At 73.9% G+C, this 54,795-nt stretch carries 56 protein-coding genes and 1 pseudogene (1 of these 57 only partly in view); 27 read left to right on the top strand and 30 right to left on the bottom strand.

The annotated features are described in order from the left end of the window. The 3 genes in view from MTP10_RS15255 to MTP10_RS15245 are tightly spaced (at most 19 nt apart) and all read left to right on the top strand, a layout consistent with a single transcriptional unit that may run on beyond the window. Positions 1–687, top strand: the 3' portion of a protein-coding gene (locus tag MTP10_RS15255) for a sugar ABC transporter substrate-binding protein (protein ID WP_310709827.1). It extends 294 nt beyond the left edge of the window; the window shows 687 of its 981 coding nt (coding positions 295–981); its start codon lies beyond the left edge, outside the window; the stop codon is at positions 685–687. Positions 688–706: 19 nt separating this feature from the next. Further along, positions 707–1,747: an ABC transporter permease gene (locus MTP10_RS15250; protein ID WP_310709826.1), complete on the top strand. Its 1,041-nt coding sequence runs from the start codon at positions 707–709 to the stop codon at positions 1,745–1,747. After that, positions 1,744–2,499, top strand: coding sequence for an ATP-binding cassette domain-containing protein (locus MTP10_RS15245; protein WP_310709824.1), 756 nt, complete (start codon positions 1,744–1,746; stop codon positions 2,497–2,499). The genes MTP10_RS15250 and MTP10_RS15245 overlap by 4 nt, the downstream gene beginning before the upstream one ends. 12 nt (positions 2,500–2,511) lie before the next feature. On the opposite strand, the gene MTP10_RS15240 is transcribed toward MTP10_RS15245, so the two are convergent. From MTP10_RS15240 to MTP10_RS15230, 3 genes are all read right to left on the bottom strand, one after another. After that, positions 2,512–3,090, bottom strand: coding sequence for a TetR/AcrR family transcriptional regulator (locus MTP10_RS15240; protein WP_310709823.1), 579 nt, complete (start codon positions 3,088–3,090; stop codon positions 2,512–2,514). A 102-nt stretch (positions 3,091–3,192) separates the two neighbouring features. After that, positions 3,193–4,311 (bottom strand): epoxide hydrolase, encoded by a 1,119-nt coding sequence (locus MTP10_RS15235; RefSeq protein ID WP_310709822.1) that lies wholly within the window; start codon positions 4,309–4,311, stop codon positions 3,193–3,195. Positions 4,312–4,400: 89 nt separating this feature from the next. Next, positions 4,401–4,766, bottom strand: a complete 366-nt coding sequence (locus tag MTP10_RS15230) for a VOC family protein (protein WP_310709821.1) — start codon at positions 4,764–4,766, stop codon at positions 4,401–4,403. A gap of 56 nt (positions 4,767–4,822) precedes the next feature. Between MTP10_RS15230 and MTP10_RS15225 the strand changes: the two genes are divergently transcribed. Together MTP10_RS15225 and MTP10_RS15220 are read left to right on the top strand one after the other, a co-directional pair. After that, positions 4,823–5,278, top strand: a complete 456-nt coding sequence (locus MTP10_RS15225; protein WP_310709820.1) for a MarR family transcriptional regulator — start codon at positions 4,823–4,825, stop codon at positions 5,276–5,278. 37 nt (positions 5,279–5,315) lie between these two features. After that, positions 5,316–5,936, top strand: a complete 621-nt coding sequence (locus MTP10_RS15220) for a YigZ family protein (RefSeq protein ID WP_310709819.1) — start codon at positions 5,316–5,318, stop codon at positions 5,934–5,936. 16 nt (positions 5,937–5,952) lie between these two features. Here MTP10_RS15220 and MTP10_RS15215 read toward each other — a convergent pair whose 3' ends face one another. Then, positions 5,953–7,182 carry an isochorismate synthase gene (locus tag MTP10_RS15215; RefSeq protein ID WP_310709818.1) on the bottom strand — a complete coding sequence of 410 codons (1,230 nt, stop codon included), beginning with the start codon at positions 7,180–7,182 and terminating at the stop codon, positions 5,953–5,955. A gap of 239 nt (positions 7,183–7,421) precedes the next feature. Between MTP10_RS15215 and MTP10_RS15210 the strand changes: the two genes are divergently transcribed. Then, on the top strand, positions 7,422–8,282 hold the full coding sequence (locus MTP10_RS15210) for an SGNH/GDSL hydrolase family protein (protein ID WP_310709817.1): 861 nt from the start codon (positions 7,422–7,424) through the stop codon (positions 8,280–8,282). A 33-nt stretch (positions 8,283–8,315) separates the two neighbouring features. Here the strand turns inward: MTP10_RS15210 and MTP10_RS15205 are convergent, their stop codons facing one another. After that, a complete protein-coding gene (locus MTP10_RS15205) occupies positions 8,316–9,059 on the bottom strand; it encodes an HNH endonuclease family protein (RefSeq protein WP_310709816.1) in 744 nt (247 codons plus the stop codon). A 147-nt stretch (positions 9,060–9,206) separates the two neighbouring features. Continuing rightward, positions 9,207–9,710 carry a MarR family winged helix-turn-helix transcriptional regulator gene (locus tag MTP10_RS15200; RefSeq protein WP_310709815.1) on the bottom strand — a complete coding sequence of 168 codons (504 nt, stop codon included), beginning with the start codon at positions 9,708–9,710 and terminating at the stop codon, positions 9,207–9,209. A 67-nt stretch (positions 9,711–9,777) separates the two neighbouring features. Between MTP10_RS15200 and MTP10_RS15195 the strand changes: the two genes are divergently transcribed. Continuing rightward, positions 9,778–10,212, top strand: coding sequence for a MarR family transcriptional regulator (locus tag MTP10_RS15195; RefSeq protein ID WP_310709814.1), 435 nt, complete (start codon positions 9,778–9,780; stop codon positions 10,210–10,212). Beyond that, entirely contained in the window at positions 10,209–10,595 is a 387-nt protein-coding gene (locus MTP10_RS15190; protein ID WP_310709813.1) for a DoxX family protein, read from the top strand. Before MTP10_RS15195 ends, MTP10_RS15190 begins: the two co-directional genes overlap by 4 nt. A 145-nt stretch (positions 10,596–10,740) precedes the next feature. On the opposite strand, the gene MTP10_RS15185 is transcribed toward MTP10_RS15190, so the two are convergent. After that, positions 10,741–12,240, bottom strand: coding sequence for a glycosyltransferase family 4 protein (locus MTP10_RS15185; protein ID WP_310709812.1), 1,500 nt, complete (start codon positions 12,238–12,240; stop codon positions 10,741–10,743). Positions 12,241–12,760: 520 nt separating this feature from the next. Beyond that, positions 12,761–13,807, bottom strand: coding sequence for an Rv2578c family radical SAM protein (locus MTP10_RS15180; protein WP_310709811.1), 1,047 nt, complete (start codon positions 13,805–13,807; stop codon positions 12,761–12,763). Positions 13,808–13,941: 134 nt separating this feature from the next. Between MTP10_RS15180 and MTP10_RS15175 the strand changes: the two genes are divergently transcribed. From MTP10_RS15175 to MTP10_RS15165, 3 genes are all read left to right on the top strand, one after another. After that, positions 13,942–14,205, top strand: coding sequence for a DUF3040 domain-containing protein (locus MTP10_RS15175; RefSeq protein ID WP_310709810.1), 264 nt, complete (start codon positions 13,942–13,944; stop codon positions 14,203–14,205). A 228-nt stretch (positions 14,206–14,433) separates the two neighbouring features. Continuing rightward, positions 14,434–15,081 carry a PadR family transcriptional regulator gene (locus tag MTP10_RS15170; RefSeq protein ID WP_310709809.1) on the top strand — a complete coding sequence of 216 codons (648 nt, stop codon included), beginning with the start codon at positions 14,434–14,436 and terminating at the stop codon, positions 15,079–15,081. A 172-nt stretch (positions 15,082–15,253) separates the two neighbouring features. Further along, positions 15,254–16,117, top strand: a complete 864-nt coding sequence (locus tag MTP10_RS15165) for an alpha/beta hydrolase (RefSeq protein WP_310709808.1) — start codon at positions 15,254–15,256, stop codon at positions 16,115–16,117. Between the two features lie 28 nt (positions 16,118–16,145). Here the strand turns inward: MTP10_RS15165 and MTP10_RS15160 are convergent, their stop codons facing one another. The 5 genes from MTP10_RS15160 to MTP10_RS15140 all read right to left on the bottom strand — a co-directional run bounded on the left by MTP10_RS15160 (position 16,146) and on the right by MTP10_RS15140 (position 21,250). Then, positions 16,146–17,747 (bottom strand): penicillin-binding transpeptidase domain-containing protein, encoded by a 1,602-nt coding sequence (locus MTP10_RS15160; RefSeq protein WP_310709807.1) that lies wholly within the window; start codon positions 17,745–17,747, stop codon positions 16,146–16,148. Positions 17,748–17,792: 45 nt separating this feature from the next. After that, the gene (locus MTP10_RS15155) at positions 17,793–18,512 is read right to left on the bottom strand and encodes a lysophospholipid acyltransferase family protein (protein WP_310709806.1); all 720 of its coding nucleotides are present in this window, start codon (positions 18,510–18,512) and stop codon (positions 17,793–17,795) included. A 251-nt stretch (positions 18,513–18,763) separates the two neighbouring features. Further along, positions 18,764–19,360, bottom strand: a complete 597-nt coding sequence (locus tag MTP10_RS15150) for a CoA pyrophosphatase (protein WP_310709805.1) — start codon at positions 19,358–19,360, stop codon at positions 18,764–18,766. A 22-nt stretch (positions 19,361–19,382) separates the two neighbouring features. Beyond that, entirely contained in the window at positions 19,383–20,600 is a 1,218-nt protein-coding gene (locus MTP10_RS15145; RefSeq protein ID WP_310709804.1) for a HAMP domain-containing sensor histidine kinase, read from the bottom strand. Further along, positions 20,597–21,250: a response regulator transcription factor gene (locus tag MTP10_RS15140; protein ID WP_310709803.1), complete on the bottom strand. Its 654-nt coding sequence runs from the start codon at positions 21,248–21,250 to the stop codon at positions 20,597–20,599. Before MTP10_RS15140 ends, MTP10_RS15145 begins: the two co-directional genes overlap by 4 nt. A 159-nt stretch (positions 21,251–21,409) precedes the next feature. Between MTP10_RS15140 and MTP10_RS15135 the strand changes: the two genes are divergently transcribed. Genes MTP10_RS15135 through MTP10_RS15120 form a run of 4 tightly spaced genes read left to right on the top strand, consistent with a single transcriptional unit; the run spans position 21,410 to position 25,027 of the window. After that, positions 21,410–21,952, top strand: a complete 543-nt coding sequence (locus MTP10_RS15135) for a hypothetical protein (protein WP_310709802.1) — start codon at positions 21,410–21,412, stop codon at positions 21,950–21,952. Then, on the top strand, positions 21,949–23,007 hold the full coding sequence (locus MTP10_RS15130; protein ID WP_310709801.1) for a peptidoglycan-binding protein: 1,059 nt from the start codon (positions 21,949–21,951) through the stop codon (positions 23,005–23,007). The genes MTP10_RS15135 and MTP10_RS15130 overlap by 4 nt, the downstream gene beginning before the upstream one ends. After that, complete coding sequence (locus tag MTP10_RS15125; RefSeq protein ID WP_310709800.1) at positions 23,004–23,807, top strand: ABC transporter ATP-binding protein; 804 nt, start codon at positions 23,004–23,006, stop codon at positions 23,805–23,807. Before MTP10_RS15130 ends, MTP10_RS15125 begins: the two co-directional genes overlap by 4 nt. Then, positions 23,804–25,027, top strand: a complete 1,224-nt coding sequence (locus MTP10_RS15120) for an ABC transporter permease (RefSeq protein ID WP_310709799.1) — start codon at positions 23,804–23,806, stop codon at positions 25,025–25,027. The genes MTP10_RS15125 and MTP10_RS15120 overlap by 4 nt, the downstream gene beginning before the upstream one ends. Positions 25,028–25,136: 109 nt before the next feature. Here the strand turns inward: MTP10_RS15120 and MTP10_RS15115 are convergent, their stop codons facing one another. Together MTP10_RS15115 and MTP10_RS15110 are read right to left on the bottom strand one after the other, a co-directional pair. Continuing rightward, positions 25,137–26,120, bottom strand: a complete 984-nt coding sequence (locus tag MTP10_RS15115) for a right-handed parallel beta-helix repeat-containing protein (protein ID WP_310709798.1) — start codon at positions 26,118–26,120, stop codon at positions 25,137–25,139. Between the two features lie 138 nt (positions 26,121–26,258). Beyond that, positions 26,259–28,397 (bottom strand): ATP-binding domain-containing protein, encoded by a 2,139-nt coding sequence (locus MTP10_RS15110; RefSeq protein WP_310709797.1) that lies wholly within the window; start codon positions 28,395–28,397, stop codon positions 26,259–26,261. Between the two features lie 69 nt (positions 28,398–28,466). Between MTP10_RS15110 and MTP10_RS15105 the strand changes: the two genes are divergently transcribed. Continuing rightward, positions 28,467–29,081 (top strand): TetR family transcriptional regulator, encoded by a 615-nt coding sequence (locus MTP10_RS15105; protein WP_310709796.1) that lies wholly within the window; start codon positions 28,467–28,469, stop codon positions 29,079–29,081. A 445-nt stretch (positions 29,082–29,526) separates the two neighbouring features. Here the strand turns inward: MTP10_RS15105 and MTP10_RS15095 are convergent, their stop codons facing one another. Then, entirely contained in the window at positions 29,527–30,369 is an 843-nt protein-coding gene (locus MTP10_RS15095) for an NmrA family NAD(P)-binding protein (protein ID WP_310709795.1), read from the bottom strand. A gap of 71 nt (positions 30,370–30,440) precedes the next feature. On the opposite strand from MTP10_RS15095, the gene MTP10_RS15090 reads away from it, so the two are divergent. Next, complete coding sequence (locus tag MTP10_RS15090; RefSeq protein WP_310709794.1) at positions 30,441–31,388, top strand: AraC family transcriptional regulator; 948 nt, start codon at positions 30,441–30,443, stop codon at positions 31,386–31,388. Between the two features lie 81 nt (positions 31,389–31,469). Here the strand turns inward: MTP10_RS15090 and MTP10_RS15085 are convergent, their stop codons facing one another. Both MTP10_RS15085 and MTP10_RS15080 read right to left on the bottom strand, forming a co-directional pair. After that, the gene (locus tag MTP10_RS15085) at positions 31,470–32,456 is read right to left on the bottom strand and encodes a tyrosine-type recombinase/integrase (RefSeq protein WP_310709793.1); all 987 of its coding nucleotides are present in this window, start codon (positions 32,454–32,456) and stop codon (positions 31,470–31,472) included. 21 nt (positions 32,457–32,477) lie between these two features. Beyond that, on the bottom strand, positions 32,478–32,966 hold the full coding sequence (locus MTP10_RS15080) for a MarR family transcriptional regulator (RefSeq protein ID WP_310709792.1): 489 nt from the start codon (positions 32,964–32,966) through the stop codon (positions 32,478–32,480). A gap of 68 nt (positions 32,967–33,034) precedes the next feature. Here MTP10_RS15080 and MTP10_RS15075 point away from each other — a divergent pair, with 68 nt between their 5' ends. Next, complete coding sequence (locus MTP10_RS15075) at positions 33,035–33,868, top strand: NAD(P)H-binding protein (protein ID WP_310709791.1); 834 nt, start codon at positions 33,035–33,037, stop codon at positions 33,866–33,868. Positions 33,869–33,884: 16 nt separating this feature from the next. On the opposite strand, the gene MTP10_RS15070 is transcribed toward MTP10_RS15075, so the two are convergent. Continuing rightward, positions 33,885–35,081 (bottom strand): cysteine desulfurase-like protein, encoded by a 1,197-nt coding sequence (locus MTP10_RS15070; protein WP_310709790.1) that lies wholly within the window; start codon positions 35,079–35,081, stop codon positions 33,885–33,887. 203 nt (positions 35,082–35,284) lie between these two features. On the opposite strand from MTP10_RS15070, the pseudogene MTP10_RS15065 reads away from it, so the two are divergent. After that, positions 35,285–36,235: pseudogene (locus MTP10_RS15065) on the top strand (RNA polymerase sigma factor); the annotation flags it as partial. A gap of 133 nt (positions 36,236–36,368) precedes the next feature. Next, positions 36,369–37,529 (top strand): winged helix DNA-binding domain-containing protein, encoded by a 1,161-nt coding sequence (locus MTP10_RS15060; RefSeq protein ID WP_310709789.1) that lies wholly within the window; start codon positions 36,369–36,371, stop codon positions 37,527–37,529. 14 nt (positions 37,530–37,543) lie between these two features. Here MTP10_RS15060 and MTP10_RS15055 read toward each other — a convergent pair whose 3' ends face one another. Continuing rightward, positions 37,544–37,753 carry a hypothetical protein gene (locus tag MTP10_RS15055; protein ID WP_310709788.1) on the bottom strand — a complete coding sequence of 70 codons (210 nt, stop codon included), beginning with the start codon at positions 37,751–37,753 and terminating at the stop codon, positions 37,544–37,546. A 202-nt stretch (positions 37,754–37,955) separates the two neighbouring features. Next, a complete protein-coding gene (add, locus tag MTP10_RS15050; protein WP_310709787.1) occupies positions 37,956–38,951 on the bottom strand; it encodes an adenosine deaminase in 996 nt (331 codons plus the stop codon). 126 nt (positions 38,952–39,077) lie between these two features. On the opposite strand from add, the gene MTP10_RS15045 reads away from it, so the two are divergent. Genes MTP10_RS15045 through MTP10_RS15035 form a run of 3 tightly spaced genes read left to right on the top strand, consistent with a single transcriptional unit; the run spans position 39,078 to position 41,267 of the window. After that, complete coding sequence (locus MTP10_RS15045) at positions 39,078–39,710, top strand: helix-turn-helix domain-containing protein (RefSeq protein WP_310709786.1); 633 nt, start codon at positions 39,078–39,080, stop codon at positions 39,708–39,710. Between the two features lies 1 nt (position 39,711). After that, entirely contained in the window at positions 39,712–40,458 is a 747-nt protein-coding gene (locus tag MTP10_RS15040) for an SRPBCC domain-containing protein (protein ID WP_310709785.1), read from the top strand. Continuing rightward, positions 40,455–41,267, top strand: coding sequence for an alpha/beta hydrolase (locus MTP10_RS15035; protein WP_310709784.1), 813 nt, complete (start codon positions 40,455–40,457; stop codon positions 41,265–41,267). Before MTP10_RS15040 ends, MTP10_RS15035 begins: the two co-directional genes overlap by 4 nt. Positions 41,268–41,297: 30 nt before the next feature. On the opposite strand, the gene MTP10_RS15030 is transcribed toward MTP10_RS15035, so the two are convergent. Then, positions 41,298–41,954, bottom strand: a complete 657-nt coding sequence (locus MTP10_RS15030; RefSeq protein WP_310709783.1) for a methyltransferase domain-containing protein — start codon at positions 41,952–41,954, stop codon at positions 41,298–41,300. Positions 41,955–42,036: 82 nt separating this feature from the next. Beyond that, entirely contained in the window at positions 42,037–42,984 is a 948-nt protein-coding gene (gene pip / locus MTP10_RS15025; RefSeq protein ID WP_310709782.1) for a prolyl aminopeptidase, read from the bottom strand. 140 nt (positions 42,985–43,124) lie between these two features. Here pip and sigJ point away from each other — a divergent pair, with 140 nt between their 5' ends. Beyond that, complete coding sequence (gene sigJ / locus MTP10_RS15020; RefSeq protein ID WP_310709781.1) at positions 43,125–44,099, top strand: RNA polymerase sigma factor SigJ; 975 nt, start codon at positions 43,125–43,127, stop codon at positions 44,097–44,099. Positions 44,100–44,179: 80 nt separating this feature from the next. Here the strand turns inward: sigJ and MTP10_RS15015 are convergent, their stop codons facing one another. The 5 genes from MTP10_RS15015 to MTP10_RS14995 all read right to left on the bottom strand — a co-directional run bounded on the left by MTP10_RS15015 (position 44,180) and on the right by MTP10_RS14995 (position 49,209). Further along, positions 44,180–44,722, bottom strand: a complete 543-nt coding sequence (locus MTP10_RS15015) for a TetR/AcrR family transcriptional regulator (RefSeq protein ID WP_310709780.1) — start codon at positions 44,720–44,722, stop codon at positions 44,180–44,182. 290 nt (positions 44,723–45,012) lie between these two features. Beyond that, on the bottom strand, positions 45,013–46,251 hold the full coding sequence (locus MTP10_RS15010; protein ID WP_310709779.1) for an MFS transporter: 1,239 nt from the start codon (positions 46,249–46,251) through the stop codon (positions 45,013–45,015). Between the two features lie 67 nt (positions 46,252–46,318). After that, the gene (locus MTP10_RS15005; RefSeq protein WP_310709778.1) at positions 46,319–47,428 is read right to left on the bottom strand and encodes a class I SAM-dependent methyltransferase; all 1,110 of its coding nucleotides are present in this window, start codon (positions 47,426–47,428) and stop codon (positions 46,319–46,321) included. 248 nt (positions 47,429–47,676) lie between these two features. After that, positions 47,677–48,513 (bottom strand): TetR/AcrR family transcriptional regulator C-terminal domain-containing protein, encoded by an 837-nt coding sequence (locus MTP10_RS15000; protein WP_310709777.1) that lies wholly within the window; start codon positions 48,511–48,513, stop codon positions 47,677–47,679. A 99-nt stretch (positions 48,514–48,612) separates the two neighbouring features. Beyond that, on the bottom strand, positions 48,613–49,209 hold the full coding sequence (locus MTP10_RS14995; protein ID WP_310709776.1) for a TetR/AcrR family transcriptional regulator: 597 nt from the start codon (positions 49,207–49,209) through the stop codon (positions 48,613–48,615). 84 nt (positions 49,210–49,293) lie between these two features. Here MTP10_RS14995 and MTP10_RS14990 point away from each other — a divergent pair, with 84 nt between their 5' ends. Further along, the gene (locus MTP10_RS14990; protein WP_310709775.1) at positions 49,294–50,139 is read left to right on the top strand and encodes an alpha/beta fold hydrolase; all 846 of its coding nucleotides are present in this window, start codon (positions 49,294–49,296) and stop codon (positions 50,137–50,139) included. 193 nt (positions 50,140–50,332) lie between these two features. On the opposite strand, the gene MTP10_RS14985 is transcribed toward MTP10_RS14990, so the two are convergent. Continuing rightward, positions 50,333–50,992 (bottom strand): response regulator transcription factor, encoded by a 660-nt coding sequence (locus MTP10_RS14985; RefSeq protein ID WP_310709774.1) that lies wholly within the window; start codon positions 50,990–50,992, stop codon positions 50,333–50,335. Then, positions 50,989–52,254 carry a sensor histidine kinase gene (locus MTP10_RS14980; RefSeq protein WP_310709773.1) on the bottom strand — a complete coding sequence of 422 codons (1,266 nt, stop codon included), beginning with the start codon at positions 52,252–52,254 and terminating at the stop codon, positions 50,989–50,991. The genes MTP10_RS14985 and MTP10_RS14980 overlap by 4 nt, the downstream gene beginning before the upstream one ends. Before the next feature lie 331 nt (positions 52,255–52,585). Between MTP10_RS14980 and MTP10_RS14975 the strand changes: the two genes are divergently transcribed. Beyond that, the gene (locus tag MTP10_RS14975; RefSeq protein WP_310709772.1) at positions 52,586–54,046 is read left to right on the top strand and encodes an FAD-binding protein; all 1,461 of its coding nucleotides are present in this window, start codon (positions 52,586–52,588) and stop codon (positions 54,044–54,046) included. 24 nt (positions 54,047–54,070) lie between these two features. Continuing rightward, positions 54,071–54,795, top strand: a 725-nt coding sequence (locus MTP10_RS14970) for a carboxymuconolactone decarboxylase family protein (protein ID WP_310709771.1), incomplete at its 3' end; no start/stop codon positions are given.

The raw sequence follows: 54,795 nt of genomic DNA, 5'->3' as shown, positions 1-54,795 counted from the left end.
GTCAACGGCCTGGTGGTCTCCATGGCCAATCCCGACGCGCTGAAGGAGGCCGTCGGCCGCGCCGTCGCCGCCGGGATCCCCGTCGTGACGATCAACTCGGGGGCCGACTCCTCCAAGGCGTTCGGCGCGATCACCCACGTCGGCCAGTCCGAGGACGTGGCGGGGCGCGGCGCCGGCGAGCAGCTCAAGGCCGCGGGCGTCACCAAGCTGCTGTGCGTCGTCCACGAGGCCGGCAACGTCGGGCTCGACCAGCGGTGCAAGGGCGCCGAGCAGGGACTCGGCGGCACGGTGGAGCGGCTGCAGGTGGACGTGGGCAACCTCGCCGACGTCACCTCCAAGGTCACCGCCAAGCTCCAGTCCGACAAGCAGGTGAACGGCGTTCTCGCGCTCAACCCGGCCGTCGCGGTCGCCGCGCGCGACGCCGTGAAGGACTCCGGCTCGACGGCCAAGCTCGCCACGTTCGACCTGTCGGGCGACGTGGTGACGGCCATCAAGGACGGCGAGATCCTGTTCGCGGTGGACCAGCAGCAGTACCTCCAGGGCTGGCTGCCCATCACCTTCCTCACCCTGTACGACCGGAACCTCAACACCGTCGGCGGCGGCCTGCCGGTCAACACCGGCCCCGGCTTCGTCACCAAGGACAACGCCGAGCGGGTGGCCAAGCTCGCCGAGGCGGGCACCCGATGACCCGTGCCGGGGAGCGGTCATGACCGCGGTGGCCGGCGGCGCCGACGAACGGGTCGCCGGCGCCGGCCTGCTGCGGCGGCTGCTCATCCGCCCCGAGCTCGGCGCGGTCGTCGGGATGGTCGTGGTGTTCGCGTTCTTCGCCGCGCAGTCGGCGGTGTTCCGCTCGCCCGAGGGCGTCGCCAACTGGCTCGACCCGGCCGCCACGCTCGGCATCATGGCCGTGGCCATCGCGCTGCTGATGATCGGCGGCGAGTTCGACCTGTCGGCCGGCGTCCTCACCGGCACGACCGGCCTGATCCTCGTCACGCTCGCCACCCGCTACGGCCTGGACGTGTGGACGGCGATGCTCGTGAGCCTCGTCGTGGCGCTGGCCGTCGGGTTCGCCAACGGGATGATCGTCACCAGGACCCGGCTGCCCAGCTTCATCGTCACCCTCGGCACGTTCCTCATGCTCCAGGGCGTCAACCTCGGCGTCACCAAGGCGCTCACCGGCACCGTGCAGGTCAGCGGGCTGCGCCGGGCGGCCGGCTACGAAGGGGCGCGCACGGTCCTGGCGGGCACCGTCCAGATCGGCGGCACCCCGTTCCGCGTGGCGATCCTGTGGTGGCTGCTGGTCACCGCCCTCGCGACCTGGGTGCTCATGCGCTCCCGGGCGGGCAACTGGATCTTCGCGGTCGGCGGCGACGAGCAGGCGGCGCGGGCCGTGGGCGTGCCGGCCGCGCGCACGAAGATCGCGCTGTTCATGACGACCGCGTTCGCCGCCTGGCTGGTCGGCTCGATCCTCGCGCTGCGCTACACGTCCGTGCAGGCCAACATCGGCATCGGGCAGGAGTTCATCTACATCATCGCCGCGGTGATCGGCGGCTGCCTGCTCACGGGCGGGTACGGCTCCGCGATCGGCGCCTCCATCGGCGCGGTGATCTTCGGGATGGCCGACAAGGGCATCGTGTTCCTGGGCTGGGACGCCGACTGGTTCAAGTTCTTCCTGGGCGCCATGCTGCTGCTGGCCACGCTCGCCAACCGCCTGGTCAGGCGGTACGCCGAGGAGGTGAAGCATTGATCATCGAGACGCGCGGCATCGGCAAGACGTTCGGCTCGGTGCTCGCCCTGCGCGACGTGTCGATGGGGGTGGCGGCGGGCGAGGTCACCTGCGTGCTGGGCGACAACGGCGCCGGCAAGTCCACCCTCATCAAGATCCTGTCGGGGGTGCACCAGCACGACGCCGGGACGTACCTCGTGGACGGCGCGGAGGTGCGGCTGGGCAGCCCGCGCGAGGCGCTCGACCGCGGCATCGCCACCGTCTACCAGGACCTCGCCATGATCCCGCTGATGTCGGTGTGGCGGAACTTCTTCCTCGGCTCCGAGCCGCGCAAGGGCCTCGCCTTCGACGTGGCGAAGGCCCGCAGGGTCGCCCGGGAGGAGCTGCGGGCCATGGGCATCGACATCCGGGACGTGGACCAGCCGGTCGGCACGCTGTCGGGCGGCGAGCGGCAGTCGGTGGCGATCGCCCGGGCCGTCCACTTCGGCGCCCGGGTCCTCATCCTCGACGAGCCGACCTCCGCGCTGGGCGTCAAACAGGCGGGCGTCGTGCTCCGGTACGTCGCCCGGGCCCGCGACCGGGGGCTCGGGGTGGTGTTCATCACCCACAACCCGCACCACGCCTACCCCGTCGGCGACCGGTTCCTGCTGCTCAACCGCGGGACGAGCCTCGGCGAGTACGGCAAGGCCGACATCACCCGGGAGGAGCTGACGGCGTTGATGGCCGGGGGAGCGGAGCTGGAGGAGCTGGCGCACGAGCTGCGGCGGGAGTGAACCGCGCGAGCCTCACCCGCGGGAGCGGGCCAGCGGCAGGATGACGTGGTCGACAAGGCGGCGGGCCAGGTCGCCGTCCACCGGCTCGCCGGTGATCAGGCCGCGGAAGAACAGGGTCGCCGGCCCGAGCTGCCACAGCAGCTCGGTGTCGGCGGCGGCCGCCAGCTCCCCTCTCTCCCACGCCCGCTCGAACACCCGCATCGCCAGCCGCCTGCGGCCCGCCACGTAGTGCCGGTCCACCGCGGCCGCCAGCTCGGTGTTGTGCCGGATCTCGCCCACCAGGCCCGCGACGACGTCGCCGAGCGGCTCCAGCTCGGCGACGAGGAACTCCATCAGCGCCAGCAGGTCCCCCCGCAGGCTCCCCGTGTCGGGCGCCTCGGGCAGGGGAGAGGCGGCGTTGACGAACGCCGCCACCACGAGCTCCGCCTTCGACGGCCACCGCCGGTAGACGGTCTGCCTGCTCGCCCGGGCCCTGGCCGCGACCACGTCGACGCTCAGCCGGTCGTAGCCCGTCTCGCGTAACACATCGAGGGCGGCGCCGAGCAGCTCGGCCTCACGTGCGGGACCTCCCCGCAGAGGGGTCACGGACATGACCACCAGAGTAAGCGCGATGCCGCCCCGACTGTAAGGGCTGTCAAGGCGCGGACCGTGTCCCGATGCCTTCCCGCCCGCCCCGCCCGCCCGCCGCGCCGGTCAGCGGAGGGAGGTGAAGAAGGCGCGGACGTCCTCGGCGAAGACCTCCGGCTGCTCCAGTGCCGCGAACGTGCCGCCGCGCTCGTGCTCCACCCAGCCCACGATGGCGTTGTCGCGCTCGGCGAAGCGGCGGATCGGCCGCAGGACGTCCTTGGGGAACACCGAGATCGACGTGGGGACCGTCGCCGGCTTGAGCTCCCACTCGACGCTGGTGTCCTGGTCGGTGTCCGGCGTCTCCACGAAGGAGCGGGCCGCCGACCCGGCCGTGTTGGTCAGCCAGTAGAGCATGACCGTGGTGAGCAGGCGGTCGGCCGGAATCTCCTCGTCGCTCCACTCGTGGTAGACGCCGGCGAACCACGCCAGCAGCGCCACGGGGGAGTCGGCCATGCCGTACGCGAACGTCTGCGGCCGGGCCGACTGGATGAGCTTGTAGGCGTACTGGTCGGTCAGGTAGCGCTCGCGGAAGGCCATGCGCTCCTGCTCCACCTCGGTCAGCCCGTCCAGCTCGCCCGGCGCTCCGATCGGGAAGCAGATGATCCCGTTGCCGTGCATGCCCACCACCCGGTCGGGGGCGAGCACGCCGATCTCACGGGAGATCCAGGTGCCCCAGTCGCCGCCCTGCACGCCGAACCGCTCGTAGCCGAGCCGCGTCATCAGCTCCAGCCACGCCTTCGCGATCCGGGTGGAGCCCCAGCCCAGCTCGCGGGTGGGACCGGACAGCCCGTAGCCGGGCAGGGACGGGATGACCAGGTGGAAGTCGCGGCTGAGCGGCTCGATCACGTCGAGGTACTCCACCGGGGAGCTGGGCCAGCCGTGCGTGATCAGCAGCGGCAGCGCGTCCTCGCGCCCGGAGCGGACGTGCAGGAAGTGGACGCCCTGGCCGTCGATCTCGGTGACGAACTGGTCGTGCGCGTCGAGCTCGGCCAGCGCGCCGTCCCAGTCGTAGCCGGTGCGCCAGTGCCGGACCAGGTCCTTCAGGTGGGCGAGCGGGACACCGTGCTCCCAGCCCGTCCCCGGGACCTCGTCCGGCCAGCGCACCCGGTCGAGCCGCCCCCACAGGTCGTCGAGGTCGGCGCGGGCGGGTTGGAAGCGGAAGGGGCGGATGTCGTTCGGGGTCAAGCCATGCCTCCATCGTCTCGGTACGCTGTACCGTACAGCATACGGTTCAATGGGCGCAAACGCTCGCCCCGGCCGGATCACCGGCGTGGTCAGCGATCGTGGACGGTGATGACGTAACCGTCGGGGTCGGCGAAGGAGAACGTCCGTCCGAACGGCCCGTCCACCGGCTCGGCCACGATGGGCACGCCCGCCGCCGCCAGCTCGTCGCGCAGGGCCTGCGCGTCGTCCGCCTTGAGCCACAGCGCGACGCCCAGGCCCGGACGCGGCGCCGCGTCCAGGTCCACGCCGGGCAGCGGCTCACGCACGGCGAACGGGATCGGCCGCGTGGCGAACACCACCGCGTGCGGCGGGCCCGCGGGGTCGCGCTCCAGGCCGAGGTGCTTCTCGTAGAACGCGGCGGACGCCTCGACGTCGCGAACCTGCAGCGCCACGAAGTCGACTCCGGTGACGGTCATGATGTGCCTCCTATGTCAGGACTTTGACACTGAGGACTGTATGTCAGAATGCTGACATGGAGCAAGTCAGCCTGGATCTCGACCGGAGCATCGGATACCAGCTCAAGCGCGCGCACGCCGCCCTGCGCGCGGCCATGGACGCCGCCCTGCGGCGCCACGGGCTCACCACGCCCCAGTACGCCTGCCTGGAGCTCCTCGACCAGCGGCCGGGGCTGTCGAACGCCGAGCTGGCGCGGGGGGCGTTCGTCACGCGGCAGTCCATGAACGTGGTCCTGCGCAACCTTCAGGACGCCGGCCTGGTGGAGCGCCCGGAGGCCGCGCCGCACGGCCGGGCGCTGCCGGCCACGCTGACCGAGACCGGCGGCGCCCGGCTGCTCGCGGCCCGCGCGGACGTCCTCGACGTCGAGCGGCTCATGGTTCGCGACCTGGACCCGGCCCGTACCGATCTGCTGGTGGACGCCCTGACCGGTATGGCCGCCGCCCTGGGCGAGTCCGAACCGCCCGCCGGTTGAGTGTTGATCTACGTTGTAAAGGCGGTAGCGTGGTGAGGTGTCCTCTTCGTACCTCACCCTGAAAACCGGCATCGAGCACGAGACGGAGGCGCGGCGGTCCCGGTTCGTGTGCGCGGTGGCGCCGGTGAGCGGGGTGGAGGAGGCGCAGGAGTTCATCGCCGGGCGCCGCAGGGCCCATGCGGGAGCGACGCACAACTGCACCGCGTACGTGATCGGGGAGCGCCTGCAGAAGGGCGACGACGACGGCGAGCCGGGCGGCACGGCCGGCACGCCCATGGTGCAGGCCCTGGTCGGCCGGGGGTTCAGCGACGTGGTGGCGGTGGTCACCCGCTACTTCGGCGGTGTCCTGCTGGGTGCCGGCGGCCTGGTCCGGGCGTACGGGTCGGCGGTGACGGAGACGCTGGACCGGGCGGAGGCCGTCCGCATGGTGCCGGCCCGGCTGGTGCGCGTGTCGGTGGCGCACGACCAGGCGGGCCGCGTCGAGAACGGCCTGCGCGCCTCACGGTACGCCGTGCGGGACGTCGCCTACGGGTCGGCCGTCGAGTTCGCGGTGGCGGTGGGGGAGGACGAGGTGCCGGCGTTCACGGCGTGGCTGGCGACGCTCACGGCGGGGCGGGCCCGCGTGGAGACCGGCGAGGGCATCCACGTCCCGGGCTGACGCTCCGGCCGGGGGCTCAGCCCTCCAGGGCGTACTGCATGACGCGGAACTTGGCCTGGGCCTCGGCCAGCTCCGAGCTGGGGTCCGAGTTGCCCATGATGCCGCCCCCCGCGAACAGCCGGGCGCGGTTCCCGTCCACGACGGCCGAGCGCAGGGCGATGCCCCACTCGCCGTCGCCGTGGGCGTCGATCCAGCCCACCGGACCGGCGTACCCGGCGCGGTCCATGCCCTCCAGCTCGCGGATCACCTCGATCGCCGTGCCCGTCGGCGTGCCGCCGACGGCGGCGGTCGGGTGCATGGCCGCGACGACGTCCAGCACGGACGCCCCGTCGGCCAGCCGCCCGGTGACGTGGCTGGCCAGGTGCTGGACGTTCGGCAGGACGAGCAGCTCCGGCTCGTCGGGCGTGTGCAGCGAGGAGCACAGCGGCGCGAGCGTCTGCCGGACGGACGCGATGGCACACTCGTGCTCGTGGCGGTCCTTCTCCGAGGCGAACAGGGCCGTGCCGCGGGCGAGGTCGTCGGCGGCGCTGGTGCCGCGCGGCGTCGTGCCGGCCAGGACGAGCGACTCGATGTGCTTGCCGGTACGGCGGACCAGCAGCTCGGGCGTCGCGCCGACGAGGCCCGCGACGGAGAAGGTGTAGCACTCCGGGTAGCGGCGGCTGAGCCGGTCCAGCAGCAGCCGGATGTCGATGGGGCGCTCGGCCGTGGCCAGCAGGTCGCGGGCGAGCACCACCTTCTCCAGCTCGCCGGCGCGGATGCGGCGGGCGGCCCGCGCCACGACGGCCTCCCACTCGGGCGCGGTCAGGCTGCCGTCGCTGTAACGGATGCGGCCCGGCGTGCGGACCGGGGTGAACGGCTGCAGGCCCGGCTCGCCGACGGTGGTGAGCCAGGCGCGGCCGTCACGGCGGGCCAGGATGGTCCGGGGCACGATCAGGGTGGAGCCGGGCACGTCCTCGTCGAAGGTGAAGGTGCCGAAGGCGACGGGCCCGGAGCCGGGCGTCTTGACGGCGTCCTCGATGCGGGCGTCGCCCAGCACGTCGGCCAGCCACTGGCGGGCCCACGCGAAGCGGCGCGGCCCCGGCGGCACGGTGACGCGAGCGGCCTCCCCCCAGCCGACGAGCCCCTCGCCATGACGGATCCACGCGAACGGCGCGGTCCTCGGCAGGGAAGCCAGCAGGTCACCGGGGTCGCCCACGGAGGTGGTGCGAACCGGTAGCGGGCGGGTGGTTCCGAGCGCGACACTCACCCAAGACACTCTATGCGGGAACTGAACACGTTCGACTGTGACCCCCTGGAATGGGTGGTAACGGTCATGGATCCAAGAAAAACCTCGACATTCGCCAATATGGGGTCCTAGCCGGCTGGACCCCGGAGCCCGCCGGGCCTCGGGCGACTGTCAAGCCGCGATATGAAGTCGGTGGTGAAATGGCCGACCTTCCCCGCCGGTCATAGCCGGTCCAAGATCGGGTCCCTACCTTGAGGGCCATGATCCCTCGCCTGCTCGCCGCCCTGGTCCTCCTGTCCGGCTCCGGTACCGCGCAGGCCGCCGTGCAGGCCGCCGCGCAAGTCACCGCCCGGGCCGACCCCGGCGTCCCGGTGCCGACGTCGATGGTGGCTCTCGGCGACTCGATCTCCGCGGGGTTCAACGCCTGCGGCTGGTACGTCTCGTGCACCTCCCGCTCCTGGTCGGCCGGCGACAACGCCGACGTCGCCAGCCACTACCTGCGGCTGCTGCGGCTCGACGACGACCTTCGCGGGCACAACCGCAACCTGGCCGTGCCCGGCGCGACCAGCGCCGGCCTGATGAGCCAGGTACGCCAGGCGATCGACCTCAAACCCGGCTACGTGACGATCCTCATCGGCGCCCAGGACGCGTGCGTGGGCACCGAGCGGGAGATGACGCCGGTGGAGGTGTACCGGCAGCGACTGGACGCGGCACTGGGGGCGCTGCGTGACGGGGTGCCCGGCGTGCGGGTGTTCGTGGCCAGCATCCCGGACCTGCGGCGGCTGTGGCACGTCGGCAGGAGCAACGTGCTCGCCCGCACGTTCTGGACGGGCGGGCGGATCTGCCAGTCCATGCTGGCCCGCCCCTCGTCGGTCAAGCGGGCCGACGTCCAGCGGCGCGAACGGGTGCGGGACCGGGTGATCGCCTACAACCAGCAGGCGGCCGAGGCGTGCGCCGCGCTGGGGGACGCCTGCCGGACGGACGAGGGGGCGGTGTTCCGGTTCCGGTTCACGCTCGACCACATCAGCAAGTGGGACTTCTTCCACCCGAACGTCGCCGGGCAGCGGGCGCTGGCCGAGACGACGTTCGGCCACGGCTTCGCATGGCTGGACGGCCGGTAGGAGCCCGGCCGGCCCGCGGGGGGCCTGCGGGCGTCAGCGGCACTGGGTGATCATGGCCTGCTTGTCGGCCGGGGTGACCGGCACGCCGTACTTGAGCGCGACCTGGGCGAACCGGGTCACGTACGCGCAGCGGATGCGGCGCCGCGGCGGCAGCCAGCCCGCTGGGCCGGAGGCGTCCTTCTGCTCGTTGGCGGCGCCGTCCACGGGCAGCAGGTTGAGCGGGTCGTTGGCGAAGTTCAGGCGCTTGGACATCGGCCAGCGGGTGGCGGCCATCCGCCAGGCGTAGGCGAGCGGGACCACGTGGTCCACCTGCACCTCCTCGGCGCGGGACTTGCGCCACTCGATGGACCGGCCCGTGTACGGGTCGGTCAGGCGCATGGCGACCACCTCGCAGCGCGAGCCCTTGCGGTAGCGGACGTCCTGGCCGTCGCGGGTCAGCAGGTCGTCACGGGTCCGGCACCCGTTGCCCGCGTACGGGACGCCGGAGGCGGTGTCGGCCCAGTTGTCGCCGTACCGGGTGCGCGCGTACCCCGTGGCGGGGCCGCGGCCCTTGACGCGCAGGCGGGAGATGAGCCTGCGGGCGGCGGCCCGGTCGGTGCCGGAGGTGACGGGGGCCAGGCCGGGGCGGGTGCCGCCGGCGTTGGTGAGCGGGCTGGTGCCCATGCTGACCGTGTCGACGTTGTCGACGCCGGTGGCCCGGGTGCTCTTCGCGGTCCCGAACAGGGAGACCACGAGGACGCCTCCCGCGATGAGCGCGACCGTGTCCTTCGTGCTCAAGCACGCCTCCGAAGTGGGGGTGTCAGGGTGTTGGGCACAGATCTCTAGAGAGATTCCCGGCATGGCCGACTTTGACACGGTAAGGCATGGACATCGGGCCGGGCAGGAAGGTGTGACTTGCGCGGCCCGCGCCCGCGTGACGACGCCTCAGCGGGTGATCGTGCCCAGGGATTCCACGAAGCCGGCCAGGAGCCGGGCGAACTCGGCGCGGTCGGCGGCCGGCCAGTCGCGCATGGCCTCGGCGTACATCTCCTGCCGGAAGGCGTGGATCCGCGCGGACACGCGCCGCCCGGCCGGGGTGCGGACGAGCAGGGCGCGGCGGCCGTCGGCCTGGTCCGCCTCGCGCCGTACCAGACCGGCCGTCACGGCCGCGGCGACCAGCTTGCTGGCGCGTGGCTGGTCGATGTTCAGGGCGGCGGCCACGCTGCTGACGGTCGCGGCGTCGCCCCCTTCCTCGGCTTCCTCGATGACGTCCAGGATCTCGGCGCCGCCCCCTGGTGCGGCGATCGCCGCCGTCTCCTGGTCGGCGCCGGAGCCGGTCGTCTGACGAGCCGCGGCGAGTCGTGCCAGGTTGCGCCGGGTCTGGCTGCGGCGGATGGCCACCATGGCCCGTTCGACCGTCTCGACGTGCTCGTCGCCGTTGCGTTCCACGATCCCGAAGTATATGCTCCCGAGCACTTACATGTCAGATCGCATCTATATGTGAAAGGATATGCTCATGGAACGGCCCATCGGTTTCTGGCTGAAGCACCTCGACCAGCTCATCGAGGCCGCCGCCGAGCGCGTCTTCGCCGAGGAGCGGCTCACCCGGAGGCACTGGCAGGTCATGAACGTGCTGCACCGGTCCCCGCGGACGACGGAGGAGCTGGCTGAGGCGTTGCGGCCCTTCTGGGTACCCGAGGCGATCACCCAGGAAGACGTCACGGGCGAGCTCGCCCGCCGCGGCTGGCTCTCCCGGGACGACGCGGGCCGCCACACACTCACGGCGGACGGCCGGGCGGGACATGCCGCGGTGCGGCAGAAGGTGGACGGCATCCGCGCCACGTTCCTCGCCGGCCTCACCGAGGAGCAGTACCGCGAGACCGTCGGCGTCCTCCAGCGCATGGCCGGCAACCTGGAGCGCGCCGCCGTCTCGGGCAGGGCCGACACGTGACGACCGCCCGTACCTTCCGGAACATCGCTCTGTGGATCATCCAGGTCCTGCTGGCGGCGATGCTGGTCAACAGCGCCGTGCAGAAGCTCCTCGGGACCGAGGAGTTCGTGTCCGGGTTCGCCAGGCTGGGGTTCGGCGCCTGGTTCCTGTACCTGGTCGTCGTACTGGAGCTCGCCGGGGCGCTCGCCGTGCTGATCCCCCGGCTGGCGGGTCCGGCGGCGTGGGGCCTGGTGCTGATGATGTGCGGCGCCGTCGTCGCCGAGCTCACTGTGATGCGCGGAAGCGTGGTCCCGGCGCTGAACGTGCTCGTCATGGCGGCCCTCGTCGCCTGGGGGCGGCATCGCGGCACGGTGGAGGTGTACCGGCGGATCGTCCGGCGATGAGGCCGATCGCCGGAGGCTGACCCGGGCCGATCGGGCGGCGTCTCAGCGGTTCGGCCCGCAGGATTCCTGCGGCCCGCAGGACGCCTGCGGGCCGCGATGTGCCGTCCGGCCGGCGAGACCGGCCGCGAGAGGTCGTGAGGTGCGCTTACGCGGAGGAGGCGGGGGCCTGGTTCACGGCCGGGCCGCGCAGGTCGTACGCCATCCGGCCCGGCTCCTCCCGGTCGCGCCCGGCACCGGCCTCACGGGCGGCCTCGTCGTCGTCCTCGTCGCCGGCCTCGTCCACGCCCTGCGGATCGTCCTCGTCCTGGGGGTCGTCCTGCGCGGGGTCGTGGGGCTCGTCGTGGGAGCCGTCCGGGGTCTCCGTGGTGGCGGCGGCCGCGGGCTCCGGCTTGACCCAGGTGCCGTTGCGGCGGGCCAGCAACTCCTCCAGCAGGGCGTCCCACTGCGCGCCGACGGCGTCGATGTCGTATGTGCGGGCCGTCTCCAGCGCACCGGCGGCCAGCCGGCGGCGCAGGTCCTCGTCCTCGATCACCCGCATGATCGACGTCGCGAGGTTGGCGTTGGTCCGCGGCTTGACGAGCAGCCCGTCGACCTCGTCGGTGATCATCTCCTTGGGCCCGTGCGGGCTGTTGAAGCTGACGATCGCCAGCCCCTTGGCCATGGCCTCCAGGATCGTCATCGGGAAGCCCTCGTGGCGCGAGCTCAGCACGAAGATCGACGCCTTCTCCAGCTCCGCGCCCACGTCGGACGTCGGGCCGGGCAGCACGACCTTGCCCTCCAGACCGGCCTCGGCGATCTGGGTGCGCAGGTTGTCCTCCTGCGGACCGGCGCCGAAGATGCGCAGCTGCCAGTCGGGGTGCGCCTGCGCGACCTGCTCCCAGGCGGTGATCAGCCGGTGGAAGCCCTTGAGCCGGGTCATCCGGCCGACGGCCACGACGACCTTGGCGTCCAGCTTGGACAGGCCGCCCTCCATGGGCGGCACCGCGTTGGGGATCCGCACCAGGCGCTTGGGCTTCTTGGGCAGCGTGGCGCGATAGTCGCGCAGGTCGGCCTTGGTCAGCGTGGTGAGCGCGTCGAAGCGGCGGTAGCGCCACTTGATGAGCTCCTGCATCGGCTCCACCTGCGTGCGCAGGGCCACGTGCTCCTGGCCGACCGTGATGACGCTGGGCAGGGCGAGCTGGGCCATCGCCAGGTTGAGGCCGGGCCGGGTCGCCATGAGCACGCCGGTGTCGAGCGAGCGGATGTAGCGGGCCAGCTTGAGGTCGGTCCACAGGTTGAACCGGTGGTACGCGGTCTCCTCCTTGGGGATCAGCCGGCTCGGCATCTTCGACAGCATCGCCCGCATGGGATCCGGGCTGGGGTTCAGCCGGTCGTCCAGGAAGCGGAACTTCACCCGCGGGTCGATGGGGAAGAACGGCTGCTCGGCTTCCTTCAGGATGGAGACGATCTCCACGTCGTGCTCACGAGCCAGGTAGCTGGCCAGGTTGAACACGGTTCTGATCGTCCCGCCCATGCCGTTGGCGTGCAGCAGCAGGATCCGTACCTGATGAAGGGAAGGGGGCGGTGCCTTGCGCACCTTGCGCCGGTTGTAGCCCTTGTACAGCCGGACCATCGCCGACCTGCCCTTGCGTGCCAGTGCGCGCACCTGCGGGATCCCCCTTGGCTTGAGAGTGTCACAACACACGTGGCCGGCGGTGAGCCACTCTCACCACCGGCCTATTGTCTCGCTTCGGCGGAGTGCACCATTCATCCCCGTGGCACTATCCCCACCTATGATCATTAGACGCCTCAAATGCCATTAAGGTTGCACCGGTGATGCAGCGGAGATCCCGCGCCACGTGCCCGTGAGCAGTCCGGGACGGAGAGTGCGCGGGGGCCGGGCAGCCGGGCCAGGACCGCGGCTGCCCGTCAACTCACCGGCTACGCCTCGTCCGGCTTCCGGCTGTCCTTCTTGGCGTCCTTGACCTGCCTGCTGGTCTTGATCGCTTCCTTCTTGGACTTGCCGGACTTGGTCGCCGGTTTCTTCTTGGCCTCTGCCATCGTTTCCCCCGAGTGGCTATGGTGCCCGAATGGCACACTAAGCCGCTTAATACCCGTTTAGCACTCCAACCCGACATTGCATCCCGGGCGAGTCCGGTCAGGGCTGCCCAAAACGCCGCAAAGTGTCACAGCAGAGGCAGTTGTTCGGCCGCCGGAGGCTTGGCGGGCGGTGTGGCCGCGGAGCGCGGCGGGCGGACGCGGCGGGTCCGCCCGGAGGTGGTCGCGCCGACCCCGTGGTGCTCGGCCAGCCGCCTGACCTGCTCCGTGATCCGCCGCTGGTACGCCTGCGGCGCGTAGGCGCCCCTGCCGTACAGCTCCAGGTAGCGCGGCACGAGGCGCGGGTGCTCACGGGACAGCCACGTCAGCCACCACTCGCGCGCCCCCGGCCGCAGGTGCAGCACGATCGGCGCGATGTGCGTCGCGCCCGCCTCGGCGATCTCCTTGACCGTGCGGTCGAGCTGGGCGGGGGAGTCGGTGAGGTAGGGCAGGATCGGCGCCATCAGCACCCCGCAGTCGACGCCGCGCTCGTTGAGCGTCGCGCACGCCTCCAGGCGCCGGCGCGGGTCGGGGGTGCCGGGCTCGGCGGAGCGCCAGGCATCGGCGTCCAGGAAGCCGACCGAGACATTGGCGCTGACGTCGGTGACCTCGGCCGCCTCGGCGAGCAGGTCGAGGTCGCGCAGGATCAGCGTGCCCTTGGTGAGGATCGAGAACGGGTTGGCGGCGTCGCGCAGCGCCTCCAGGATGCCCGGCATGAGCCGGTAACGGCCCTCGGCGCGCTGGTAGCAGTCGACGTTGGTGCCCATGGCGACGTGCTGCCCGCGCCAGCCCGGGGCGGCCAGCTCCCTGCGGGCCAGCTCGGCGGCGTTGACCTTAACAATGATCTTGGAGTCGAAGTCCGCCCCGGCGTCGAGGTCGAGATAGCGGTGGGTGTTGCGGGCGAAGCAGTAGACGCAGCGGTGGCCGCACCCCCGGTAGGGGTTGATCGTGAACTCGAACGGGACGCGGCTGGCGGCGGGCACCCGGTTGATGATCGAGCGGGCGTGGATCTCGTAGAACGTCATCCCCCGGAACTCGGGGGTGTCGAACGTGCGCGTCACCGCGCCGCGGGCGAACAGCGGCACGACCGGATCATCCGCATCGGTACCCGTCAGGCGGAGATTGTCCCAGCGCATGTCCTTGATTGGAACACAAGTTCGATGATGATCGCAAATGGAAAGAGGCGGCAATTACCTGACAGGGCGGGGGCTAATGATCTTCAGGGTTGGGCAGAACACCCGCACAGAGCTTGCGTTCCGGAGGTGCACCCATGGCCTGGTCGCAGGACGAGGAGCGATTGCTGGCACAGATCGAACGGCACCTCGTCGACGACGATCCCCGTCTCGTGGCGCGACTGGAGTCGTTCAACGAGCGGGTCCGACGCAACGAGGCCAAGGCAGCCGGCCAGGGCCGGCTCCGGCCGAGGCCGCGCCGCTCGACGGTGATCATCCTGATCAGCTGGGTGCTCATCGCCACGCTCGTGGCGACCCTGCTGGTCATGGTCCTCCAGCACGGAAGCGCCACGTCCTTCTGATCCGCATTTCCCCATCTCGGCCCGTGTGTAGCCGTCTTGGGTGGATTTTTGAGCCTTTGTTGGGTGATCGAGCGCGGAGCTCCCGCTCGTGGGCCGGGCACCCTCTCTCGCCGTAGGTCTCCTGCTGTGGTCGACGTCGCCTCGGACTCGCCCTGGCCATGGGATGCTCGCGCACGTATACTCGTAGACGAGTGTTCGTACACGAGCTACCGATCGGAGGCGCGCGAGATGGCGAAGCGGCGGAAGGTGGGGAGCCTGCTGGCCCTCGCCGTGCTGTCCGTCGTGGCACAGCGCCCCATGCACGCCTACGAGATGGCCTCCGTCCTGCGGGCCCGCGGCAAGGACCAGGACATGGCGATCAAGTGGGGGTCCCTCTACACCGTCGTGCACAACCTGGCCCGACACGGCCTGCTGCGGGAGGCGGGCAGCGACCGGCAGGGCGGCCGGCCCGAACGCACCGTCTACGAGATCACCGCCGAGGGCCGCGCCGAGCTGGCCGACTGGACGCGCGAGCTGCTGTCCGACCCGGAGGAGGCGCCGCGCAGGTTCGAGGCGGGGCTGTCGGTCATGGGCGGGCTCGCGCCCGAGGAGGTGACCGCCCTGCTGCGCCGGCGGCTCGACGCCCTGGAGCGGCTCGTCGCCGCCCAGCGGGAGGCGCTGGAGCGCGACGCGGGTGACCTGCCGCGGCTGTTCGTCCTGGAGTCGGAGTACGCCCTGGCGATGCGCGAGGCCGAGGCCGCCTGGACCCGGTCGCTGCTGGAGGAGCTGGCCGCGGGCACGTTCCCCCGGCTGGCGGAGTGGCGGGCCTTCCACGGCTCGGGCCACATCCCCCAGGACATGGCCGGCCTGGCCGAGAGGGGGGCCGTCACGGACTGACCCGGACATGGAGGAGGGCCCCGGAGGAGGTGCGGGAACACCGCCGCCGGAGCCCTCGGAACCTCGAACCGAAACCCGCGCGGGCGGATCCCGGCCACGAGATGGCACTCGCAAGCATATCCGGGCCTCCCCGCGTGGACCTGCACGCCCACACCACGGATGGGGAACGACCATGCGCAACCTGAAGACCGTCGTCGAGCACGTGACCTCCGCGGACGGCACCGCCGTCGCCTACCGCCGGCTCGGTGAGGGGCCCGGGCTGGTGCTGCTGCACGGAGCCATGCAGACCGGGCCGAGCAACATCGAGCTGGCCCGCGCCCTGGCCGGCTCCCACACCCTCTACGTGCCCGACCGCCGCGGACGCGGCGCCGGCGGCCCGCGGCGTCCCGGCCACGGCGTGCGCCAGGACGTCGAGGACGTCTGCGCGCTGCTCGACGCCACCGGGGCGCGCGACGTGGCCGGGGTCAGCTCGGGCGCGATCATCGCCCTGCTCACCGCGCTGTCCCGGCCCGACGTGCGCCGCGTCGTCGCGTTCGAGCCGCCGCTGGACCTCGACGGGTCCAACGACACGGGGTGGCTGGAGCGCTTCGACCGGGAGATCGCCGAGGGGCGGACCAGTGCCGCGCTCGTCACCGGCATGCTGGGCACCCGCATGGGGTCGCCGGTGTTCCGGCTCATGCCCCGCCGCCTGACGGAACGGCTCACCAACACGTTCGTCGAGCGGCAGGAGCGCAACGGGACGGGGGAGGAGCCCGGCTTCCGCGAGCTGGCCCCCACGATCCACCACGACGCGCGGGTGGTCGCCGAGACGGCCGGCCTGCTGCCCCGGCTGCGCGAGCTGCGGGCCGAGGTGCTGCTGCTGGGCGGCTCCAAAAGCCCGGCCTACCTGAGGAAGAGCCTCACCGCGCTGGAGGGCGTGCTCCCCGACGCCCGGCGGGTCGTCCTGCGCGGCCTGAACCACAACGCCACCGGCAACGCCGCCGCGGGCGGGAAGCCGGAGGCCGTCGCCCGCGAGATCGCCCGCTTCCTGTCCTGAGTCCCACTTCCTGTCCTGAGTCCCCGGCTCAGAGGCCGCGGAGGAAGGCGGCGGCGATCGGCGCGGCGACCTTGCCGCCCGTGCCGCCGCCCTCCACCACCACCGCGAACGCCACGTCGTCCTTGAACCCCATGAACCAGGCGTGCGTCTCCAGCTTCTCGCCGGTGCCGTACTCGGCGGTGCCGGTCTTGCCGTGGGTGCCGGCCGGCAGGCCCGCGCCCTTGGCGGTGCCCTTGGTGACCACCGCGGCGGTCAGCTCGTGCATGGACTCCTTGACCCCGTCGGGCAGCGGGTGCTCCTCGGCCTTCTGCGGAAGCCCGGGCACGAGCGTCGGCGGGCGCCAGGTGCCGTCGTCGATGGCGGCGGCCACCGACGCCATCGACAGGGGGCTGGCCGTGATCCGGGCCTGCCCGAACGCCTCGGCGGCGAGCTCGGCGTCGGACTGGGCGCGCGGCACGCTGGCCTTGGTGGCGGGCACGCCGATGTTGAGCGGCTGGTTGAAGCCGACCGACTCCGCCGTCTCCAGCAGCTTGTCGGCGCCGAGCCGCCGCTCGGCCATCGGCGCGAACGTGGTGTTGCACGAGTGGGCGAAGGAGTCGAGGAACGACAGCGACCCGAACTCCTCCTCCTCGGAGTTGCGGATCTTCAGCCCGCCGACGGTCGCGTACTTGGGGCAGGTGACCGAGTCGCCGGGTGAGACGCCCGCGGCGAGCAGCCCGATCGCCGTGACCGCCTTGAAGGTGGAGCCCGGCGGGTAGCGGCCGTCCAGGGCCCGGTTGAAGCCGCCCACGTTGTTGACCACGGCCAGGATCTCGCCGGTGCTCGCCTTCACGGCGACCATGGAGGTGGGCTTCTTGACGTCCTTGACCGCGGCGACCGCGGCGGCCTGCGCGCGCGGGTCGAGGCTGGTCTTGACCGGCTCGCCGTCGGTGCCCTCGATGGTGTGCAGGGTCTTGCCGGCGACCTGGATCTGGGTCGTGGGGGTGCCCGCGAGCTTCTTCTGGAACGTCTCCTGGAGCCCGCCCCGGCCCACGGCCTGGCCGACCTTGTAGGCGCTGCCGAGCTTGGCGACGTCCTTCTTGGTGGCCTTGTCGAGGTAGCCGACGAGCTGCTGCACCGAGCCGCCGGCCTTGCCGTCGTCGATGCGCCCGCCGTCGGCGTCGGTGATCTTCGCCCGGTCCGGCCAGCTGGTCCTGATCGTGAACGACGCGCCGGACGTCAGGGACGGGTGCAGCGCGGCCGGCGTCCAGTCCACCTTCCAGGCACGGTCGGCGACCTTGAGGTCGAGCCGTCCCTCGTAGGTCCACTCGCCGATGTTCTTGAGCTTGAGCGTCGCGGTGTACGGGACGCGGGCCCGGTCGTCGGTCTCGGTGACCTTGCCCAGCCTCACCTGTGTGGACTCGACGGCCAGGGCGGTGCGCATCTGGTCGTAGGCGGTCAGCGGCTGCGGGGCGGCGAGCTGGGCCCGCATGGCCGCCGTGTCACCCGCCTGCCAGGCGGCGGCGAAGCGCTGTGCCGTCTCCGCCGGGGTGCCCTGGGTGCGCAGCAGGTAGTAGGCGCCGCCCCCGGCGGCGCCCACGACCAGCACGGTGATGCCGGAAACGATCGCGATGGTACGGCCACGCGCCACTGGTCAGCCCCCTGGTCCTCGGCAGCGCTTGCTGGGTCCACGAGCTTAGCCGGGCCCGCCGCCCGCCGGGTCCGATGCGACGATCTTGGAGTCGGTCCCCGCCTCGGGGGACCCGTTGGCCGAGGACTTGACGCTGGCGGCGTAGGCGGGCACGTACTCCTGGCCGGACAGCTTCTGGATGGCGGCCATGATCTCGTCGGTGACCTGCCTCCGGTCGCGGGCCTTGGTGTGGTCGCCGTCGAACGTCATGGGCTCGCCGATCCGGATGCCGATCCGGGCGGGGCGGGGCACCTTGGCGCCGACCGGCAGCACCTTCTCCGTGCCGCTGAGCGCGACGGGGAGCACCGGCGCGCCGGTGCGCAGCGCCAGCCAGGCCACGCCGATCTTGCCGCGGTAGAGGCGGCCGTCGGGGGAGCGGGTGCCCTCGGGATGGATGCCGAACAGCTCGCCGCGCTCCAGCACCTCGGTGGCCGCGTCGAGCATGGCCTGCGCCGCGTGCGCGCTGTCACGGTCGATGGGAAGGCTGCCGCCCAGGCGCATGAACCAGCCGGAGACCGGGTTGCCGGAGAAGTACTCGTTCTTGGCGACGAACGTCACCGGCCGCGGCAGGAGCGCCGGCAGCAGGAACGAGTCGAGGACGGACAGGTGGTTGGCGGCCAGGATCGCGGGGCCCGTCCGGGGCACGTGCGCCGCGCCGGAGATGTGCGGGCGGCACATCACATGGGCCAGCGGCGTGGCGGCGAACTTGACCACTTGGTACAGCAATGGGCTCTCCTGGCTGATCGTCGGTCGGCCGTCCCACCATAAGGCAGGCGCCCCGGCCGAAGCCGGGGCGCCTGGAAAAGCTGATGAGGCCGATGTGGCGGTCGCCTCCTCGGCGAGATGCACAACACGGCTCCAGCCGAACGGTATTCCGTGAAGGCGGTATTTTGCGGCCCGGGGGACACAGACCACATCGGCCTCACGACTCTAACGGACATCCGGCGACCCGTATTCCACCGGGCCCAAAGATTCGGTCAGGTCCTGGTCCAGTGTGGCTGGGCGACGTCGAAGACCCGCAGCTCACGGCCACGCAGCGCCACCTCGGCGAACTGCCACAAAATCGCCCCGGTCGGCGCGTGGACCACGATCGAGGGGCCCAGCGGCATCTGCAGCAGCCCGGCGCTCCAGCGCGGCACCCCCGGCGCGAGGAACCGCTCCAGCGGCACGGCGTGCACCGAGGCCACCTCGCGCGGGTCCGCCACGGGCCGCTGCCGGCCGCCGAAGGCCACGACCGGGGTGATCACGAACCCGGAGTCGGTGACGTAATCGTCCAGCAGCCCCGCCACCCGCACGCCGCTGACCGCGGTCTCCTCGGCCAGCTCGCGCAGCGCCGCCTCGACCGGCTGCTCGCCGTCGTCCAGCCGGCCGCCGGGCAGCGCCCACTGGCCCGCGTTGCGGCCGTGCGGCGAGCGCCGGATCATGATCGTGTACGGGTCGCCGGCGTCGTCCTCCAGCACGCACACGGTGACGGCGGCGCGGCGGAGGCCGGGGGCGGGCGGAGCCTCTCGGCGGGGGAAGGCGGCCAGGCGGGCGGCGACCAGCTCGCGCAGCTCGTCCATCGGGGGAAGCACCCGCCCAGGATCGCACGGCGGCTCAGGGCGGCGCCTCCGGCAGCCGTACGGTGACGCTCAGGCCGCCCTCCGGGCGGGCCTCGGCCGTGACCGTGCCGGCGTGCGCGTCGCAGATGGCCCGGACGATCGACAGCCCCAGCCCCGAGCCGCGCGCCGAGCGCAGCCGGTCGCCCTGGAGCCGCCTGAACGGCTCGAACAGGTCCTCCACCTCGTACGGCGGGACGGTCTGCCCGGTGTTGTCCACCTCGACCACCGCGTGGCCCGCCTCCGGGCGCACCCGCACCCACACCTGGCCGTCGCGCACGTTGTACTTCGCGGCGTTCTCCACCAGGTTGAACAGGCACCGCTCCATCAGCAGCGGGTCGCCCAGCGCGAGGGCCGGGCGCAGGTCGGTGTGGAGGGTGAGGGGCCGCCTGCGCCCGGCGAGGTCGAGCTGCTCCAGCACGATGCGCGCCACCTGCGCCACGTCCACGGTCTTGCGCACGCCCAGCTCCTGCTCGGACTGGGCGAGCAGCAGCAGCCCCTCGATGAGCCGCTCGTAGCGGGCGTTGGTGCCGAGCAGGGCCCGCGCCAGCGCCTTCAGGTCCTCCGAGGCGGCCGGCTCCTCCAGCGACACCTCCAGCACCGTGCGGTTGATGGCCAGCGGGGTGCGCAGCTCGTGCGAGGCGTTGGCGATGAAGCGCCGCTGCCCCTCGAACACCCGGTGCAGCCGGTCGAGCATCGCGTCGAACGTGTCGGCCAGCCGCTTGACCTCGTCGGGCGGCCCGTCCAGCGCGATGCGCTCGTGCAGGGTGCTCTCGGAGAGCCTGCGGGCCGTCTCGGTCACCCGGTCGAGCGGGCGCAGCGCCCGGTCGGCCACCAGATAGCCGAGCACCACCGCGAGGACGCCGAGCAGCACCATGATGACCGCCGAGGAGCGCAGCATGTCCTCCAGCACGGTCGCGGCCCGCTGCCGCACGTCCCCCTTCACCTGCTGGAACACCAGGTCGTCGGACGGCGTCTGGGTGACCGTCACGAGCGGCTTGCCGGTGACGATCTTCGTGAAGCCGATGGAGAACTGCTGGCTCAGCGCCCGCGCGGTCAGCAGGTACGTGGACCACAGCAGCAGCGACCCGGCCAGGAAGAACAGCCCGCCGTACAGGATCGTCAGCCGCATCCGCAGCCCGAGCCGGTGCCACGGCCGGACGCGGCCCGGCGGCCGGTCCCGCCGGGGCCCCCACCGGCCGAGGGGTGCCCTCACAGTCGGTACCCCTGGCCCGGGAGGTTCTCGATCAGAGGGGGAGAGCCGAGCTTCCTGCGCAGCGAGGTGAGCGTGACCCGCAGCACCCCGCTGGCCGCGTCGGCGTACTCGTCCCATGCGCTCCTGCGCAGCTGCGCCGAGGTGATCAGCCGCCCGTCCGCGCGCAGCAGCGCGTGCAGCACGTCGAACTCCTTGCGGTTCAGCGCGACCGGCCGCCCGTCGCGCGTGACCGTGCGGCGGCCCGGGTCCAGCCGCACGCCCGCCCGCTCCAGCGGCGCCGGGCCGTCCCGCCGGGAGCGGCGCGACAGCGCCCGGATCCGCGCCACCAGCTCGGCGAACGTGAACGGCTTGATCAGGTAGTCGTCCGCGCCCAGGGTGAGCCCGTCCCCCCGGTCGCGCCCCCGGCCGGCCGCGGTCAGCATGAGCACCCGGCCCGCCGCGTCACCGCCCGCCAGCTCCCGGCACACCTCGTCGCCGTGCACCTCGGGCAGGTCGCGGTCCAGCACCACCACGTCGTACGGGACGTACGCGGCCAGCTCCAGCGCCTCCTGCCCGTCGTAGGCCACGTCGACCGCGATGGCGTGCAGCCGCAGCCCGCGCGCGATGGCGTCGGCCAGCTCCTCTTCGTCCTCCACGACGAGCACCCGCATCCGGTGCCCCCTTTCCGTTCCGCACTGACCTTGGCGGATCTGGTGTTAGCGGCGGATAAGGGCGCCTGGGACGGCTTATCGCCGTTTAGCACCCGCCTCGCTGGAGTGGGCCTCGCGCCGCGGCGAACGTCCGGCGGCGCCCGCGAAGGAGTGACAGCGATGAACCTGCGATACCTGCTGGCGGCCGTCTGCGCGACGGCGGCCCTGTCCTGCCTGTCCGCGTGCGGCGGCGGCACACCGGCCGGGGACGGCGTGGCCGGCGTGGCGAGCACCGGTGGAGCGACCGCGAGCACCGGCGGCGCGCCCGCCTCCGCCGCGCCCTCCATGGACCCGAGGGACGCTCAGCTCAAGTTCGCGCAGTGCATGCGCGAGCACGGCATCGAGATGGACGACCCGGAGCCCGGCGGCGGCATCCGGATCAAGTCCCGCAAGGGCGACGAGGCCAAGATGCAGGAGGCCCAGAAGGCGTGCGGGCACTTCATGGAGGCCGCGGTCGGCGAGGCCAAGGGCAAGATGGATCCGAAGGCGCGCGACCAGGCGCTGAAGTTCGCCCAGTGCATGCGCCAGAACGGCATCGACGTGGCCGACCCGTCCTCCGACGGCCGGATGGAGATCACCGTCAAGCCTGGGACGCCCGAGGAGAAGGTCAAGGCCGCCCACCAGGCGTGCAAGGAGTTCGAGCCCGGCGGCGGCCCCCGATGAGGAAGGGGCTCGCGCTCACCGGAGCCGGGGTGCTCGCCGTGGCCGCCGCGTGGACGGCCGTGGCCGTGCTCGGCGACGGCGGCACCGGTGCGGCGGCCCCCGCCCGGCAGGCCGTACCGGCGACGGCGGAGATCACCCGGCAGGACCTCGTGGACACCAAGACCGTCACCGGGGCGCTCACCTACTCCGGCGAGCGCCAGGTGAGCACGGGCGCGTCGGGCACGGTGACGTGGGTGGCCGCCGAGGGGGCCGTGGTGCGCCGCGGCCACGCGCTGCTGTCGGCCGACCGCGAACCGGTCGTGCTCATGTACGGCAAACTGCCGCTGTACCGGGAGCTGCGCCAGGGCGTCTCCGACGGGCCGGACGTCGAGCAGCTGGAGCGCAACCTCAAGGCCCTGGGCCACGGCGACTACCTGACCGTGGACGAGCACTTCAGCTACGCCACCTACCTCGCGGTCAAGGAGTGGCAGGACGACCGGGGGCTCCCGGAGACGGGACGGGTGGACGCGTCGCAGGTGGTGTTCCTGCCGTCGGTCGTCCGCGTCACCGACGCGGCCGTGGAGGTGGGCGACCGGCTCGCACCGGGCCGCCGGACCCTGACGGTCAGCGGCGTGCGGCGGCTGGTCCACGTGGACCTCGACGCCGACGACCAGGCGCTGGCCCGCAAGGGCGCGAAGGTCACCGTGGAGCTGCCGGGCGGCGAACGCGTCTCCGGGAAGATCACCTCGGTCGGTACGGTCGCCGAGACCAGCGGACAGGGCCAGGACCAGAACGTCACCGTGGACGTCGACATCACCCTGGCCAGGACACCCAGGACCCGCCTCGACCAGGCGCCGGTGGAGGTCGAGATGGAGAGCGAGCGGCGGAAGGGGGTGCTGTCCGTGCCGGTCGAGGCGCTGCTGGCGCTGCGCGAGGGCGGGTTCGGCGTCGAGGTGGTCGAGGGCGGCGCGACCCGGATCGTGGGCGTGCGGACCGGCGCGTTCGGCGGCGGCCGGGTCGAGGTCGAGGGCGCCGGGCTGGCGGAGGGCATGAAGGTCGGGGTGCCGTCCACATGACCGGCACCCTTTCCGAGGGCCTCGCCGCGGGCTCCGGTGCGGCACCCGGTGCGGCATCGGGATCGGGCGCGGGCTCGGGCGCGGTGTCGTACGTGGTGGAGCTGCGGGGCGTGACCAAGGTCTACCCCGGGGACGTGCGGGCGCTGCGCGGCGTGGACCTGGCCGTGGCCGACGGTGAGCTGCTGGCCATCGTCGGCCGGTCCGGGTCCGGCAAGTCGACCATGCTGCACATGGTCGGCACCCTCGACCGGCCCACCTCGGGGACCGTCCGGGTCGACGGGCACGACGTCGCCACGCTGTCCGACCGCGAGCTGTCGGCGCTGCGCGGCCGCACGCTGGGGTTCGTCTTCCAGCAGTTCCATCTCGGTCCGGGTCTGAGCGCCCTGGACAACGTGGCCGACGGCCTGCTCTACACGGGCACCCCGCGGCGGGTCCGGCGCGAGCGGGCCGCCGCCGCCCTGGAACGGGTCGGCCTCGGCCACCGGCTGGGCCACCGGCCGTACCAGCTGTCGGGCGGCGAGCAGCAGCGCGTGGCCGTCGCCCGCGCCGTCGCGGGCGACCCGCGGCTGCTGCTGGCCGACGAGCCCACCGGCAACCTCGACTCCGGCGCCGGCGCCGAGGTCCTCGGCGTGCTGCGCGACCTGCACGCGGCCGGCACCACCATCGCGATCATCACGCACGACGCGGAGATCGCCGCCTGGTGCCCCCGCCGGGTGCGCCTGCTCGACGGCCGCATCGACGGCGACGAGGGTGACGGGACCGCCCCGCCGGCCGAGATCACGAAGGGGGATCGGGGATGAGCCGGAGATCGACGAAGCGCGGGCCCGCGACGCGCGGGCCGAGGCCGGCCCGGCTGAGCCCGGCCGACGTGCTGCGGGTGGGGGCCGCCGGGCTGCGGGCCCGTCCCACCCGGGTCGTCCTGTCGGCGCTGGGCATCGCCATCGGCATCGCCACCATGGTGGCGGTCATCGGCATCTCGTCGTCCTCCCGCGAGCAGCTCATGCGGCAGCTCGACCGGCTGGGCACCAACCTGCTGACCGTGTCGCCGGGGCGCACGATGTTCGGCGAGGAGGCCGAGCTGCCCGTCACGGCCGTGGACATGGTCAAGCGCGTCGGCCCGGTGCGCACGGCCTCGGCCACCGGCTCCGTCAAGGCGACCGTCCGCCGTACCGACCGCATCCCCGAGGCCGTGACCAGCGGCATCTCCGTGCAGGCCGCCACCACCGAGCTGCTCACCACGCTGGAGGGCCGCGTCGCGAAGGGCGCCTGGCTGAACGCCGCCACCGAGCGCCGGCCCGCCGTCGTCCTCGGCTCCGAGGCCGCCGCCCGGCTCGGCATCGACCGCACCGGCGTGCGGGTCTGGACGGGCGGGCGGTGGTTCACGGTGGTCGGGATCCTGCGGTCGATGCCGCTGGCACCGGAGATCGACCGCTCGGCCCTCGTCGGCTTCCCCGTCGCGCAGAGCCTCCTCGGGTTCGGGGGACACCCCACGACGATCTACGAGCGGTCGGCGGAGGAGGCGGTCGAGGCGGTCCGGGACGTGCTGGCCCGCACGGTCAACCCGGAGAACCCGGGTGAGGTGGAGGTCAGCAGGCCCTCCGACGCGCTGGCCGCCCGGGCTGCGGCGGCGGGCGCGTTCACGAACCTGCTGCTCGGCCTCGGCGCCGTCGCGCTGCTGGTCGGCGGCGTCGGGGTGGCCAACACGATGGTCATCTCGGTGCTGGAGCGGCGCCGGGAGATCGGGCTGCGCCGGTCGCTGGGCGCGACCCGGGGGCAGGTGCGGGTGCAGTTCCTGACCGAGTCGCTGCTGCTGTCGGCGCTCGGCGGGATCGCGGGGGCGGCGCTGGGGACGCTGGCCAGCGCCGGGTACGCGCTGGCGCGCGGCTGGCCGGCGGTGGTGCCGCCGTGGGCGATCGGCGGGGCGGTCGCGGCCACCCTGGTCATCGGCACGATCGCCGGGATCTACCCGGCGATGCGCGCCGCCCGCCTGTCCCCGACGGTCGCCCTGGCCGCCACCTGAGGGCCGCCGTCAGTCCGGGCGCGACCGGGCGCGCCGCCGGGGAGTCGTGGGCTCCGGGTACGGCCTCCCCGCGGTGGGAGGCCGTACCCGGGCGTCCGGTCGGCGCCGGTCAGGGGCTGATCCGGCCGGCGCCGGCTCCGCCGGTCACGATGGTCTTGACGCCGGAGGCCGCGTCGAGGGGGTAGGAGTACGGGATCGTGGCGACGCTGCCGCCCGCGTCGCCGCTGCCGGAGTTGACGAAGTGGTTGTTGCGGGCCACCAGGTTGGCGGCGGGCGAGCTGCCCTCACCGCGGTGGAAGGGGTCGTCGGTGTTCTCGAAGTAGTTGCCCTCGACGAGCACGCCCGCCTCCTTGGTGGAGGCCACGCCGTAGCTGCCGATGCTGGAGTAGTAGTTGTTGTAGACGTGCACCGGGTTGCCGAAGCGCACCCGCGGGTGGCGCTGGTTGGTGCCGTCGAACCAGTTGTGGTGGTACGTCACCCGCAGGTGGCCGCGGTCCTCCGAGCCGTTGTCGTCGCTGTGGCCGAGCAGCATGGTCTTGTCGTGGTCGGAGAACTTGTTCCAGGAGACGGTGACGTAGTCGCTGGCGCGCTTGATGTCCACCGCCCCGTCGTAGCCGTCGCTGAAGGAGTTGTGGTCGATCCACACCCGGGTCGAGTACTGCACGTTGATGCCGTCGTCGTTCCAGCCGCGGAACGTGAGGTTGCGGATGATGACGTTGGAGGCGCTGGCGACGTTGAACCCGCAGCCGGAGATCGTCGCCCCGGAGTTGCCGAGGACGGTCTTGTTGGAGGTCACCTTCAGCATGCCGGAGCAGGAGATCGTCCCCGAGACCCGGATCACGGCGGCGGAGCCGGAGGACAGGGCCGTCTTGAGAGCGGAGGCGGAGCTCACGGTCGTCGGGGGCGTGCCGCCGCCGCCCGTGGTGCCGCCGCCCTGGCTCGCCCAGCCGACGGGAGAGGTCTCGGCGGCCAGTGCCGCAGCCGGCTCGTCGGAGCGCGGTACGGCGGAGGCGGGTGCCGCGAGCGCGGTGACGGCGGCCGCCGCGGCGGCCAGGCCGGTGATCAGAGTGGGGGTGCGTCCTCGTGTGCCCATCGCTGAGCTCCTCTGCGGAGATGACCTCACGGTCACGGGAAAGCGGTTGCACACACCGTAGGAAAGCGCTTTCCCTGGGTCAACGCCGACCGTCGGCCCCGACCCGTCACGGCCGGCATGAGGGCTGGTCGGGGCGGCTCAGACTGAGTCGGCGGTCGAGAAACTTTCACGCGCCGCCCGCCCGGCGACCGGCGCCGGGTCGCCGAGCTCCGGCGGCAGCGGCCGGGCGTGCACCACGTCCAGCCGGGACACCGCCCGGGTCAGCGCCACGTAGAGCCGGTTGAGTCCCCGCTCCTCCGCCTCGGCGATCGCGGCCGGCTCGGCCAGCACCACGTGGTCGTACTCCAGCCCCTTGACCAGCGAGACCGGGACCACGCTCAGCCGCTCGCCCACGTCCAGCCCGGCGTCCCACAGGGCGGCGGTCAGCGCCTCGGCGTCCGCGTCGGCGGCGACGACCCCGACCGACCCCTCGAACTCCAGCGCCTCCCGCGCCGCCGCCACCACGCCCCGCTCCAGCCCCGGAACCCGGGTCACGCGCAGCCGCCCGTCCGAGCGGTACGAGCGGGTCGCCGGCACGCCCGCGTCCAGGGCGGCCAGCAGCCGGTTCGCCAGCTCCACGACGACCGCCGGCACCCGGAAGCCCGTGGTCAGCTCCACCACCCGCGCCTCGGGCTTGCCCAGCGCCGCCATCAGCTCCGGCCACGTCCGGGCCGCCCACGGCGTCGTGCCCTGGGCGAGGTCTCCCAGCACGGTGAGCGAGCCGTGCTCGGCGCGCCGGGCCACGGCGCGGCACTGCATGGGCGACAGGTCCTGCGCCTCGTCCACGATGACGTGGCCGTAGCCGCGCGGGCGCTCCAGCAGGCCGGCGACCTCGTCGATCAGCACGAGGTCGGCCGCCGACCACTTCGCGCTCTTGTACGTGCGCGCCGGCCGCTCCCACACGACGGCCGCCCACTCGCCCGCGCTCAGCGGCCCGCCCTCGCCGCCGGCGGGCGTCCACCGGCCGGACAGCACCTCGTGCACCACCTGCTCGGCCCGGACCGCCGGCCAGACCCCGTCGAGCCACGCCGCGATCGCGCGGCCGGTGCGGCGCTCCCAGGCGGCGTTGGGGCTGTGGCCGCGCGCCTCGGCCTGGCGGCGCATCAGCGCCACCACCCGGGCCCGCACCCGCTCCCGCCCGGTCCCGTACGGCAGCGCGTCACGCCGCGTGTCGTCCACGACGCGGCGCAGTTCGTCCTCCTCCACCCGCCACCGGAACGACCCCTCGCTCACCACCACCGGCTCGGCCGGCTTCGAGATCCGCCCGTACAGGGCCCGGCGCAGCACCTCGGCCATCCGGGCGTCGTGCTTGACCGCCGCCGCCCGCGCGTCGTCCCGGGCCTGGACCGGCACCGTGGCGATGAGCCCGTCCGGCGTGGTCTGCTCCACGTCCACCTCGCCCAGCGCGGGCAGGACCGCCGCGATGTAGCCGAGGAAGGCGCGGTTGGGGCCGAGGACGAGGACGCCGCCGCGCTGGAGCCGCTGCCGGTAGGCGTACAGCAGGTACGCCGCGCGGTGCAGGCCCACGGCGGTCTTGCCGGTGCCGGGCGCCCCCTGCACGCCGATCGAGTCCTCCAGGCCGGTGCGGACCAGGTCGTCCTGCTCCGGCTGGATCGTGGCGACGATGTCGCGCATCGGACCCACGCGCGGCCGCTCGATCTCGGCCGCCAGCAGGCGGCTGCGGCGCTCCTCGCCGCGCCCCAGCCGCTCGTCCTCGTACGACGTCAGCGTGGTGTCCGACCAGCCGAACCGGCGGCGCACCGCCACGCCCTGCGGGTCCCGCGCGCCGGCCCGGTAGAAGGCCCGGGCGACAGGCGCCCGCCAGTCGATGACGACCGGCGGGCCGCCGTGCTCGCCGGGGATGTGCCGCCTGCCGATGTAGTACGTACGGCCGTCGTGCCCTTCCGCGTCCGCGGTGCCCTTTCCCGCCCCCGTGCCCTCTCCCGCCCCCGTGCCCTCTCCGGCCCCCGTGCCCTCGGCGGGCGCGGCGCCGTCCCGGCGCTCGAAGGTGAGGCGGCCGAAGAACGGCGGGCCGTCCGGCTCCTCGGTCAGCTCCTTGGCCAGGCTCTTGAGGTAGCGGCCGAGCCGCTCGGCGCTGTAGCGGTCACCGGCGACGGTCTCGCCGACGATCACGTTGTCGCGCGCGGCGTCGAGCATGCGGCGCAGCCCCGCCCGGCACGTCTCGACGTACCGCCGCTCCTGCTCCAGCCCGTCCACGCCGTCCTCCAGCTCGTCCATGTGCGCCCTCCGGAAAGTGTTAACCCGGTCAATATATTAACCAGGTTAACACTTTGCTAGAGTGAATCCATGACAGGACTGAGGCAGCAGCACCGGCAGCGCGTCCACGAGGCGATCTCGGAGGCCGCCATCTCGCTCTTCCTGGAGCGCGGCTTCGACGAGGTGCCGGTCACCGAGGTGGCGGCCGCGGCCCGGGTGTCGAAGCCGACGCTGTTCAAGTACTTCCCGACCAAGGAGGACCTCGTCCTGCACCGCATCGCCGACCACCAGGGCGAGGCCGCCCGCGTGGTGCGCGGCCGGGCGGCGGGCGAGACCCACCTCGAAGCGCTGCGCCGCCACTTCCTCGACGGGCTGGCCCGCCACGAGCCGGTCACCGGGCTCAACGACAACCCGGCGGTGGTGGCCTACTACCGTCTCGTCTTCTCCACGCCGAGCCTGGCGACGCGGGTGTTCCAGTACATGGCCGTGGACGAGAGCGCCCTGGCCGAGGCGCTCGCCGAGAGCACGGACCGGCTGACGGCCGAGCTGCTGGCCGCTCAGGCGATGGCCACGCAGCGCGTGCTCGCCCGGCGCTCCTGGGAGGCGCTGGCCGCCGGCCGCCCCATCGCCGAGGTCGAGCCGGAGGCGGTCCGCGCCGCCGAGCTGGCCTTCTCGCTGCTGGGGGCCGGGCACACCCCCGGCTGAGCGCCCCACCGCCGTCCTGGCACCGGCGGGTTCTTCCAGGGAGCGCCCTCCCGGACCGCGGTCTCGTGCAGGTGCAGCCAGCTCAGCCCGCCGGGCCGGCGCTCGAACACGGCCGTCGAGCGCCGGCCCGCGCCGCCCTGCCACTCCTCGTACGCGGCCACCACCAGAGCCCCGGAAGCGGCGACCACGGTGACGTGGCGGATCTCGATCCGGGCTCCGGGCACGCGCCCGTACCCGGCCTCGACCTCGGCCAGCACCTCCGCCCGTGACAGCAGCCGCCCGTCCGGGGCCGCGAGCGTGAAGGCCGCGGCATGGGCGCCGGCGAACCCGGCGAAGGCGTCGCGCGGCGCCGTCCCCGCCAGCCACCGCTCGATGAGCTGGTGATGCCGCACCCCCTCGGCCCGCACCCCCTCGGCCCCTATCGCTTCGGCCTTATCGGGCGGCCTCATCGGGCGGCCCGCAGCCGCGCGGCGAGCCACTCCCGCGGCGAGGTGACCCGCGTGCCCGGCCGCCCGGCCGTCCCGTCCGCGCCGTACAGGTCACGGCCGTGCGCGGCGATCCAGCGGTACGTGTCCGCCACCCCCGCCGCCGCCCCGGGCCCCAGCGCCGCCGCGAGCCCCGCCTCGAACACCGCCACGTCCTGCTCCTCGTAGCGCGCGCCGGCGGCGGCGGCCAGCTCGGCCCCCGTGACGGGCGGGCCGCCCACCTCCAGCACGGCCCCCACCGGGCCGTCGCCCGTGAGCGCGCCCAGGGTCGCGGCGGCCAGGTCGGCGTGGGCCAGCCAGGACACCGGCACGTCGCCGGGCAACGGCTGGCGGAGCACACCCCGCTCCACCAGCGGCCCCCACACTCCCGGCGCCGCCAGGTTCTCCAGGTACAGCGGCGGGCTCAGCACCACCGACGGCACCCCTGACCCGAGCGCCGCCGCGGCGGCCTTCCTCCGCGTGTCGAACGCCGCGACGCCCGTGGCCCGCGCCGGCAGCCGGTTGCCGGTGTTGAGCACCAGCCGCCGCACCCGCGCCGCCGCCGCGGCCCCGAGCACGTTCCGGACGTACGCCTCCACCAGCTCCGCCTCGAACACCAGCGGCACCGTCACCGACACGTGCGTCACCCCGTCGAACGCCTCCCGGACCCGCGCCACGTCTCCCAGGTCCGCCGCGAACGGCCGCACCCCGTCCGGCGCCGCCCCCGTGCGGGACAGCCCGCGCACCTCGTACCCCTCGGCGGCCAGGCGCCGCGCCACGGCGCCGCCCTGCGCGCCCCCCGCCCCGATGACCAGAATCCTCATGCCGCCCACCCTCCCTCCGCCCGGCCGGTACGCTCCATAAACGGAAATCCGGTGAACATTAAGGATCGTCCGTGGACGGTGATCTGCTGAGCGAGCTGCTGGGGCCGTTGCGGCTGCGCGGCGTCTTCCACAGCCGCTGGTCGGCGCGGGCCCCCTGGGGCGTGGCGGGGGAGCGGGAGAGCTGCGCCCTCATCCACTACGTGCAGGCGGGCGCGTGCACGGTCGAGCTGCCGGGCCGGGAGCCGGTGCGGCTGCGGGCGGGCGACCTCGCGGTGTTCCCGCACGGGGCGGCGCACCGGCTGGCCGACGCGACCGGCCGGGCCACCGTGCCGCTGGAGAGCGTCCTGCCCGCGCGGCCGCCCGGCAAGGCCCGCACCGTCCGCATCGACGGTCCCGGAGTTGAGACGGTCTTGCTGTGCGGCGGGCTGCACTACGACGCCGCGGCGGCCTCGCCGCTGTATCGGGCGCTGCCGCCCGTGCTCCTGCTCGACCGCGAGTCGCTGGCCGGGCAGCCGTTGCTGCGCGGCACCCTGGACGGGCTCGCGGGTGAGTGGGACCGGGCCGAGCCGGGGCAGGCGCTGGTGGCGTTGCGGGGCTTCGAGCTGGCCTTCGTGCTGGCGCTGCGGGCCGCGCTCGTGGACGGGCCGGCCGCCGCCGAGCCCGTCCTCGCGGCGTTGCGGCACCCGGCCGTCGGTGCGGCGCTGCTGGCCGTGCAGAGCCGGTTCGGGGAGCCGTGGACGGTGGAGACGCTGGCGGCGGAGGCGGGGATGTCGCGGTCGGCGTTCGCGGCCACGTTCCGGCGGCTGGTGGGCGAGGCGCCGATGCGGCACCTGACCGCGCGCCGGATGCAGGAGGCCGCGCGGCTGCTGGAGGAGACGTCGCTGCCGCACGACGCCATCGCGCGCCGCGTCGGGTACGGGTCGGTGGTGGGCTTCCACCTGGCGTTCCGGCAGTGGTACGGCACGACGCCGGGCGGCCACCGCCGGGGCCACTGCCCCGGACTCCGCGCCACGCCCTGAGCCCACGTCCTGAGCCCACGTCCTGAGCCCACGTCCTGAGCCGAGGCCGTCAGGCGAGGGAGCCGTCAGAAGAGGGGGCCGTCAGGAGAGGGGGCGCGGGGGAGGGAGGCGGAGGCGGTCGACCGCCTCTCGGCGGGTGCGTTCCGGGCGGCGGTCGTAGCGGGCCGTCGTGGCCGGCGAGGAGTGCCCGACCAGCGCCTGGGCCGTCGCCAGGTCCACGCCCGCGTCCAGCAGCTCGCCGATGAACGTGCGCCGGAAGTCGTGCGCCGTGCGCCGCGACGCCCCCGCCTGGCCGAGCCGCCGCGCGAGGATGTCGGCGATGCCCTGGCCCGTCAGACCCACCGGCCGTCCGTCACGTGTCCGGACGCGGCCCGCCTTGCTGATCGGGCTGAACAGCGCTCCGGGCCCGCCGCCCCGCACCGCGAGCCACCGCTCCAGCAGCCCGATGGCGTCGGCCGTCAGGTACACCAGGCGCTCCTTGTCCCGCTTGCCGCGCACCCGCAGCGAGCGCCCGCCCGGGTCGTAGTCGGCCAGCGACAGCCCGCCGATCTCGGCCCGGCGGCAGCCCGTCGAGTACAGCACCGCGATGAGCGCCGCGTCGCGCACACCGGCCGGCGAGTCGTCGCAGGCGGCCAGGGCCGCGCCCACCACCTCCGGAGGCACGTGCTGGCCGGTGGGCAGGCGGCTCTGCCGTACCGGGGCGAGGTCGGAGGCGCGCGCGTACTCCTCCGCGCTGCTCCGGCCCAGCCGCCACGACTCCTTCAGCACCCGGCGCAGCGCGACGAGATGCTTGTTGACGTACGCCGCCGACCAGCCCTGGTCGGTCAGCAGCGTCCGGATGCGCACCGTGTGCTCGTAGCGCAGCAGGTGCCAGGGCTGGCCGGCGCCGGTGGCGTTCTCGTCGCCGGTGAGCAGCCGGGCGAGCCGGTCGAGGCAGCCGCGCATCGTGCGACGGGACTCGGCGCTCGTGAGCGAGTCGAGGTAGACGTGGTACGGGTCGCGCGCCGGCTCGACGAGGTCGGGGACTTCGGCGTCGGGAACGAGGCCGGACACGGCGGGCAGGCTCACGCCGCCGATCCTAACCGCCGATCACGCCCCGGGCGGTGCGGCCTGCGGGCGGTCGGCGGTGAGGTGCCGGGCCTGGTCGAATCCCACCTGGGTGGCCCGCCGCAGGTAGTCGGCGATCAGCTCCAGCTCCGCGTCCGTGTAGGAGCGCAGCACCTCCCCGTACGCCCGGCCGGGCGTGTCCCATGCCTGCCCGATCCGCTCCCGCACGCCCGGCGCGAGCCTCACCAGCGAACGCCTGCGGTCCTCCGGATCGGTCTCCCGGACCGCCAGGCCCGCCTTCTCCAGCCGGTCCACCAGGCGGGACGCCGAGCCGGCCGTCAGCCCGGTGAGCCGGGCGATGTGACCGGTGCTGACCGGCCCGGCCTCCAGGTCCAGCAGGGCCACGCACTGCAGGTCGGTGGGGTGCAGGCCGAGCCGGTCGGCCATGGCCTGGTTGAACAGCGCGTATGCCGCGTAGTGACGCTGGCTCTCCGCGATGATCCGCTCCAGCAGCTCGTGCCGATTTGACATGACCTCTCCCACCACGAATTATGTGTGTCACGCAATATATGCGTCACGAATACATTTAAGAAGGAACCATGACCATTCTCGTCACCGGCGCCCGCGGCGCCGTCGCCCGCCACCTCACCGCGCTCCTGCGCGAGCGCGGCGCCGAGGTCCGTGAGGCCTCCAGCGCCCCCGCTCCCGGACTGCCCGGCCGCGTGGTGTGCGACCTGAACGACCCGTCCACGTTCGCGCCCGCACTCAAGGGCGTCACCTCCGTCTTCCTGTACGCCACCGCCGCCCACGCCGGCGCCTTCGCCCGGGAGGCGGCCGAGGCCGGGGTCGAGCACATCGTCCTGCTGTCCTCCGCCTCCGTGCTGAACCCGGAGGCGGAGACCAACCCCCTGGCCGCCTCGCACCTGAACGTGGAGCGCGCCCTGGTGGCCGGCCCGGTGCGGACGACGCTGCTGCGGCCCGGCTCGTTCTCCTCCAACGCGCTGGCCTGGTCCTGGGCCGTCAAGTCCGGTCAGCCGGTCAGCCTGCCGTACCCGGGGGCGCACAACGACCCCATCCACGAGGCCGACGTCGCCGCCGCGGCGCTCGCCGTGCTCACCTCGGACGGCGGGCACGGCGACGCGCACACGCTCACCGGCCCCCGCTCCGTCACGTTCGCCGAGCAGCTCGACATCCTGGCCGCCGTCACCGGGCGGCCCGTCGAGATCCGGCGGGTCAGCCGCGAGCAGTGGAAGGCCGAGATGGCCGAGTACCTCGACGCCGGCTTCGCCGACGCGCTGCTCGACTACTGGAGCTCCACCGACGGCACGCCCGTGGAGATCAACGACACGGTCGAGCGGCTGACCGGCCGCGCCGCCCGCGACTTCGAGACCTGGGCCCGCGAGCACGCCGCCGACTTCCTCCCGGCCGGCTGAGGGCGCCGTCCCGGTCTCAGCCGGCCGGGCGCAGCCCGGCGACCCCCTCCAGGAGGCGGTCCACGTCCGAGCGGTCGTTGTAGTGGACCAGCCCGGCCCGGACCGCGCTCCCCGCGTCCCGGACGCCGAGCGCGCCCGTCAGCTCCCAGGCGTAGTTGTGACCGTTCCACACGTTCACCCCGCGCCCGGCCAGGTGCTCGGCCACCTGGCGCGGCGTCAGCCCGGCCACCGTGAAGTACGCCGTCGCCGTCCGCCGCGCGGGCTTGCCGTACAGGGTGACGTGCGGCAGCGCCTCCAGCCCGGCCAGCAGCACCGCGAACAGCTCCAGCTCGTACGCCTCCGCGGCGGCCATCGAGGCGAGCAGCCGTTCGCGCCGCGAGCCCGTGCCGGGCACCATCGCGGCCAGGTGGTCCACGGCGGCCGTCACCCCCGCCAGGTCGGCGAACGCCGCCGTGCCCGTCTCGAACCGCTCCGGCACCGTGTCCGGCGACGGGGCCAGCTTGTCCGGCCGCAGCCGCTCCAGCAGTGACGGGTCGGCCACCACCGCGCCGACGTGCGGCCCGGACCACTTGTAGGCGCTGGTGGCGTAGAAGTCGGCGCCCAGCGCCCGCATGTCCACGGGGCCGTGCGCGGTGGCGTGCACGCCGTCCACGTACGTCAGCGCCCCCGCCGCGTGCGCCGCCGCGCAGATCGCGGCCACGTCCGGGCGGGTGCCCAGCACGTTGCTCGCCGCGCTCACCGCCACCAGCCGGGTCCGCTCGCCGACGAGGTCCCGGTACTGCTCCGCCGGCAGCTCGCCGGTCACCGGGTCCACCTCGGCCCAGCGGATCGTCGCGCCCGTCGCGGTCCACGGGCGGACGTTGGCGTCGTGGTCGAGCCGGGACAGCACGACCTCGTCCTCCGGGCCCCAGTCCTTGGCCAGGGTCGTGGCGATCCGGTAGGTGAGGGTCGTCATGTTCGGCCCGAGGATCACCCCCTCGGGCCGGCCGCCGACCAGGTCGGCCACCGCCGCGCGGCACGCGGCCACGATGGCGTCGGAGCGGTGGCTGGCGGGGAAGGCGCCGCCGACGTTGCCGATGCCGGAGCGGTAGGCGCCGGCGATGGTGTCGATGACGGCCTGCGGGGTCTGGGTGCCGGCGGCGCCGTCGAGGTAGGCGTGGCCGTCGGACAGGGCGGGGTAGGCGGCACGGATCTTCTCGTGCGGAAAGAGCATGCAGAGGTCATGCTCGCGGCCGTGACGCCTCAACCGCTCACCCGGGTGCGTAACGCCCATACCGGGGAAGAATGGGATAAGGCGACCGCCTGTCACCCGGGGCCGGGGCGGCCCCGGCACCGGCCCGCGCACCGAGCACGGTTGGGTAGCGTGGACGGTGGTGGCCTGCCTGTAGCGAGGAGAGTGTCGTGTCCCAAGCAGCAGAGGTTCTCGAACTGGACGACGGAGTCGCCGATTCTCCGGCGGTCAGCGCCGACTCCGTCAAGACCTATCTGACGGCGATCGGGCGGGTGCCGCTGCTGTCCGCGGAGCAGGAGATCGACCTGGCCAAGCGCATCGAGGCCGGCCTGTTCGCCCGCGAGCGCCTCGACAGCGAGCGCGACCTGCCCGCCGACCTCCGCGCCGACCTCGAACTGATCGCCGCCGACGGCGGCCGCGCCAAGCAGCGCATGCTGGAGGCCAACCTGCGGCTGGTCGTCTCCATCGCCAAGCGCTACACCGGCCGCGGCATGCTCTTCCTCGACCTCATCCAGGAGGGCAACCTCGGGCTGATCCGCACGATCGAGAAGTTCGACTACCAGCTCGGCTACAAGTTCTCCACCTACGCCACCTGGTGGATCAAGCAGGCCATCACCCGCGCCATGGCCGACCAGGCCCGCACGATCCGCATCCCGGTCCACATGGTCGAGCTGATCAACAAGGTGGCCCGGGCGCAGCGACGCCTCCAGTCCGACCTCGGCCGCGAGCCCACGCCCGAGGAGATCGCGGCCGAGACCGAGCTGGCCGCCGAACGGGTGGCCGAGGTCCAGGCGTACGGCCGCGAGCCCATCTCCCTGCACACGCCGCTCGGCGAGGCGGGGGAGAGCGAGTTCGGCGACCTCATCGAGGACACCGAGGCGGTCTCGCCGGCCGACGCCGTGTCGTTCACGCTGCTGCAGCAGCAGCTCCGCGACCTGCTCGACGAGCTGAGCGAGCGGGAGGCGGGCGTCATCTCGATGCGGTACGGCCTGGTCGACGGCAAGCCCATGACGCTGGACGAGATCGGCCGCGTCTACGGCGTCACCCGGGAGCGGATCCGCCAGATCGAGGCCAAGACGATGTCCAAGCTCCGCCACCCGTCGCGGGCCCGCGCCCTGCGCGACTACCTCAGCTGACCGCTCCCGCCGCCCCCGGGCCTCCGCCGGCGTGAGGCCCGGGGCCTCACGCTGTGTGCCCCCGTGCCCAATGCGGAACGAACTCTTCCGCATCGCTCTCTAACGTGGTCCGAGACCACTGAGGAGGGGCACCATGATCGAGTTTTCCTGGCCCGAGGTCAGCGCGCGCCGGCTGGAGCGGCAGGGGCTGGCCGAGCCGGCGGCGGGCGGCACACCCCGCGGGGTCGTGGGCGCCATGTGCGGTGCGCACGCCCAGGTCATGTCGGCCGCGGAGCTGTCGGTCGGTCTTCGGCTCGGCGGTGCGACCCGCTCGGCGGTGCGCGATGCCCTGTGGGGGACGCGCGAGCTGGTCAAGACCCACGGCCCGCGCGGAACCGTCCATCTGCTCCCGGCCGCCGACCTGCCGCTGTGGGTCAGCGCGTTGTCGGAGCTGCCGCCGGTGCTGCCGTCCCACTCCGAGCACGTACGGATGACGGACCGGCAGACCGAGGAGGTGGTGGAGGCGATCCGCGTCGCCGTGGACGGGCGCGCGCTGACGATCGACGAGCTGGGGGACGCGGTCGTCGCCGCCACGGGGCCGTGGGCGGGCGACCTGGTGATGCCCGCGTTCCAGACGATGTGGCCGCGCTGGCGGCAGGCGCTGGCGGCGGCGGCGCACCGGGGGGCGTTCGTGTACGGCCCGCCCCGCGGCCGCAAGGTCACCTACACCGGCCTGCCCGGGGGAATCACATGTCGCACCCCTGGCCCGTCCGGCGACGGCGTGGCGCGCTCCGGCGCCGTCGAGCTGCTCAGGCGCTACCTCACGGCCTACGGTCCGGCCACGCCCCAGGAGTTCGCCCTGTGGCTGGGGGCGCCGCGGTCGTCGGCGGTGCGGCTGTTCGGCGCGGCGGAGCTGGAGGAGGTGCGGCTGGAGGGCCGCCCGGCCTGGGTCCTGCCGGGCGACACGGAGGTCCCCGGCGGCCCGCCGCGGGGCGTGCGGCTCCTGCCGTACTTCGACGCCTACGTCGTGGCCGGCAGGCCGCGTGAGCTGCTCTTCCCGCGCGCGGCGGCGGAGCGGGCGCTGACGGGCGGCCAGGCCGGCAACTTCCCCGTGCTGCTGGTGGACGGCGAGGTGGCGGGCGTGTGGCACCAGCGGCGCTCGGGCCGGCGCCTCCACGTGACGGTCGAGCCGCTGCGCCCGCTCACCGCGGCCCGGTCACGCGAGCTGGACGACCAGGTCGCCCGGGTGGGCGAGATCCTGGAGGCGCGCCCGGAGCTGACCATCGGCCCCGTCACCACCGGCGCCCACGCCTGACGGACAGGCAGCCGCTACCCGGACGCCACGACCTCGCCGGCCGTGACGTGAGGAGGGTTCGGAAGCAGGGACGCGAGGTCGTCCCGGACGAACTGCTCAGCCCTTCTGGTGGATTCCTCGGCCCCGGCCTGGTCCTCGTAGACGCTGGTGGACAGCATCACCCCGTCCCCGGCGTCGACCCAGTAGTAGGCCACGAACCCGGGGACCTGACGGATGATCGGCACGAACCCCTCACTCACCCGGCGTCCCGCCTCTGCGGGATCGGTCACCCCTTCGTATCGCCGTACGGTTGCGTACATGGCCGACCGCCTCCCCAGGCTCAAGATCTCTCTGAGGGACGACATACCCGTGCCATGTGTCTTCGGAAGCCAAGGGTCCGTAAACGAACAAGACACGTGCCGGCCGGGGCGCCGGAGAGAGGGGCGCTCAGTTCAGCCAGTCGTCCACCCCTGCCCTGAGCCGGGCCTTGACCGCCTCCGGGGCGAACGACGCGTCGATCGAGGCCCGGGCGAACCCGGCCAGCTCCGCATCCCCGTACCCGAACACCTCCCGCAGCCGCCCGTACTCCTCCGCCAGCGCCGTCTCCCCGTCGGTGTTGACCGTGACGGCCAGGCCGGCGTCACGCAGGCGCGGCAGGGGGTGCTCGGCCAGCGACGGAACGAGCCCGAGCAGCACGTTGGACGTGGGGCAGACCTCCAGCGGCACCCGCCGCTGCCGCAGCTCGGCCACCAGCTCCTCGTCGTCGAGGACGCGGATCCCGTGGCCGAGCCGCTCGGCGTGCCCGAGCGTCAGCGCCTCCCGGACGCTCTCCGGCCCGGCCGTCTCGCCCGCGTGGTGCACCATCCGCAGCCCGGCGTCCCTGGCCTCGGCCAGCACGTCCGCGAACGGCGCCAGCGGGTGGCTCTCGTCGCCCGCCAGCCCGACGCCGATCACCCCGTCGTGGCGCCGGGCCAGCTCCACCGTCCGCCGCAGCCGCTCCACGGGCCGCCGCCGGGAGTGGTCCAGCAGTACCCGGCATTCGATCCCGTACCGCGCCGACCCCTCGGCGAGCCCGTCGAGCACGGCCTCCAGCGGCATCTCCAGCGCCCCGACCCGCTCGCCGTGCGAGGCGGCCGTGAACGTCACCTCCGCGTAGCCGGTGCCCTGCGCCGCCTCGTCCTCGCAGAACTCCAGCGCCACCCGCCGGAAGTGCTCCGCGCTGACCAGCAGCCCGCGCACCCGGGCCCGCTGGTCGGCGAACTCGCGGAAGCTCCGGAACGGCCCCTCCGGCTCGGGCGGCCCGCCCAGCTCCCGCACGGTCTCGGGGCGCACGGTGCTCTCCAGGTGGACGTGCAGGTGCGCCTTCGGCAGCCGGGCGACGTCCCTCGGCTCCGGGCCGCCGGTCCCGGCGTGTCGTACGGCGCTCGTCAGATGCTCTCTCACGTGCGTGAACTCTACGAAAGCCGCATCACGCGGCGCCATCTCTTTTTGCCGGGGCGAGGCGGCGGCTCGCAGCCGAGCCGGGGCGCCCGCGTTGACAAATAAATTTTTCGGTGCCATCGTTCAGGCATGCACGATGTGGCGGTGATCGAAGACCCCGCGGCGGCGGAAGCGTCGCTCGACCCCATGCGGTCCAGGCTCCTGGCGGAGCTGGTCGAGCCCAACTCGGCCACCACGCTGGCGGCCCGGGTCGGCCTGGCCAGGCAGAAGGTCAACTACCATCTGCGGACCCTGGAGAAGCACGGGCTCGTCGAGCTCGTCGAGGAGCGCCGGAAAGGCAACGTCACCGAGCGCGTGATGCGCGCCACGGCGGCCTCCTTCGTCATCTCGCCGGTGGCGCTGGCCGCCGTGCAGCCCGATCCGGGCAGGTCGCCGGACCGGCTGTCGGCGGGCTGGCTGCTCGCGGTGGCCGCCAGGCTCGTCCGTGACCTCGGGGAGCTCGTCACCGGCGCGGTCAAGGCCCGCAAACGGGTGGCGACGTTCGGCATCGACGGCGAGGTGCGGTTCGCCTCGGCGGCCGACCGGGCGGCGTTCGCCGAGGAGCTGACCTCGTTCGTGACGGCCCTCGTCGGCCGCTACCACGACGAGGGCGCCGAGGGCGGGCGCCCGCACAGGCTCGTCGTCGCCGTCCACCCCTCCGTCGGCTCCGCGAGGTCCGCCCCGTCCGCTCAGGGCGGCGCCCCGGCCGGGATGGAGGGCTGACGTGGGACACCGGTTCGAGCTGCCGCAGGAGGCCACGGTCGGCGTGACCCCCGAGGAGGTGTGGGACGCCATCGCCACCGGCCCCGGCATCGACTCGTGGTACATGGGCCGCACCGAGGTGACCGAGGGTGCTGTGCGCACCGACTTCGGGGGGTTCCTCCCCGACTCCGCCGTCACGGTCTCCGACCCGCCCCACCGGTTCGCGCACGCCAGCGCCACGGAGGACGACGGGCGCTTCGTCGCGTACGAGTTCCTCATCGAGGGCCGCGAGCGGGGCAGCACGGTCGTCCGCATGGTCACGAGCGGCTTCCTGCCCGGCGACGACTGGGAGAGCGAGTACGAGGCGATGCGCAGCGGCCTGGCGATGTTCTTCGCCACGCTCGTCGAGTACCTCGGCCACTTCCACGGCCGCACGGCCACGCCCGTCAGCGCGTTCGGGCCGCCCGTGCGCGACTGGCCGGACGCCTGGAGCGCCCTGTACACCGAGCTGGGCCTGCGCCCCGGCGGCGACGTGGTGGGCGAGCGGGTGGCGTTCACGCCGGACGGGCTGCCGCCCGTCGAGGGCGTCGTCTACTTCGCCAACGCCCAGACCCTCGGCGTCCGCGCGCCGGGCGCGCTCTACCGCTTCATCCAGGGGATGCCCGGCTTCATGATCGCCTCCCACCATCTCTTCACCGACGTCACCCCCCAAGGGCCCGCCTGGCAGGCGTGGCTCGACCGGATCTTCTCGGAGCGAACCTCACCATGACCACCAAGACCACCACCATGACGACCGTCACCACGGGCAGGGCCGTCTCCGCGGACGGCACCGCCATCGCCTACGACCGCACCGGCGAAGGGCCGCCCGTCGTGCTGGTCGGCGGCGCGATGAGCTGGCGCTCGTTCCCGACGCTCGCCGAGCTCGCGCGGCTGCTGTCCGGGCGGTTCACCGTGTACGGCTACGACCGCCGCGGACGCGGCGACAGCGGCGACACCGCCCCCTACGCGGTGGAGCGCGAGGTCGAGGACCTCGCCGCCGTGATCGAGGCAGCCGGGGGATCGGCCCGCGTCTGGGGGCTGTCCTCCGGCGCCGCCCTGGCCCTGCGGGCCGCCGCCGAGGGGCTGCCCATCGAGCGGCTGGCCCTGTACGAGCCGCCGTTCCTGCTGGGGGAGGGCATTCACCGGCCGCCGGCGGACCACCATGAGCGCCTGGCGGAGCTGGCCGCCTCCGGCCGCCGCGGTGAGGCGATCTCGTACTTCATGACCGCGGTGATGGGGGCGCCCGCGTTCGTGCCGCTGGTCATGCGGCTCATGCCCGTCTGGAAGCGGCTCAAGGCCGTGGCGCACACCCTGCCGTACGACGCCGCGATCATGGGCGACTATGCGCTGCCCGACCTGTCCGAGGTGACGGTGCCGACGCTGGTCGTCGGCGGCGAGAAGAGCCCCGAGTCGCTGCGCCGGGCCGTCACGGCGGTGGCGGAGGCGGTGCCGGGAGCGCGCGGGCACATGCTGGCCGGGCAGAACCACAACGTGTCGATGAAGGCCCTGGCCCCGGTGCTGGCGGACTTCTTCTCCTGACCGGTTCTCTCCCGGTGGGGCGCGCCCGGGTCACGGCTTGCGGGCGCGTACCCCCAGGACCGTCGGGGTGGGGCCGGTGCCCTCGGCGAACCCGTCCAGCACCAGCCCCGCCTCCAGGAACGCGCCCAGCAGCTCGGCCAGCGGCCAGTGACTCGCCCCCACCTTGTCGCGGATGCCCTGGTCCGTCCATGACTGCTTGGTCCAGTGGCCGTCGAGGTAGCCGGGCCTGACCACGACCGCGGCGGGGTCGGCCCGGTCGGCGAACCCGCCGCAGAAGCACGGATGCACGCCCACGTGGACGAGCCTCCCGCCGGGCCGCAGCACCCTGGCGGCCTCCCGCAGCACGTCGGGGTAGCCCGGCATGTCGGTGTGGACCATCAGCGCGACGACGGCGGGCAGGCACCCGTCGCGGATCGGCAGCCGCCCGGCGTCGCCCAGCGCGACCGGCAGGCGGACGCGGGCGTGGCGCAGCATCCCGGCCGACAGGTCGACCCCCACCGGGCTCCACCCGAGGCCGCGGAGCGCGGCGGCGTGGACGCCGGTGCCGCACCCGATCTCCAGGCACGTGCCGTCACCCCGGCCGAGCAGCTCGGTCAGCACCCGGTTCAGGCCCAGCGGGTCGCCCTCGGTGCGGGGCAGGAACTCATGCTCGTACCAGTCGGCGATCTCGTCGTACGCGGCTCTCACGCGTCCATTGACCACCAGCGCGACCGGTCCTGGCCAGACTTTACGCCGGAGGCGGAGCTCCGGTGCGGCCCGCACCCGGGTGTCAGGGGGCGAAGCCCTCGATGGCCGACATGATCGCGTCGCGCATCGTGTCGCTGCCCGTGTGGCCGGAGTCGTCCACCACGACGAGCTTCGCGTCCGGCCACGCCTGGACGAGCTGCCAGGCGTTCTCCAGCGGCGCCCCCAGGTCGAACCGGCCATGGACGATCACACCCGGGATCCCGGCCAGCCGGTGCGCGTCCCGCAGCAGGACGCCCTCCTCCAGCCACGCGCCGTTGGAGAAGTAGTGGGAGCAGATCCGGACGAAAGCCGTCCGGGCGTCGTCGGGCCGGTCGCTGTAGGCATTGCGCTTGCCGTTCGGCTCCAGGGAGATGACCGCGTCCTCCCACGCCAGCCAGTTCGCGGCGGCCTCGGCACGCACCGCGGGGTCGGGGTCGGACACCAGTCGGGCGTACGCGGCCAGCAGGTCGCCGTCGCGCTCGCCCTCCGGAACGCCCTCGCGGAAGCGCTGCCACTCCTCGGGGAAGAACCGGCCGACGCCCCGGTAGAGCCAGTCGATCTCGTACCGGCGGGTCATGGTGGCGGAGACCATGACGATCTCCGACACCCGCTCCGGGTGCGCCTCGGCGTAGGCCAGCATGAGCGTGGACCCCCACGAGCCGCCGTAGAGCAGCCACCGCTCGACGCCCAGGTGCTCGCGCAGCCGCTCCATGTCGGCCACCAGGTGGTCCGTGGTGTTGGTGCTCAGGTCGGTCGCCGGGTCGCTCGCGTGCGGCAGGCTGCGCCCGCAGTTGCGCTGGTCGAACAGGATGATGCGGAACCGCTCGGGGTCGAACGAGCGGCGCTGGCCCGGCGAGCAGCCCGACCCGGGGCCGCCGTGGACGACGAGGGCGGGCTTGCCCGCGGGGTTGCCGCAGACCTCCCAGTAGACGAGGTGGCCGTCGCCGGTGTCGAGGTGGCCGTGGTCGTACGGCTCGATGGGGGATCGCATCGGACCAAGGTACAACAGCGCTGTCACATTCCGCGCCGGGAGTGAGCCGCGTCACAGCCGCCGGGGGAGTGTCACACTTCGCGTGCCCCGGGGCTCTCAGGAGAGGACCGCGACGAGGACGAGGGACGAAGGAGCACGGCATGGCAGAGACGCCGCCACCGGCCGACCCGGTGGAGGAGGCGACCAGGATCTTCCTGGACCACCGGGAGCTGCTGTTCTCCGTCGTCTACGCCATGCTGGGCGGCGTCGCCGACACCGAGGACGTGCTCCAGGAGACCTGGCTCGCCTGGGCCTCCCGGTGGCGCGGGGCCTCGCCGGGCGAGATCGCCGGGCCGCGCGCGTACCTGGTCCGCATCGCCGTCAACGCCGCCCTGGCGCGCCAGGCCGCCGTCAGCCGCCGCCGCGAGACGTACGTGGGCCCGTGGCTGCCCGAGCCCGTGGTCGGCGGGCCCGCCGCCGGGCCGGTCGCGGCGTCCGCGACCGGGCAGGACGCGGCGGAGCCGGCGCTGCGCGCCGAGTCCGTGTCGATGGCGCTCATGGTGGTGCTGGAGACCCTCGCCCCGGTGGAGCGGGCCGTGTTCGTCCTGTACGAGGTCTTCGGCTACGCCCACACCGAGATCGCCGCCATGCTGGGCCGTTCACCGGCGTCCGTCCGCCAGCTGGCGCACCGCGCCCGCGGGCACGTGCGGGCCCGCCGCCCCCGCTACCGCTCCGACCCCGGGGCGCGCCGGCAGGTCACCGAGCGGTTCCTGGCCGCCGCGCTCGGCGGCGACCTGGACGCCCTCATGCGCGTCCTCGCCCCGGACGTGACCATGTGGACCGACGGCGGCGGCAAGGCGAGGGCCTCCATCCTGCGCCCGGTACGCGGACGCGACAAGGTGGCCAGGCTCATCGCCGGGGTCACCTCGCACATCCCCGACGGCGTCGACGTCCACTACCGGACCGTCAACGGCGACCCGTCGGCGGTGCTCTTCGACGGGGACTCGCCGTTCGCCGTCATGGTCGTCGACCTCGACCCGGACGGGGACCAGGTGACCGGCATCTACGCCGTCACCAACCCCGACAAGCTCACCCACGTCGCCCACCCGCCGCACGACACCCCCTCGGAAGGCTGAGCCACGATCCCGTCGCGGGCGCCCCCGGAACCCTCAGCCGTCCCCTCGTCCGCGCCCGTCCGCCGGCGAGGGGGCTCTCGTCAGGAGCGGGTGGCTTCGGCGAGGACGAGGCGGGCCATGGCGGCCGAGGTGCCGGGGCCGGCGGGGCGGCCGAGGACGAGCGCCTGGTGGTAGAGCGGCCCGAGGGCCACGTCCAGCAGGACCGCGGTGAGGCGCTCGTCCACCGGGCGGCCCGCGTGCCGGGCGAGCAGGGCGCCGAGTCCCGCCAGATCGCGTTCGCGCTGCTCGCGCAGGAAGCCGTCGCGGAGCTTGGCGGCCGTCTCCGGGTCGAGCTGGGCGTGGCCGACGAGCGCGAGCAGCACCTGACCGGCCGGCTCCCCGAAGAACGCCGCCACGCGGCCGAGCTGCTCCCGCAGCTCCTCCTCCGCCGACGAAGCGGTGCCGGGGCGCCAGGCGAGCGCCTCCCCGGCGTCGGCGGCGAGCGTGTCGAGCAGGATGTCGACCTTCGACTTCCACCAGCGGTAGATCGTCTGCTTCGCCACCCCGGCGCGGGCGGCGATGCCCTCCATGGTGACCCCGGTGAAGCCGCGCTCGACGAGGAGGTCGTCGGCCGCGTTCAGCACGGCCAGCCTGATGCTCTCACTGCGCTTGGGCCCCGTACGGCTGACGACGGCCCCCCGCCGCGGGGCGGCCTGGGCGTCCTGGTCGGCGGTGATGTCCGCTCCTCCTTCACGATCACGAGCAGCCTGCGACGAACGAGCACGTCCAGCCTACGGACGACCGGACGCCGCGGGGCAGCGGCAGCCCGATTGTGGCACGCCCGCCCGCCACGTACGGCCCGCCGCATGCGGACGGTTCCCCCGCCGCACGCCCGGGGCTTCGCGCCCCGGCCCGGGCACGCTTCCGGTCGCGGTCAGGCCCGGGGGGCCGTCCCGCGGGCGCCGAGCAGGCTCAGCAGGACCGCCAGAGCAAGCGCGGCGACCGCCGCGCTGAAGATCTCACCGGCCGGACGCAGGCTCGTCGACCGGATCATCACGCCGACCCCCACGGCCGGCACGGCCAGCATGGAGTACAGGATCACGAAGAACGTCGACACCGAGGCCCCCCGGTGCTCCGGCGCGGCACGCGTGGTGATGACGGTGACGCCGTACCCGAGGGCCATGCCGGTGGCGAGGCCGTTCACCGCGGCGCCGGCCAGCAGCGCCGCCAGCGATGCGGCGGCCATGGCCAGGGCGACGAGACCGGCGCCGGCGACCAGCCCGGCGCAGGCCAGGACGAGCGCGCCGCCCGCCCGTACGGCGCGGTTGAGGAGCTGGCCCACGGCGGTGCACAGGAACGCGGTGAAGACCACCACGCCCATCAGTGTGTGGCTCGGCAGCCGCAGCACCCCGGACAGGAACAGGCCGGTCACAGCGGTCAGCACCCCCAGCACCGCGAACCCCGCCCCGGCGGCCAACGCCGACCGCAGGAAGTCGCCGCGGATCTCGCTCGGCACGTGCGGGCGCTGGAGGCGCAGGGACAGCCGCGAGCGGTGGGGCGCGGTCTCCGGCACGAGCGCGACGCCGACGAGCGCGGCGAGCGCCAGCGCGCCGAGGACCGCCCACGGCGTGCGCAGCGGCGCGGGCGCCATGTCGGCCAGGATCCCGGCGAGCAGGGCGCCTCCGGCCAGGCCGCCCATGTTGGCGAACAGCACGACGGTGGCCGCGCGCACCCGGCCGCCGGGCGGTAGGGCCTCGGCCAGGGCGGCCGTGGCGGCGCCGGTGACCAGGGCCGCGGACAGTCCCGAGATCACCCGGGCGACGAGCATGGTCATGACGTCGCCGGCCACCAGGAAGGCGGCGGCGGCGACGATCGCCAGGACGGACGCGGCCATGAGGACCGGCCGCCGCCCGATCTGGTCCGAGACCCGCCCGAACAGCAGCAGGCCGGCCACGACGCCGCACGCGTACACGGCGAAGACGACGGTCACGGTGAACGGCGAGAAGCCGAACGCCTGCCCGTACAAGGGATAGAGCGGGGTGGGCGCGGTCGTGCCGGCCATGACGGCCCAGAACGTGAACGCCAGGATCGCCGGCGCGAGCACGCCGCCGCGCGGTGTGCGCGACGGCGTGACCTGGCGGGCCTCAAGGCCGTGACGCGGGGGATGGTGCATGGGTGTCCCCTCGGAGATGGGTGATGACGCCCATAGACTAGACGCAACGTCGCGTCTAATCAATCGATCAGGGGTCCAGCCGGTACAGGCGGAAGAAGTCGTTCTCCACCGGCAGCACCGAGCAGCTGCCGAAGCCGGCCTCCGCCGCGTACCGGCGGACCGTGCCCGCGCGCATGACGGTGCCCGTGGCGGCCGAGGGGTACTCGACGAGCTGCGTCGGCAGGCAGTGGGTGACGCTCCAGCCGTACATCATCCGCTCGACCTTGTCGCCGGGCGCGGTGAAGCGGTCGGCCACCCGCTCGTCCACCACCAGCACGGTCCCGCCGGGCGTCAGCGCGGCCCGCGCCGAGCGCAGCGCCTCCACGGGGCGGGGCAGGTCGTGCAGCACCTCCAGGATCATCACCAGGTCGTACGGGCCCGCGGCGGCGAGCCGGCACGCGTCCGCCTGCTCCAGCCTGATCCGGTCGCCCAGCCCCGCGCGCTCGGCCTCCGCGCGGGCGTCGGCGATGGACGAGGCGTCGGCGTCCAGCCCGTCCACGCAGGCGCCCGGGAACGCGCGGGCGATCGCGAGCGTGGACCAGCCCTGCCCGCAGCCCACGTCGGCGACGCGGGGGCGCGGCGTCCCGCGCAGGCGGGCGGTGACGTCGGGCATGGCGGCCAGCCAGGCTTCCGGCAGCTCGTGGGTGAACACCGGCCGGTTGATGTGGCCCTGCCCGTGCCGGAACGCCCGCCCGTACGACTCGTACGGCACGCCCGCCCCCGTGCGGTACGCCTGGGCCACCTCCGAGATGACGCCGCCGATCCCGGCCAGCATGTGCGCGAACGGCGCCACGTGCGCGAGGTCGTCGGCGTCCACCAGCACGCGGGCGTGCCCGGGCGACAGCCGGTAGCGGCGCTCCTCGGCGGGCGCGCCCGCGTCGGTCTCGACCAGCCCGGCGACGGCCTGCTGCTCCAGCCACTCGGCGGTGTAGCGGAGCGCGGTCCCGGTGTGCCCGCTCAGCTCGGCGGCCGTCAGCGGGCCGAGCTCGTGCAGCGCGCGGTAGAGCCCCAGCTCGCCGCCCAGGTACACGGCGAACAGCTCCAGGGCTCCCAGCGTGTCGTCGAGCAGCCGCTCCGCGAGCCGCTCGGCGTCCCTGGCGTGGGTGTCGCCGGTGGCGGCGGTGTTGGAGGTGTCCATGGTGTTCCCCCGGTACGGCACGGAACGGCGCCGTCACCATGACGCCGCGAGCCCCCTCCGTCCACGCTAGACCGCGTGCCCGGGACGCGGCGCGGAGGGAGCGCCCGTTGTGCCGGCCGTGCGCTGCGGGCGTCGTTCGCGGCGCCGTGGACCGGGACGGCCGGGTCCACGGCGCCGTTCCTTCTGACGTGGGCGGGCGGCCGCTGGAGGAGGTCGGGACCGGCCGATGGCTCTCGATGCGGCCGGGGTCAGGTGGCTTCGAGGCCGGCGAGGATGAGGGCCAGGCCGCTGTCGAACATCGCGCGAGCCTCGCCCTCCAGGTACGAGCCCGGCTCGGCGGGCGGCCGCTCATCCGGGGGACGCGCCGGGGGCTCGCTTTCCAGCCACGCCACCGCAGGGAACCGCTCGGCGAAGTCCGGCGCCACCTCCGCCAGCAGGCCCGCCCGGTCGCGCCACCACCGCTCGTCCGTCACCCCGGTCGCGGCCTCGGCCTGCCGCGCCTCGGCGATCGTCGCGGCCGCCCCGCGGACGAAGGCGAACAACGTCCCCACCACCCGGCGTGCCCGGTCGCGGCCGAGCCCGCTCCCGCGCAGGATCCGCAGCAGCGTCTCCAGCATCGTGTACTCGTTCGGGCCCAGCACCGGCCGGGCCTGCGACACCTGGAGCATCCACGGGTGGCGCAGGTACAGCGCGAGGACGTCACCCGCCCACGCGGTCACGGCCGCCCGCCGGCCCGCGCCGGAGTCGTACCCGGTCGGCAGCTCGGCGAGGGCCTGGTCGTACATGAGGTCGAGCAGCTCGCCCTTGCTCGGCACGTACGTGTAGAGGGCCATGGCGGTGCGGCCCAGGCGCTCGCCGACGGCGCGCATGGACAGCGCCGCCATCCCCTCGGCGTCCGCCGCCTCGATCGCCGCGGCCACGATCATGCCGACGCTCAGCCCCGGCTTGGGTCCCGGCCTGCTCCGATCTTCCCGGCGTCCGCGACCCCGCCCAGCCCGCTCGGCGCCGCTGCGGGCTGTGCCGGTGTCGCGCCAGAGCAGTGCCATGGACCGCCGCGCGTCGCCCTGCCCGGCGAACACCACCACGCCGCCCCACCCGGCCCTTCGTCGCCCCGAGATCTCCGTACGGCCTAAGGATATGGGGCCGGCGGGGTACCGGGCGGTCCTGCGGGGTGCCGCCGGCGCTCAGGTGTCGCGCCGGGCGGTGGCCGCGTGGAGGAGGGTGAGGGCCGCCCGCCTGGCCTGCTCGCCCGTGCCGGCCACGCCGTGGTGGTCGGCCACCACGGCGGCGCCCTCCATCAGCAGGAGGAACTGCCGCGCCAGGGTGCCGGGATCGGCGGCTCCGGCCCGGATGGCGATGCCGGACAGCAGGTCCAGGTGACGGTCCATGTGGCGGGCCGCGACGGCGGGGGCGGAGCCCTCGTGGTGTTGCGCGGCGGCGTTCATGATCGCGCATCCGCGGAACCCCGGCTCCTCGTACCACCGGGCGAGCGCGTCGAACACGGCGGCGAGCTGCGCCGCGGGCTCCGGCCCCGCCCCCTCGGCGGCCTCGCGCAGCCAGCGCGCGATCCGGTCGCTGCGCGCTTCCAGCACGGCCCGGACCAGCCCGTCCTTGGAGCCGAAGTGGCGGTACAGCGTCTCCTTCGACACGCCCGCGCGGGCACACAGCCCCGCGACGCCGATCCCGTCGAGTCCCTGCTCGTACAGCACCTCGCCCGCCACCCGCAGGATCTGCTCGCGCGTGCGCGCCGGGTCCAGAGTGACGCCTTTGTCGACTGGCATGCCCCTGATGGTACCGATCGGTTCGATGTCCTGTTAACGTGCAACCTCGTACCGATCGGTTCGATCTCTTGGAGACGTACGCACATGACGGCGAACCCCCTTGTCACCGACCCGCCCGCCGACGTCGCGCCGCCCGCCACGACGCCGGGTGTCACCTTCGCCAGCGGCGGAGAGACGCTCCTCGGCGTGCTGCACGTGCCCGCCGGCCCGGGCCCGCATCCGATCGTGCTGCTCCTGCACGGGTTCCCGGGCATGGAGCGCAACTTCGACGTGGCCCAGGCGCTGCGCCGCGCCGGCTACGCGACGCTGGTGTTCCACTACCGCGGTTCGTGGGGCATGGGCGGTTCGTGGTCGTGGGGGCACGTGCTGGAGGACGCCTCCGCCGCCGTCGCCGCCCTGCGCGACCCCGGGCTCGTGGCGGCCCACCGGCTGGACCCGTCGCGGGTGGTGGTCGCCGGGCACAGCGCGGGCGGGTTCACCGCGCTGATGACCGCCGCGGCCGATCCGTCGGTCCTCGCGGTCGCCTCGTGGGCGGCGTTCGACTTCGGCGCGGCCGGTGCGCTGTCGCGCCAGGACCCGGGGGCGCGGGCGGGGTACGTGGAGATGTTCGACGGCGAGCTGCTCCCGCTGCGCGGCACCAGCGGGGAGGCGCTGGTGGCGGAGATGGAGGAAGCGGGGGAGGAGTGGCGGCTCGCCGGGCTGGCGCCGCGGCTCGCCGGTCGTCCCGTGCTGCTGATCGGCACCGGCCGCGACCCCGTCTCCCCGCATCCCGTCCACCACGACCCGGTCGCCGCCGCCTACCGCGCCGAGCCGGCGGTCGCCCTGGAGGAGCACGTCTTCCCGACCGACCACGCCCTGTCGGACCACCGGGTGGCCCTCACCCGGACGCTCCTCACCTTCCTGGACCGGCACGTGGGCACAGCGGACTGACCACCGTCCGGTTGACCAACGTCCGGTTGACCAACGCCCCGTTTACGACGTCCGGTTGACCACCGTCCGGTTGACCACCGTCCGGTTGACGACGTCCGGTTGACCACCGTCCGGTTGACCAACATCCGGCTGGGCCGGTTCCGCTGGGCTTTGTCGGGCTGGGGCATCGTCCGGCGACGGGCAGGGCCGTTCGTCACCGGGGGCGGGGGGTCACCAGGCCGGTCTCGTAGGCCAGGACGACGAGTTGGGCGCGGTCGCGGGCGTGGAGCTTGGTCATGGCGCGGCTGACGTGGGTCTTGGCCGTGGTCGGGCTGATCACCATGTGGGCCGCGATCTCGTCGTTGGACAGGCCTCGGGCCACCAGGGCCGTCACCTCGCGTTCGCGGTTCGTCAGCACGTCCAGGCCGGTGGGCGCGGGCTCGGGGCGGTGGGCGACGTACTCGGAGATCAGGCGTCTGGTGATCGAGGGCGACAGGAGCGCGTCTCCCCGCGCGGCGATCCGCACGCCCTGGAGCAGGTCCGCGGGCTCCGTGTCCTTCACCAGGAAGCCGCCGGCGCCGGCGCGCAGGGCGTCGAAGACGTACTGGTCCAGGCCGTAGTTGGTGAGGATCACCACGTGCACGTCGCCCAGCCGGTCATCGGCGGCGATCCGCCGGGTCGCCTCGATGCCGTCCATCACCGGCATCTGCACGTCCACGAGCGCCACGTCGGGCCGGTGCTCCAGCGCCAGGGCCACCGCCTGCTCGCCGTTCGCCGCCTCGGCCACCACCTCGATGTCGTCCTCGGCGTTGAGCAGCGCGCTGAAGCCGGCCCGGATGAGCGCCTGGTCGTCGGCGAGCAGCACCCGGATCATGACGCCTCTCCGAGGGGAGTGCCGGCCGCGACTTCCTTGCTGGAGAGCTGCCCGTCCGCGGTGGGATCTTCTGAGAGTGAGGCGCGTGGTGGCTCGTCGGACCACATGGGCCGGGTGGGGAGGGGAGGGTCGGTCTCGGCGGTGAGGGCGGGGAGGGGGAGCCGGGCCTGGACGGTGAAGCCGCCGTCGGGGCGGGGCTCGGCGCGGAGGTCGCCGCCGAGGGCGGTGACCCGCTCGCGCATGCCGCGTAGTCCCACTCCCGGCACCGGGGCCCCGCCGGGAGAGCCTCGCCCGTCGTCGTCCACCTGGACGAGCAGCGCGTCGTCGGCGTAGCGGAGAAACACCGAGGCCGACGCCGGGCCCGCGTGGCGGGCGATGTTGGTCAGAGCCTCCTGGACGATGCGGTACGCCGCCCGGTCGGCCTCGGCCGGCAGGCGTCGCCGGTCGCCCTCGATCGTCACGGTCGTGGGCAGGCCGGCGGCGCGGGCACGGCCCACCAGGTCGTCGAGCCGGTCGAGACCCGTGGCCGGTGGATCGTCGGCGGAGTCGCGCAGCACCTCCAACGTCGCGCGCAGCTCGCGCATCGCCTCGCGGCTCGCCTCCTGGATCGCCAGCAGGGCCTCGGGCACCTCCTCGCCGCGCTTGCGCGCCAGGTGGACGGCCACTCCCGCCTGCACCTTGATGATGGAGATGCTGTGGGTGAGAGAGTCGTGCAGCTCCCTGGCGATGCGCAGCCGCTCCTCGCCGGCCCGCCGCAGCGCCGCCTCCTCACGGGTGCGCTCCGCCTCGGCGGCCCTGTGCTCGGCCTCGTCGAGGTACGCGCGCCAGCCTCGGCTCGCGCTGGCCGCCACCGCCGCCGCCAGGAACCAGCCGACCAGCAGGATCGTGCGCTCCACCAGCGGCTGGACCGGCTGCCCCGCCGCCTCGGCGAGACCGACCGCGAGCCCGCAGCCCAGGAACGCGACCGCGCTCGCCGCGGCGGCCAGCCGGTGGCCGCTCCTGACCGCGCCGAACACCGTCACCAGCACCGGGAACGCCACCGCCGGCCCGGGATGGGAGCTCACGACGTAGACCATCATGAAGACCGTGGCCATGGTGAGGGCGACCAGCGGCGCGCTCCGCCAGGCGACCAGCCCCAGCGAACCGGCCAGGACGGCCACATGGGCGAGGGGAGCCGTGCCGGGGGCCGCCAGCGCGCCCGCCTCCAGCAGGACGGCCACCACCAGCGCGAGCGCCAGGTCGGGCATGCGCGCGAACTTCATGCCAGAACACTAGGGGGTCGGGCCCCGGATCTCGTCCTCTCCAGGGCTGATCCGGGATGTACTCCAGGGGTTGTACCGGGTCCGGCTTGTACGTCAGACCAGGTAGCCGGAGGTGTCTTCGCCCGCACGACGACCGTGGAGGGGACGGAGGGCGAAGATCGGCGCCATGTCCTCATCTTCGCGAAATGTGGTCGATTCTGGTGTGCCCACGGGTGCGGCGGCCGGCTCCGGCTTGCCCACCGTGCCGGCGGAAGGAGTGTCCGGCGCCGGTCCGGCCGGGTCTCGTGCGGGCGGGTCCGGTCCGGGTGAGTCTCGTGCGGGTGCGGCTGGGGTGGGTGACGGCGGGGCCGGGTTCGGTGACGCTGTCCGGCGGCTGCGCGCCTCGTTCGGCGATCGGCTGCACCTGCCGGGCGAGCCCGGGTACGACGCCCACCGGCCCGCCTGGAACCTCGTCATCGACCCCAGGCCCGCCATCGTCGCCGAAGCCGCGCACCCCGACGACGTGCGGGCCGCGGTCCTGGCGGCCCGTGAGCACGGCCTGCCCCTGACCGTCCAGGCCACCGGCCACGGCACCCACGTGCCCGCCGACGGTGGCCTGTTGCTCAAGACCGGGCGGTTGGGCGGCGTGCGGGTCGACCCCGAGCGCCGGACCGCGCGGGCCGGCGCCGGGGCCCGCTGGTCCGACGTGATCGCCGCCGCGGCGCCGTACGGTCTCGCGCCCCTGTCGGGCACCCCGGGCATCGGCGTGACCGGTTACACGCTGGGCGGCGGAACGGGCTGGCTGTCCCGCCGGTACGGCTACGCGGCCGACGCCCTGACCCGGGCCGAGCTCGTGACCGCCGCCGGGGAGCCGGTCACGGCCGGCGGGGAGGAGCACCCCGAGCTGTTCTGGGCGTTGCGCGGCGGCGGCGGCAACTTCGGAGTGGTGACGGAGCTGGAGTTCCGCCTGTTCCCGGTCGCCGAGGTATACGCGGGGATGACGCTGCACCCCGTCGAGCGGGCCGCGGACACACTGGCCCGGTACCGCGAGTGGGCCCCGGCCGCGCCCGACGAGCTGAACACCTCCGTCATCCTCATGCGCATGCCGGGCGGCCAAGGTGACGAGCAGGAGGGCCCGGCGCGGTGGGCGCTGGCTGTGCGAGGCTTCTACGCGGGCGACGCCGAGCGGGGACGGCAGGCGCTGGCTCCGCTGCTGGAAGCCGCCGGGCCCGTACTCGGGGGCGGGTTCGGGGCGATGACGTTCGGGGAGGCGGCGACGGCGTTCGGCGGTCCCGAGCCGGCGCCCATGGCGGTCGCGCAGCACCTGGAGCTGCTGCCCGAACTCCCGGACGGCGCCGTCCGCGCGGTGACGCAGGCCGCCGGCGGGGCGCCGTCACGTGGACCGGCGGGCGGGCCGGCGCTGACGGCCGTCGAGGTACGGCACTGGGGCGGCGCCATGGCCCGGCCGGAGCCGGACGCGGGGCCGGTGGGGCATCGCGACGTGCCGTTCTCGGTGATCGCGACCGCGGTCCTGGGCGCCGGGCCGAGCACGGCCTCGGCCCCGGACGCGATCCCGGCCGCGAGCGCCGCTCCGGACGCCGCCCCGGGCGTGACCGCCGGTGAGGAGGTGCGTGACCTGGCCGGCGCCCTGCGCCCGTACGCCACCGGTGGCTCCTTCCTGAACTTCCTCACCGATCCCGCACGGACCCGCGACGCCTACACTCCCGCCGACCACGCCCGCCTGCGCCGGGTCAAGAGGGACTGGGACCCGGACAACCTGCTCGGCCGCGTCCACAACATCCCCCCGGCCTGAACCCACACGATCGGAGTACGGCACATGCCCACACAGTTCCGCTACGTCGTCCCCACACCCGTCGAGAGCGCCACCGGGCGGACCGCCCAGGTGTACGAGCAGGTCGCCGCCGGGTTCGGGATGCGCCGCATGCCGGTGTTCATGACGCTGTCACCCGCGCCCGACCTGCTGGCCGCCACGTGGGCGACCATGCGGGAGTCGCTGCTCGCCGGCGACGCCTCCCGCACCGGCAGGGAGGTCGTCGCGCTCGGTGTGTCCCTGGCGAACCGGTGCCCGTTCTGCGTCGGCGCGCACACCACGCTGCTGCACGCCACCGGCGAGCACCGGCTGGCCGAGACGATCGCCGCCGGCGGCACGCCCGACGATCCCCGGTACGCGGCGCTGCTGGCCTGGGCCACGGCCACCCGCACGCCGGGAGCGGCGGCCCTGTCGGCGCCGCCGTACCCGCCGGAGCACGGGCCCGAGTACGTCGGGACGGCACTGACCTTCCACTTCGTCAACAGCGTCGCCTCGGCGTTGATCACCGAGGATCTGCTGCCCGGGGGCCTGCAGAAGTCGCGCCTGGTGCGCAGCGCCGGCGGCCGGGCGATGGCCCGTACCGTGCGCAGGCGGCTGACGCCGGGCGAGAGCCTCGCGACGCTCGACGGGCTCCCGGCGGGCCCGGAGCCGGACTGGGCGGCGGGGACGCCGGCCGGTCGCGCGTACGCCACGTTGCTGGCGGTGGCCGGAGCGGGGGAGAGGCTGCTGAC

The sequence above is a fragment of the Nonomuraea sp. 3-1Str genome, from assembly GCF_031570565.1.
Classification (GTDB): domain Bacteria; phylum Actinomycetota; class Actinomycetes; order Streptosporangiales; family Streptosporangiaceae; genus Nonomuraea.
Note: the sequence above shows the minus strand (reverse complement) of the source record. Positions and strands in the feature narration are given on the sequence as shown.

What these genes read in the sequence shown, in the direction of transcription:
- MTP10_RS15005 (WP_310709778.1), bottom strand. Translation starts at nt 47,428, where the DNA reads ATGGACACCTCCAACACCGCCGCCACCGGCGACACCCACGCCAGGGAC.
- MTP10_RS15180 (WP_310709811.1), bottom strand. Translation starts at nt 13,807, where the DNA reads ATGCGCTGGGACAATCTCCGCCTGACGGGTACCGATGCGGATGATCCG.
- MTP10_RS15210 (WP_310709817.1), top strand. Translation starts at nt 7,422, where the DNA reads ATGATCCCTCGCCTGCTCGCCGCCCTGGTCCTCCTGTCCGGCTCCGGT.
- MTP10_RS15165 (WP_310709808.1), top strand. Translation starts at nt 15,254, where the DNA reads ATGCGCAACCTGAAGACCGTCGTCGAGCACGTGACCTCCGCGGACGGC.
- MTP10_RS15035 (WP_310709784.1), top strand. Translation starts at nt 40,455, where the DNA reads ATGACCACCAAGACCACCACCATGACGACCGTCACCACGGGCAGGGCC.
- MTP10_RS15070 (WP_310709790.1), bottom strand. Translation starts at nt 35,081, where the DNA reads ATGCTCTTTCCGCACGAGAAGATCCGTGCCGCCTACCCCGCCCTGTCC.
- MTP10_RS15010 (WP_310709779.1), bottom strand. Translation starts at nt 46,251, where the DNA reads ATGCACCATCCCCCGCGTCACGGCCTTGAGGCCCGCCAGGTCACGCCG.
- MTP10_RS15110 (WP_310709797.1), bottom strand. Translation starts at nt 28,397, where the DNA reads ATGGACGAGCTGGAGGACGGCGTGGACGGGCTGGAGCAGGAGCGGCGG.
- MTP10_RS14985 (WP_310709774.1), bottom strand. Translation starts at nt 50,992, where the DNA reads ATGATCCGGGTGCTGCTCGCCGACGACCAGGCGCTCATCCGGGCCGGC.
- MTP10_RS15140 (WP_310709803.1), bottom strand. Translation starts at nt 21,250, where the DNA reads ATGCGGGTGCTCGTCGTGGAGGACGAAGAGGAGCTGGCCGACGCCATC.
- MTP10_RS15230 (WP_310709821.1), bottom strand. Translation starts at nt 4,766, where the DNA reads ATGACCGTCACCGGAGTCGACTTCGTGGCGCTGCAGGTTCGCGACGTC.
- MTP10_RS15120 (WP_310709799.1), top strand. Translation starts at nt 23,804, where the DNA reads ATGAGCCGGAGATCGACGAAGCGCGGGCCCGCGACGCGCGGGCCGAGG.
- MTP10_RS15045 (WP_310709786.1), top strand. Translation starts at nt 39,078, where the DNA reads ATGCACGATGTGGCGGTGATCGAAGACCCCGCGGCGGCGGAAGCGTCG.
- MTP10_RS15240 (WP_310709823.1), bottom strand. Translation starts at nt 3,090, where the DNA reads ATGTCCGTGACCCCTCTGCGGGGAGGTCCCGCACGTGAGGCCGAGCTG.
- pip (WP_310709782.1), bottom strand. Translation starts at nt 42,984, where the DNA reads ATGCGATCCCCCATCGAGCCGTACGACCACGGCCACCTCGACACCGGC.
- MTP10_RS15195 (WP_310709814.1), top strand. Translation starts at nt 9,778, where the DNA reads ATGGAACGGCCCATCGGTTTCTGGCTGAAGCACCTCGACCAGCTCATC.
- MTP10_RS14990 (WP_310709775.1), top strand. Translation starts at nt 49,294, where the DNA reads ATGACGGCGAACCCCCTTGTCACCGACCCGCCCGCCGACGTCGCGCCG.
- MTP10_RS15135 (WP_310709802.1), top strand. Translation starts at nt 21,410, where the DNA reads ATGAACCTGCGATACCTGCTGGCGGCCGTCTGCGCGACGGCGGCCCTG.
- MTP10_RS15105 (WP_310709796.1), top strand. Translation starts at nt 28,467, where the DNA reads ATGACAGGACTGAGGCAGCAGCACCGGCAGCGCGTCCACGAGGCGATC.
- MTP10_RS15080 (WP_310709792.1), bottom strand. Translation starts at nt 32,966, where the DNA reads ATGTCAAATCGGCACGAGCTGCTGGAGCGGATCATCGCGGAGAGCCAG.
- MTP10_RS15075 (WP_310709791.1), top strand. Translation starts at nt 33,035, where the DNA reads ATGACCATTCTCGTCACCGGCGCCCGCGGCGCCGTCGCCCGCCACCTC.
- MTP10_RS15125 (WP_310709800.1), top strand. Translation starts at nt 23,004, where the DNA reads ATGACCGGCACCCTTTCCGAGGGCCTCGCCGCGGGCTCCGGTGCGGCA.
- MTP10_RS15250 (WP_310709826.1), top strand. Translation starts at nt 707, where the DNA reads ATGACCGCGGTGGCCGGCGGCGCCGACGAACGGGTCGCCGGCGCCGGC.
- MTP10_RS15095 (WP_310709795.1), bottom strand. Translation starts at nt 30,369, where the DNA reads ATGAGGATTCTGGTCATCGGGGCGGGGGGCGCGCAGGGCGGCGCCGTG.
- MTP10_RS15115 (WP_310709798.1), bottom strand. Translation starts at nt 26,120, where the DNA reads ATGGGCACACGAGGACGCACCCCCACTCTGATCACCGGCCTGGCCGCC.
- MTP10_RS15060 (WP_310709789.1), top strand. Translation starts at nt 36,369, where the DNA reads ATGATCGAGTTTTCCTGGCCCGAGGTCAGCGCGCGCCGGCTGGAGCGG.
- MTP10_RS15130 (WP_310709801.1), top strand. Translation starts at nt 21,949, where the DNA reads ATGAGGAAGGGGCTCGCGCTCACCGGAGCCGGGGTGCTCGCCGTGGCC.
- MTP10_RS14995 (WP_310709776.1), bottom strand. Translation starts at nt 49,209, where the DNA reads ATGCCAGTCGACAAAGGCGTCACTCTGGACCCGGCGCGCACGCGCGAG.
- MTP10_RS15175 (WP_310709810.1), top strand. Translation starts at nt 13,942, where the DNA reads ATGGCCTGGTCGCAGGACGAGGAGCGATTGCTGGCACAGATCGAACGG.
- MTP10_RS15170 (WP_310709809.1), top strand. Translation starts at nt 14,434, where the DNA reads ATGGCGAAGCGGCGGAAGGTGGGGAGCCTGCTGGCCCTCGCCGTGCTG.
- MTP10_RS14980 (WP_310709773.1), bottom strand. Translation starts at nt 52,254, where the DNA reads ATGAAGTTCGCGCGCATGCCCGACCTGGCGCTCGCGCTGGTGGTGGCC.
- MTP10_RS15225 (WP_310709820.1), top strand. Translation starts at nt 4,823, where the DNA reads ATGGAGCAAGTCAGCCTGGATCTCGACCGGAGCATCGGATACCAGCTC.
- sigJ (WP_310709781.1), top strand. Translation starts at nt 43,125, where the DNA reads ATGGCAGAGACGCCGCCACCGGCCGACCCGGTGGAGGAGGCGACCAGG.